Here is a 57671-nt window from a genome sequence, read left to right as displayed (position 1 = left end):
GCCGCGATGCGCCGGCACGGGCTGGAGTCGGAGATCCGGGTGATCCCCGGTGAGCACACCGAGCAGTCCGGCATCGAGACCGGCCATCTGCTCCTGGCGGAGCGCGACCGGGGCCTTCCCCTTCCGACGGCGGTCCTCGCGGGCAACGACCGTTGCGCCATGGGGGTGTGGATGGCCCTGGCGCGGGGCGGTGTCGACGTCCCGCGGGACATCTCGATCGTCGGCTACGACGACAGCCACCTCTCCCATCTCATGCCGATAGGTCTGACCACCGTTCGTCAGGACGCGGTGCTGATGGCCGAGCACGCCGTGCGGTTCGCCGTGGAGCGGCTGGAGCGTCCGGAACTGGAGCCGCGGGAGGCGGTGCTGGACCCCAAGCTCGTGGTGCGGGGGACCAGCGGGCCGCCTCGGGGGGCGGCCTGAGCGCTCACTCGTCCGCGTGGTCGCGGTCGAGGAGCAGGCGTACGAAGTCGGTGACGGGCCCGATGACATCGAGGTCCTGATCGAGGACCCACTGCAGTTGGAGCCCGTTGAGCACGGCGTGGAAGAGGACCGCGGCGCTCTCGGGGCTCAGGTCCTCGCGCAGCCTGCCGCGGGCCACTCCGTCGCGGAACCCCTCGGCGAACTGCGCGCGCCCGCGCTCGTAGCGTTCGGTGAAGTAGCTGTGGGCGGGGTGGTCAGGGCGTGAGGCCGCGGCGGCGAGCTCGATCCACAGCCGCATCAGTTCGGGTGCCTTCTGGTGGTGGCGGATGAGCTCGCCGAGGTAGGGCGCGAGCTGGTCCGGGCTGTCGACCTGGGACAGGCCCTGCTGCCACTCCTCGGCGTCGCGCTCGGCGAGCACCTCGGCAAGGAGCTCGTCCTTGTTGCGGAAGTGGTGGAGGAGCCCGGCATGGGTGATACCGGCCCGCTCCGCGATGTCGCGCAGGGAGGCCTTCGCGTAGCCGTTCTCGGCGAAGCTGTCGCGCGCCGCCCGGACGATCTCCGCTCTGCGGGCCGGTGTCTTGGCGTACGGCCCGCGCGCCTTTCCCTGACTCACGGTGCGCCCCCTTCGGTGAAAGCTCGCGAGCGGTCCATGGATAACGCTCTGATTACGAACGCTGATCGTACTCTTCCCGCGCTGGTGGCGCGGGCTTACCGTCCAGCGGAAACCAACCGAGTGGTAAAGATTGGCGACGCCGCTGATCCAGGATGTCGAAACGTCGCACAGCCCGAAAGGAACCCGAACCGTGCCCGAGGAGAACACAAGCGCGCTGAGCCGTCGACACCTGCTCGGCGTCATGACGGCGGCGGCAGCCGGGGCCTCCCTCCCGCTCACCGCGGCGCCGAGCGCCCGAGCGGCAGGCGGAAGGGCGTCCGGCGGACACGGTTCCGCCCCCACGGATCTGCAGGTCAACTCCCGGGTCCAACCGCTGGGGACGCAGACCGCGCCGGCGTTCGGCTGGGTGCCGCCGGTGGCCAGGCAGACCGCGTACGAGATCCAGGTCGGAACCGCACCCGGTGAGGCGGACGTCTGGCACAGCGGCAAGGTGACAAGCCCGAACAGCGTCGACGTGGCCTACGGCGGCGGCGCGCTGCGCTCGGAGCAGGCGTACTTCTGGCGGGTGCGGACCTGGGACGAGAAGGGCGCCCCGGGTCGCTGGAGCGAGCCCGCGCGGTGGGAGACCGGACTGCTGAAGGGCGAGAAGGACTGGTCGGGCGCGCAGTGGATCGGCGGACGCCAACCGCAGGACCACGACTGGAAGGACCTGACCGCCACCGTCGTCTTCCGTGGCGGTCCCGACGCCGCCGGCGGGCTGTCCCTGCTGCTGCGCGCCGAACCCATCGGCAAGACCTGGAGCGAAGCGCTCGACTGGACCATCAGGCGCAGCGGCGACGATATGCAGCTGGCCATGAAGACCAGCCACTACGCCGGCAACACCTGGGTGGACGACGGCACCTCCGAGCCGAACTGGGGCGTCGACTTCTACGACCCGCAGAGCGAGACCAACCCCACCACGGCCGGCACCCGCGACGTCCCGGTCGGCACGGTCACCCTCCCCGCCGCCACCGGACTGACGAAGGACACCTGGGCGACCCGCGACCACACCGTGAAGGTCACGGTCCGCGGGCTCACCGTGACCACGGAGGTGGGCGGTGTCGAGGTGGACCGCCGCACACTCGCCGCGGACCAGATCCGCCGCCACGGAAGCTTCGGCTTCGGCGGCGGCACCTCCGCCACCGTCCGCAGCGTCAAGGTGACCGGCACCGGCGCCCCCGACTTCTCCGCCGACCTCACCACCGGCGCCAACCCGTTCGAAAGTGGCATCGGCACCCTCGACGGCCTGACCTTCCCGCCCAAGAACCCCTACATCCCCGCCAAGAACGCCGTGCTGCCCATCGCCAACCCGGCACCCGTGCTGCGCCGCTCGTTCACCCTGCCCCACGGCCGGCGCATCGCCAGGGCACGCCTCCACCTGAGCGCCGCCGGCAACGTCACCTTCACCGTCAACGGCGACCCGATCACCGTGGACGGCAAGCAGGCGGCCGAAGACCGGACCAACGTCCCCCGGCTCCTCACCGACCAGAGCACCTACGACCGCACGGTGCTCTACGACACCTTCGACGTCACCGCGCTGCTGCGGGCCGGCCGGGACAACGTCGTCGCCGCCGAACTCGGCCGCGGCTGGTACGGAGTGACCACGCCACAGGAGTGGTACTGGCAACTCGCCCCCTACGCCGGCCAGCCCCGTATGCGAGCGAAGCTCGTCGTGTCCTACACGGACGGCTCGGCCACCACGCTCGTCACCGACCGGGACTGGCTCACCGCGGACGGGCCCACGACCTTCGACTCCGTCTACTCGGGAGAGAAGTACGACGCCCGGCGCGCCGACCGGCTCGGCGACTGGCGCTCGGCCGGCTACCGCACCGGCCGCGACTGGCGTCCGGCCACGGTGCTGATCCCCCCGGGCAGCTGCGCGGGCCCCGCGCCCGAGCATCACGGCGCCCTGCCGGCCACGACGGTTCCCCAGGGCTTCACACCGGCCGTCCTACGCGCCCACGAGGCGGAGCCGGTCCTGGTCAGCCAGACGCTGCGCCCGGTCTCGCTCACCGAGACCGCCCCCGGCTCGGGAAGCTGGGTCCTGGACTTCGGCCAGATCATGACCGGCTTCGTCCGGCTGTCCCTCACCCAGGTGCACCCCGACAAGGAGGGCATCACCCTGCGGATCCGCGGGGGCAACCGCATCGCGGGCGGCGATGGCGGCGCCGGCTCCCCGCTGTCCGTCGAGGAGGAGAACTTCCAGCACGACGCCGACCTCCAGACGCACTACTACACCCTCGGCAGGCGGCCGGCGCAGACCTGGGAACAGCGGTTCAGCCACTTCGGCTTCCGCTACCTGGAAGTGATGAACCTCGAAGCCGTCCTCGGACGGACACCCGACCTCGAGCGGGACGCGGAGGTGCTGACCGTCGACGTCGCCCGCTCCGGCTTCGCCCGCACCGGCACGTTCACCACGGACAACCCGCTGCTCAACCGACTCCAGCGCAATCTGGAGTGGGCCGAGCAGAACAACCTGGTCCAAAAGCCCACCGACACCCCGTCGCGGGAGAAGAACGGCTGGACCGGCGACGCCATGGCCAGCTCCGAGTCGCAGTCCCTCACCTGGGACGTCAACGCCCTCCTCACCAACTACCTGCGCCACTTCCCCGACACCCAGATCTCCACCGGCCAGCTGCCCATGTTCGTGCCCATCGCCAAGGGAGGCTACGGCTACGACCACACCCCCGGCTGGAACGCCGCGTGGAAGGCGGTGCCCGCCTGGGACTCGGCGTACTTCGTCATCCCGAAGGAGCTGTACGCGTACTACGGCAACAGCAGCCTGTTCGCCGAGCTCTACGACCACCAGGACACGCTCCTGAAGTACTACGAGACCCTGTTCACCGCCGAGAACGACTACACGTTCGAAGCCTCCCTCGGCGCCTACTCCGGCGCCGAGCCCCCCGGCAGCAACGCCGTCATCAGCCTCGCCTTCTACATCCACTTCTGCGACTACATGGACGAGGTGGGACGCCGCCTCGGCCGCACCGAACGCGCCGCCCACTACGCGAAGCTCGCGCGCACCCTGCGCAAGGCGTTCATCGCCAACTACTGGGACGCGTCCCAAGGCCACTTCACCCAGGGCAGCATCTCCAGCGAGAACACCCTGGCCATCGCCTTCGACCTGGTCCCCGGCTCGGACCTGGACCCGGGCGACCCCCGCTACCTGGCCGGCACGAAGACGCTCGCCGAGAACAAGAAGGCCCTCGCGAAACTGCTCGCCGACCGCATCGTGGCCGCGGACCACCACATCCGATGCGACATGTACGGATCGCGCTACGAGTTCAACATCCTCAGCGAGTACGGCTACACGGACATCGCCCTCACGGCTGTCACCCAGACCGGTGTGCCCGGCTACGTCCACCAGATCGCCAAGGGCGCCACCTCGCTGTGGGAGCAGTGGACCGACCGGCTCTCGGTCAACCACCACTACCGCTCCAACGTGGCCACCTGGTTCTACCAGAGCCTGGCCGGCATCAAGCCGACCTCCACCGCCTACGCGTCGCTGCGCATCCGCCCGTACGTCCCCGAGGCCGCGGTCAACAGCCGGGTCCCCAAGGACACCCAGGACACCGACCTGGCGCCCGCGACGCTCGACCACGTCAGCGCCTCCATCGACACCGTGCGCGGCACGGTGTCCTCGCGGTGGCGGCGCCGCTCGGACGGCCGGATCGACCTCGCGGTCACCATCCCGTACAACACCGACGCCGAGATCTGGGTCCCCACCCGGGACCAGCCCGTCACCGCGCCCCGGGGCGTCGCCTTCGTCCGCGACGACACCTCCGGGGGAGCCCGCTACACGGTCTACCGGGCCCGGGCCGGCTCGTACCGCTTCAACGCCGGATGACCGTTCAGGAAAGGCCGAGGTCGTTCCTGATGAAGTCCAGCACCTCGGCGGCCGTGGCGGAGGCCAGCCTGCCCGCGCCGTCACCGCCCTCCGCCGGGCCGTCGGACTCGTTCCACTTCAGAAGGAGGGCCTGCAGCCGGGCCGTCACCCTCGCCCGGACCGTGTCGTCCCCGTCCACCCGGGACAGAGCCGCTTCCAGCCTGTCCAGCTCGGCCAGCACCGGAGCCACCCGCGCCGCCTCGCCGTCGCACAGCACCTGTTCCCGGACGTGACGGGCGAGTTCGTCGGGCGTGGGGTGGTCGAAGGCGAGGGTGGGGGAGAGCCGGAGACCGGTGGCGGCGTTGAGCCGGTTGCGGAGCTCGACCGAGGTCAGGGAGTCGAAGCCCAGACCGCGGAAGTGTGCGCCGGGGTGGACCGAGGCCGGATCGTCGCGGCCCAGCACGAGCGCGGCGTGGGAGCGGACCAGCGAGAGCAGGATCTCGTGCTGCTCGACCGGGCCGTGACCGTCGAGACGGGCCCGCAGGGGGGACGGCCCGGCGGCCGGCGCGGGGCGTGGCCGTGGGATCGGGGGTCCGGCCAGGCCCCGGTACAGGGGCGGCACGGACGATGAGCCGGGGCGCGGATCGGGCGTCTCCAGGCGGGCGGGGACGAGGACGGGGCGGTGGTGGCCGAGGGCGGCGTCGAAGAGGTCGAGCGCCTGCCCAGTCGTGAGGGGGATGATGCCGAGCCGGGCCAGCCGGGCGCGGTCGGCCCGGTCCAGGTGCCCGGTCATGCCGCTGGCCTGCTCCCACAGCCCCCACGCCAGCGACACCGCCGGAAGCCCCGAGCCTCGGCGGTGGTGGGCGAGCGCGTCCAGATACGCGTTGGCCGCGGCGTAGTTGCCCTGCCCCGGCGAGCCGAGGAGGCCGGCGACCGAGGAGAAGAGGACGAACGCGGCCAGGTCGGTGTGGCGGGTCAGGGTGTGCAGATGCCAGGCGGCATCGGCCTTGGCGGCCAGGGCGGCGTCCAGGTGGCGGGGGGTGAGGGACCCGAGGGTGGCATCGTCGGTGACACCCGCCGCGTGGATGACGGCGGTCAGCGGTCGCTCGGCGGGGATCGCCCCCAGGAGCCGGGCGGCCGCCGCGCGGTCGCCGAGATCGCAGGCGGCGATGGTGACCCGCGCGCCCAGCTCGGTCAGCTCCCGCCGCAGCTCCTCGGCGCCCGGGGCGTCGGGGCCGCGCCGGCCGGCCAGCAGCAGATGGCGGGCGCGGCCGGTGGCCGCCAGGTGGCGGGCGAGGGCGGCGCCCAGGGTGCCCGTGCCACCGGTGATCAGCACGGTGCCCTCGGTGTTCCAGCCGGCCGGGAGGGTGAGCACGTTCTTTCCGATGTGGCGGCCCTGCTGCAGATGGCGGAAGGCGTGCTCCGCCTGCCGGATGTCCCAGCAGGTCGTCGGCAGCGGGGTCAGGACACCGCGCTCGAACAGGTCCAGCACGGTGTGCAGGATCTGCCCGACCCGCTCCGACCCGGCCTCCATCAGGTCGAACGCCCGGTAGAGCACGCCCGGATGGTCCAGCGCCACCCGCCGCGGGTCACGGATGTCGCTCTTGCCCATCTCCAGGAACCGGCCGCCGCCACGGGCCACCAGACGCAGCGAGGCGTCGACGAACTCATGGGCCAGACAGTCCAGGACGACATCGATCCCCCGCCCGCCACGGACCGCGGCGAAGCGCTGCTCGAACTCCAGCGTGCGCGACGAGGCCAGATGGTCGCCGTCGATGCCCTGGGCGCGCAGGATGTGCCACTTGCCGGGGCCGGCGGTGGCGTACACCTCGGCCCCCAGGTGGCGCGCCAGCTGTACGGCGGCCATGCCCACACCCCCGGCCGCCGCATGGACCAGCACCGATTCCCCCGCCCGCAGGCGGGCCAGATCGACCAGGCCGTGGTAGGCCGTGGCGAAGACGATGGGCACCGACGCGGCCTGGGCGAATGACCAGCCGCCGGGAATCCGCGCCAGGGTCGCCCGCTCGGCCACGGCCACCGGGCCGAACGCCTCGGGGAAGATGCCCATCACCCGGTCCCCGGGCGCCAGGTCGCGGACCTCCGCCCCGGCCTCGAGGACGATCCCCGCCCCCTCACTGCCCAGCGCCGTCCGCCCGGGCACCACGCCCAGCGCGATCAGCACATCGCGGAAGTTCAGCCCGGCGGCCCGCACCGCGACACGTACCTCGCACGGCCCGAGCGGCACCGCCGCGGCCGGGGACGCGGTCGCGGTCAACCCGTCCAGACTGCCCGTGCCGGGGCACTCCAACCGCCAGCCTCCCGCCCCCTGCGGCAGGGCCGGACCGCTGTCGTTGGCGCCGTCGCCCTGGCGCACCAGGCGCGGGGCCAGCACCCGGCCGCCGCGGAGCGCCAGTTGCGGCTCGCCGAGGCCGAGCGCGCCGAGCAGCGCCGCGCGGGACTCCTGGGCGCCGTCCACGTCCACCACGGTGAAGCGCTCAGGATGCTCCGACTGGGCGGAGCGCACCAGCCCCCAGACCGCCGCCCCCGCCAGGTCCCGCACCGGCTCGCCCGGCCGGGCGGCGACCGCGCCGGAGGTGATCAGCACCAGGTGCGCGTCGGCGAGCCCGTCCTCGCCGAGCCACCGCTGGAGCAGGTCCAGCACCTGACGGGTCCTCGTACGCACCGTCTCGGTCGGTGGCCGTTCACCGGCTTCGTGGCAGGCGGCGATGACGAGGTCCGGCACGGGGGCACCCGCCGCCACGGAGCGCACCAGGTCCTCCAGGTCCGCGTAGCGGCCCACGCCGTCGGTGGTGTGGTCGCCCGCCGCCGTCTCGAGCGCGGGCGCAGGACCGAGGGCGTCCGCTCCGATCACCGCCCACCGGGGCGGGGCCGGGGGCGGCGCCGGCAGTGGCGCGTCGGTCCAGTCCAGGCCGAACAGCGCGGTGCGCACGGCCGCCCCGGACCCGCGCAAGGTGCCGCGGGCCACCGGACGCAGCGCCAGCGACTCCACCGACGCGACCGGCCGCCCCGCCGCGTCGGACAGGGCGACCGTCACGGCGTCCGGCCCCAGCCGTCGCAGACGTACCCGCAGGGCCGACGGGCCCGCCGTACGCAGCGAGACCCCCTGCCAGGCGAACGGCAGGCCCCGATCCGGGCCGCCCAGGCCACCCGCCGGCCGCGTGCCGTCGGGCTCCACCAGCCACATGGCCTGCAGCGCCGCGTCGAGCAGTGCGGGGTGCAGCCCGAAGCGGAGGGCGTCACCGGCCAGTTGGTCGGGGAGGCGGACCTCCGCCAGGGTCTCGTCACCGTGCCGCCATGCCGCGGCCAGCCCCCGGAATCCCTCCCCGTACCCGAACTCCGCCTCGGCGAACCGGTCGTAGACCCCGGTGACGTCCAAGGGCTCCGCGCCGGCCGGGGGCCAGGCCGCGGCCCAGGCCCCGGATGGCTCGTTGCCCTCGGAGCCGTCGTGGCCGGCGTCTTCTTCGAGGCCGATGTCGCGGGCCGCCGCCAGCGTGCCGACGGCGTGCCGGGTCCACGCGCCGGACACGGAGGAGCCCCCCTCGGTCCGGCCTTGGTCCGCCGGCCGGGCGTGGATGCCCAGCTCACGGCGGCCGGACTCGTCGGCGGCCCCCACCGCCACCTGCAGCACCACCTCGCCGTCGGCGGGCAGCGGGAGCGGTGCGTGCAAGGTCAGCTCCTCCACGTGGTCGCAGCCGACGTACGCCCCGGCCCGCAGCGCCAGCTCCACGAACGCGGTACCCGGCAGCAGAACGGTGCCGGAGATGACGTGGTCGGCCAGCCAGGGGTGCGTACGGGGCGAGATCCTGCCGGTCAGCAGACAGCCGTCGCCCTCCGCGAGCCCCACGGCCGCGCCGATCAGCGGGTGCTGGGCCGCGTCGAGCCCCGCGGCCGTGACATCGCCGGCCGCCGCCGGGGCGGGCAGCCAGTAGCGCCGGTGCCGGAAGGCATAGGTGGGCAGGTCGATCTGGCGTGGTGCCGGCTGCGGCCGTGCGGCGTAGTGGCGTGTCCAGGCGACCGGGCGGCCGTGGGCGTGGACCGTGGCGAGCGCGGTGAGGACGCTGCGCGTCTCGCACCGCTGCGGATGGAGCAGGGAGACGGCCACAGGATCGTGCTCGGCGAGGTTGTGGTGGACCAGGGCGGTGAGAGTCGCGTCGGGGCCGAGCTCCAGGAACGTGGTCACGCCGCGGGCGTGCAGCCGCTCCACGGCCCGCGCGTAGTGGACGGTGCGCCGGGCCTGGAGCGGCCAGAACGCGGCCGTGCCGGGGTCGATGTCGGCCCGCTGCTCGGGCGTGCCGTCGCCGCTGTCCGCGGACGCGGTGACGAGAGGGGTGTGGGGCCGGTGGTAGGTGAGGGTCTCGGCGGTGCGCCCGATCGCGCCGAGCAGGGGTTCCATGTGGGGGGAGTGGAAGGCGCCGCTGACCTGGAGGGGGGTGACCTTCCTGCCCTGTGCGCGGAAGCCGTCGGCCACCTGGTACACGGCGTCGTGGTCGCCCGTGATGACCAGGGACGCGGGAGAGTTGACGGCGGCGATGCCGATCCGGTCCGCCCACTCGGCGAGCCGGGGCCGCAGCTCCGCTTCGGTGGCCTCGACGGCGACCATGGCTCCGGCGGCCGGAAGGTCCCGCATGGCGCGGGCGCGGGCCGCCACCAGAGCCGCGGCGTCGGGGAGGCCGAGGATGCCCGCCAGATGGGCGGCGGTGACCTCGCCCAGGGAGTGGCCGGCCAGATAGTCGGGGGTGAGCCCGAACTCCTCGGTGACCATGCGGTGCAGCGCGGTCTGGAGGGCGAAGAGGGCCGGTTGCGCGTAGCCGGTCCGGTGCAGCAGCTCCGACGCCTCGCTCTTCTCGTCGGCGAACATCACCTCCATCAGAGGGCGTTCCAGATACGGGTCCAGGTGGGCGCACACCTCCTCCAGCGCCCCGGCGAACACCGCGGACGAACGGTGGAGCTCCCGGCCCATGCCGGGGCGCTGGGTGCCCTGCCCCGAACACACGAAGGCGACCTTGCCCTGTCCCTTCGTGCCGTGCCGCCCCGCCGCTGTGCCCTGGACGACCGCGCCGTTCGGCGTGCCCGCCGCCAGGGCGTCCAGGGCGCGCCGGAAGTCGTCGTGGCCGGTGCCGAGGAGCACGGCCCGGTGCTCGAACACCGCCCGTCCCCTGGCGAGGGAGTACCCCACATCGGCGGGGTCGGCATCCGGGCGCTCGGCCATATACGCCCGCAGCGTCCGGGCCTGGGCCCGCAGGGCCTCCTCCGACCTGGCGGAGAGGGGCCAGGGGAGCGGGGAGGGTGTGGCGGCCGGATTCGGGGACGGGCCCGGCTCGGGCCCCGCGGTGGCCTCTGCGGGGGTCTCCTCCTGTGGCGCCTGCTCCAGGATCACATGGGCGTTGGTGCCGCTCACGCCGAAGGACGACACCCCCGCCCGCCGGGGACGCCCGGTGTCCGGCCACGGCTGGTCCTCGGTCAGCAGCCGCACGGCGCCCGCCGACCAGTCCACGTGCGGCGACGGCTCGGACACGTGCAGTGTGCGCGGCAGCATCCCGTGGCGCAGGGCCAGCACCATCTTGATGACCCCGGCGATGCCGGCGGCCGACTGGGCGTGCCCGATGTTGGACTTGACCGTGCCGAGCCACAGCGCCCGGTCTTCCGGCCGTCCCTGCCCGTAGGTGGCGAGCAGGGCCTGGGCCTCGATCGGATCGCCGAGCGTCGTCCCCGTGCCGTGCGCCTCTACCGCGTCCACCTCCGCCGCGCCGACCCCGGCGGCGGCCAGGGCGGCCCGGATGACCCGCTGCTGTGAGGGGCCGTTCGGGGCCGTCAGCCCGTTGCTGGCCCCGTCCTGGTTGACGGCGCTGCCGCGTACGAGGGCCAGCACGCGGTGGCCGTTGCGCCGCGCGTCCGACAGCCGCTCCACCACCACCATGCCCACGCCCTCGCCCCAGCCGGTGCCGTCGGCCGTGGCGGAGAACGCCTTGCACCTGCCGTCCGGGGCCAGGCCCCGCTGACGGGAGAACTCCACGAAGTTGAACGGGGTCATCATGACCGTGACACCGCCCGCCAGGGCCAGCGAGCATTCGCCGGCCCGGAGCGACTGGCAGGCCAGATGGAGCGCTACGAGCGAGGACGAGCAGGCGGTGTCGATGCTGACCGCCGGGCCCTCCAGGCCGAGCGCGTACGAGACGCGCCCTGAGGCGACGCTGTTGTTGCTGCCCGTCAGCGCGTAGCCCTCGCACAGCTCGGCGAGTTCCGGTGGTGCCTGCCGCAGATGTGCGGCGAAGTCCTGGGCGTTGCTGCCGGTGAAGACGCCCGTCGGACTGGACTGGAGGTCCTGGGGGTTGATCCCGGCTCGTTCGAGGGCTTCCCAGGACGTTTCCAGGAGCAGCCGCTGCTGGGGGTCGGTCGCGGTGGCCTCCCGCGGGCTGATCCCGAAGAACTCCGGGTCGAAGTCGCCCGCGCCGTGGAGGAAGGCGCCCTGCCGGGCGTACGAGGTGCCCGGCCGGTCCGGATCGGGATCGAAGAGCCTCGCCAGGTCCCAGCCCCGGTCGGTCGGGAAGTCCCCGACGGCGTCCCGGTGCGCGGTGATGAACTCCCACAGCTCCTCGGGGGAGTTGATCCCGCCGGGATAGCGGCAGGCCCAGCCGACGACGGCGATGGGTTCGGCCGGGTCCTGTGCACGGCCGCCCGCGGACGTGGCGCCCGGTCCGTGGGCCGTCCTCCCGGTGCCGTCCGGACGCATGAACCGCTCCAGCAGGTCCGCCGCGAGCTTGTCCGGCGTCGGATGGTCGAAGGCGAGGGTGCTCGGCAGCCGCAGCCCGGTGGCCGCCGCGAGGCGGTTGCGCAGTTCGATGGCCGTCAGCGAGGTGAAACCCAGGTCGCGGAAGGTCCGGTCGGTGGCGATCGCCTGGGCCGTGGAGTGGCCGAGGACGGCGGCCGTGTGCGGGCTGATGAGGTCGAGGAGCGTCTGGTGGCGCTCGGTCGGGCTCTGACCTGCCAGGCGGGCACGCAGGCTCGCGGAGACGTCGGCCGTCTCGTCGCTGCCGTCGGCGGCGGGCGCCGGGCGGCGGCTCTCCGGGATGTCGCGGGTGTGCGGAGCCGGCTTGAGCTTCTTCCAGTCCACGTCGGCGACGACGAGCTGGGCGTGGGGCGAGACGGCGGCCTGCTCCAGGGCCGCCAGCGCCAGCAGGGGCGGCATGGGAGGGAAGCCGCGGTCGCGGAGGTAGGTCTGCGCGGTCCTGGTGTTCGCGAGCCCGTCGCCGTCCCAGTTGCCCCAGGCGATGGAGGTGGCGGCGAGCCCCCGGGCCCGGCGGTGCTGGGCGAGGGCGTCCAGATAGGCGTTGGCGGCCGCGTAGTTGGCCTGGCCCGCGGCGCCGAAGGGCGCCGCGACGGACGAGAAGAGAACGAACGCGTCGAGGGAGTGGCGCTGGGCGAGGGTGTGCAGATGGTGTGCGGCGTGGGACTTCGGGCCCAGAACGGTGACCAGGTGGTCCGGGGTCTGTGCGGTGAGGGTGCTGTCGTCCAGGACGGCCGCGGTGTGGATGACCGCGGTGAGGGGACGGTCCGGGGGGACACCGGTGAGCAGATCCGCGAGCGCGCCGGGGTCGGCCACCTCACACGCGGCGAGGGTCACCGTGGCGCCCAGTCCGGTCAGCCGGTCACGGAGCGCGGTGGCACCGGGGGCGTTGGGCCCCCGCCGGCTCACCAGCAGCAGATGGCAGTCGGGATGACGTTCGGCGATGCGGTGCGCCACGCGGGAGCCGAGGGCTCCGGTGCCGCCCGTGATGAGGACGGTGCCGCGCGGCGTCCACGGCCGGGCGTCCTGAGCCGCGGCCGTGGACGGTGTCCGCACCAGGCGCCGGGTGCGCGGGCCCGTGGCGCGCAGCGCGAGTTCGTTCTCCTCGTGACAGGTGGTCAGCGCCGTGACGAGGCTGTGGAGGACCCGCTCGGTGAGGGTGGCGGGAAGGTCGATCAGCCCGCCCCACAGATCGGGGTGTTCCAGGGCGGCGGTGCGCCCCAGTCCCCAGACCAACGCCTGGAGGGGGTGATCGAGCGTATCCGCGGGCGAGGTGGCGACGGCCTCATGAGTGGCACACCACAGGCGTGGCCCGATGTCCTCGCGTGCGGTGAGCGCCTGGATCAGCCTGAGGGTCAGGGCGGTGCCGACCGGCACCTCCGGGTGGAGCGGATGCGGTGCCTCGTCGAGGGCGAGCAGCGAGAGCACTCCGCCGACGGCCGGGCCCTCGCCCGCGACCGCCCGGGCGAGGTGGTGCTCCAGCAGGGGGAGATCGGTGTGGGTGTCGTCGAGGACGAGGGCGGTCGGGGGCGGCCCCTGGCGTTCCAGAGCGCTCAGGACGGCACTGACGTGGGGGTGATCGGCCCGCCCTGCGGGGATCGCGACAATCCATCGGCCGGACGGCCGGGGGCGGGCGCCGGTGAGGCCGACCGGCTTCCAGATGTCGCGATAGCACCAGGTGTCGGTGATGGCCTGGTCGCGACGCCGACCGTGCCAGGCGGACAGGGCCGGCAGCAGCGCGTCCAGCGAGGTGCCGGGCTCGACGTCGAGGAGCGCGGCGACGGCGTTGGCGTCCTCGCCTTCGACAGCCTCCCAGAAGCGGGCCGCGGCGACGTCCGCCCCCACCTCCTTGCCGCGGGAGGGCGGCTCCATGTGCTCGGTGGAGGTGTGCAGCCAGTACTGGTGGTGGTGTTGGAAGGGGTAGGTGGGGAGGTCGATGGGGTGTGAGGCGGGGTGCAGGGTCCGGTAGTGGTGTGACCAGTCGGTGGTGTGGCCGTGGGTGTGGGCCTGGGCGAGGTTGGTGAGGATGTGCTGGGCGTCGTCATGGTCGCGGTGGAGTGAGGCGATGACGGTGGCGGTGTGGCGGGTGGTTTCGGTGGTGGTTGTGATGGCGGGGGTGAGGGTGGGGTGCGGGCTGACCTCGATGTAGGTGTGGTGGCCGGTTTCGGTGAGGGCGCGGACGGCCTGGGCGAACCGTACGGGGCTGCGCAGGTTGCGGTACCAGTAGCCGGCGTCGAGCTCGGTCGGCTCGGCCCATCGGCCGTCGACGGTGGAGTAGAAGGGGATGGCGGCGGCGCGGGGGACGATCCCGTCCAGCAGAGGGGGCAGCCGCTCGGCCACGGCGTCGATGTGGGGGCAGTGGGAGGCGTAGTCGACCGGGATGCGTTTGGCTCGTACGTCGTGGGCCCGGTAGTGGTCGAGCGCTTCTTCCAGTGCCTTGGTGTCTCCCGAGATGACCGTGGTGGTGGGGGAGTTGGTGGCGGCCACCCAGAGCTGGCCGGGCCAGCGGCTGCGGAGGAGTTGGGTCACACGGTCCGCGGGTTGGGGTACGGAGGCCATGCCCCCGGTGCCGTGCAGGCTCTGGAGGGCCCGGCTGCGCAGGGCGATGACTTTGGCCGCGTCGTGGAGTGTCAGGGCGCCACAGACGTGGGCCGCGGCGATCTCGCCCTGCGAGTGGCCGAGTACGGCGTCCGGTTCGATGCCGTGGGAGCGCCAGAGCGCGGCCAGGGACACCATGATCGAGAACAGGACGGGCTGGACGATGTCGGCGCGCTGCCACACCGCGTCGTCCTCGCCACGGCGCAGCACCTCTGTCAGCGACCAGTCGACGTAGGGGGCGAGGGCCTGTTCGCAGCCGGCCATCTGCTCGGCGAAGCCGGGTGAGGCGTTCAGCAGTCGCAGTCCCATGCCCGCCCATTGGCCGCCTTGTCCGGGGAAGACGAAGACGGTGCGGTCGCCGGCGGTGGCGGGGCGGGGCCCAGTCCGGTGGACCGCCGGATCGGGTCGGCCGGTGGCCAGGGCGTCCAGGCCGTGAAGGAGCCCTTCGCGATCGGAGCCGATGACGACGGCGCGGTGGTCGAAGGTGGCGCGGCCGGTGGCGAGGGTGTGCCCGACATCCGCCGGCTGGAGTTGTGGCCGGGCGGTGAGGTGTGTGTGCAGGCGGCGGGCCTGGTCGCGCAGCGCTTGGGGCGTCTTCGCCGAGACCACCCACGGCAGGGGGGTCCCCGCCACGACGGCATCCTTCTCGGGGGCCCGCGCGGACGGCGGCGCCGTCGGCGGGGCCTGCTCGAGGATGACATGAGCGTTGGTCCCGCTCACGCCGAAGGACGACACGCCCGCCCGGCGCGGGTGCCCCCTCTCCGGCCAGGGCACCGGCTCCGTCAACAGCCGTACCGACCCCGCCGACCAGTCCACGTAATCCGACGGCTCGTCCACGTGCAGGGTGCGCGGCAGCACACCGTGCTGGAGCGCGAGCACCATTTTGATGACCCCGATGACGCCCGCGGCCCACTGGGTGTGTCCGATGTTCGACTTGACCGAGCCCAGCCACAGCGGCCGGCCGGCCGCCCGTCCCTGACCGTAGGCGGCCAGCAGCGCCTGCGCCTCGATCGGATCGCCCAGCCGGGTGCCGGTGCCGTGCCCCTCCACCGCGTCGACTTCCGGAGCCGACAACCCGGCATTGACCAGGGCCGCCCGGATGACCTGCTGCTGTGACGGCCCGCTCGGCGCCGTGAAGCCGTTGCTCGCCCCGTCCTGGTTGACGGCGGAGCCCCGTACCACCGCCAGCACCCGGTGTCCGAGCCGGCGCGCGTCGGACAGTCGCTCGATGAGCAGCATGCCCACGCCCTCGGACCAGCCGGTGCCGTCCGCGGCGGCCGCGTACGCCTTGCAGCGGCCGTCCGGAGCCAGACCGCGCTGCCGCGAGAACTCGATGAACATACCGGGGGTGGAGAGGACCGTGGCCCCGCCGACCAGAGCCAGCGAGCACTCCCCGGCCCGCAGCGCCTGGACCGCCAGGTGCAGGGCGACCAGGGACGAGGAACACGCCGTGTCCACGGACACCGCCGGCCCCTCAAGGCCCAGGACGTAGGAGATCCGTCCCGAGGCCGCGGCGCCGATGTTGCCGGTCAGCAGGTGGCCCTCCAGCTCCGGCGACGCCTGGTGCATACGGGGGCTGTAGTCCAGCGGGGCCACGCCGACGAACACCCCGGTGCGGCTGCCGCGCAGCGTCGTCGGGTCGATCCGCGCCCGTTCGAGCGCCTCCCACGAGGTCTCCAGCAGCAGCCGCTGCTGGGGGTCCATGGCCGTGGCATCGCGGGGCGCGATCCCGAAGAACTCGGCGTCGAACTTGTCGACGTCGTGGAGGAATCCCGCCTCGCGCTGGTAGTACGTGCCGGGCCGGGCGGGGTCCGGATCGTAGAGCTCCCGCGGATCCCAGCCCCGGTCCTCCGGGAAGGGGGAGAGGGCGTCGGTGCCGGCGGCGACCAGCTCCCACAGCTCCTCCGGGGTGTGCGCGCCCCCGGGGAAGCGGCCCGCCATGCCGATGACGGCGACCGGCTCGTCGTCGGCCCTGGCCGGACCGGCCGCCGCCGCGGGGCCTGAGTGGCCGCCGGCGCCCGGCTCCTGGCCGCCCTGGTGACCGTGGAGCAGGGAGTGCAGATGGTCGGCGACGGCGGCGGGCGTCGGATGGTCGAAGGCCAGGGTGAAGGGCAGCAGCAGCCCGGTGGCCTCGTTCAGACGGTTGCGCAGCGCGACCGCCGCCGCGGAGTCGAACCCCGAGGCGACGAAGTGCTCCTGCTCCGCGATGCCGGGGCCCGGCGTGTCCGCCCCGGTGACCTCCCCGAGGACCTTGGCCGCCTCGACGCTCACCAGCTCGCGCAGCCGCCGCATCCGCTCCGCGGGGGAGAGCCGGACCAGCCGCTCCACCAAGGGGGAGGGGCAGGCCTCCGCCGGGTCCGGGGCGGCGGCCGGCTCCGCGGAGGTGTCCGCGGGCAGGTCGAGGGGCAGTTCGATCAGGTGGCCGCCCGGCACCGAGAACGCCGCCTGGTGATCATCCAGTGCGCCGTGTACGTACAGCTCGGCCAGGGCGGTGCGAAAGGACGCGACGGCGGCCTGTCCGCGGTGCAGCGTCGGCACGATCACGACGTGCTCACCGCCGACCACCTCCTCGGCGGTGGCCTGCACACACATGGTCAGCATCGGGTGCGGGCTCAGCTCCACGAAGCAGCGCGCGCCCTGCCGCAGCAGCCCCGTGACGACGCTGTCGAAGCGGACCCTCTCGGCGAGGTTCCGGTGCCAGTAAGCCGCGTCGAGCCCCTGGGTCTCCAGCGGGCCCCCGGTGACCGAGGAGTGGAACGGCACCCGCGACGCGCCCGCGGTGACCGAAGACAGCGAGTCGAGCAGGCCGTCCCTGAGGGGGGCCATGAACGGCGAGTGCGCGGGGATGTCGACCGCCACCTCGCGGGCCCGGACACCGGCACGGGTGAGCTCCGCCAACAGCTCCCCGGTGGCCTGCCGATCGCCGGAGACCACCGTCGCCATCGGGCCGTTGACCGCGGCGACCGTCAGCCTGCCCGGCCACCGCCGCAGCAGCGGAAGCAACTGCGCCTCGGACCGCGCGACCGCGATCAGCGCACCCGACCCGGAGAGCGTCGCCTGCGCCCGGCTGCTCTCGATCACCACACGTGCCGCGTCGGACAGCGACAGGGCACCGCAGACATGGGCCGCCGCGATCTCCCCGATGCAGTGCCCCACGACCGCCGCGGGGCCCACTCCGTGAGTCCGCCACAGCGCGGCCAGCCCCACCATCACGGCGAACAGCGTCGGCTGCACCACATCGGTCCGCTCCAGCGGCGGCGCGCCCGGAGCGCCCCGCAGCACCGCCTCCGGTGACCAGGCGACATACGGCTCGAACGCCTCGGCACAGGCGGCCACGGCCCGGCGGAAGGCGGGGGACGCCTCCAGGAGGTCCGCGGCCATACCGGGCCACTGGGTGCCCTGGCCGGGGAGGACGAACACGATCCCCTCGCCGGCCGCGGCTGCCGTGCCCCGCAGGACACCGGGGGCGTCCTCACCCCGGGCCACCGCGTCGAGCCCCCGCAGATACCCCTCCCGGTCCGCCGCGATCACCGCCGCGCGATGGGTGAGCGCCGGGCCGCTGTTCGCCAGCGTGTGGCCGATGTCTTCCGGACGGAGCCGAGGGTGGTCGGTGACATGGCCGTGGAGCCGCCGCGCCCGGGCTCGCAGCGCGGTTCCGGTGTGCCCGGAGAGGATCCACGGATGGCCGGCGACTGCGAACTCGTGCTGAGCGTTGGGCAACCGAACCGTCTCCAAACCGGAAGAGGCAGCAGTTCTGCGGCAGAGCTGATCGGTTTATAGAGCGAAGCGGCAGAGCGGCGGTTGCATCCGGCTTGACAGCGCCTCAGGGGACGGTCGAGGCCGAGGCGGCCGCGACGGCTTGTGCGCGGGGGCTCCTACCCGCCGGGGGCGGGGGCGACGTTCTCGTTGTGGCCGCGGCAGCTGTCAGGGGCCGGTGCGGATCGGGGTCAGCCGGAGTACGGTGCCCTCGCCGTTGGCCGCGAGGAGCAGGGAGCCCTCCGGCGCGACGGCGAGGCCGGCGAACCGGACGGCCATTCCCGGCAGACCTCCGGCGAACAGCGCGGGCTGAGTGCGCGGGACGACGCCCGGGGGCGGTCCGACCGGCAGGTCCTCCGCGTCGATTCTGCTTTCCCCCGTGGCGAGGGAGATCGCCCGGAGCCTGCGGTGGTCGGCCTCCACCGTGAACAGTTCGTCCCCCAGGACCGCCAGCCCCTGTGGCGCGCCGAGCCCGTCCGCTACGGTCACCGTCTGCCCGTCGTCGATCCGGCGCACCGCCCCGAGCCGGTCGTCACTCACGTAGCAGCGCCCGTCCCCGTCGAAGGCCACGTCCACGGGGTGGTCGAGCCCTTCGGCCAGCGGGGTGACGGTGCCGTTGTCGTCGATGGCCACGACCCGGCCGGCGCCCGCCTCGGCGACGACGAGCGAGCCGTCCGGCCCCACGGCGACGCCGAGAGGCTGCTTCAGCCCGGACGCCCGGCTCCGCGTGGTCCCGCGCACCGGGTCGTAGGTGTGGACGTCGCCGTACTGCGAGGTGACGTGCAGCAGCTCGCCGTCGGCGGCGATCCCATGGGAGAAGCACAGGAAGGCGGATGTGACCACGGTGCCCGGCTCGTCGTCGAGGGAGCTCTCCCGGGAGACAGCGGGGCTCGCCAGCCGGTAGTGGTCGGCGGCGTACACCGTGCCACCGAGATCGACCGTGACCCCGTAGGGGCCGTCGAGGCCGCGCGGCACGATCTCACGGGTCCTGCCGTCGGAGCGCATCTCCATGATGCCGCCGCTGGCGTAGCTGGAGAGGAACATCCTGTTTTCGGTGTCGAACGCCGCGTTGTCCAGGCCCACCACACCGCTGTGGACCAGTGCCCGGGACCCGGTGCCGTGCACATCGACGCGGGTCACGATGCCTTCCACCCCGCGCGAGAGGACGTGCAGCACACCGCCCTGGTCGAAGCGGACCGCGACCGGCTGGTGTACGTCCTCCGCGACCACCTCGGGCGTTCCGCCGTCGGGGGGAATCCGCCAGACCTGGCCGGTGAGCATATGCGGGTAGTACAGATGGCCGTCCGGGCCGAGCTGCATGGCGTTGCCCATGGCCAGCCCCTCGGTGAGCACCACCGGATCACCGCCGTCCGGGAACAGCTCCATCAGGCGGCCGTCGGGTTTCATCTCGTTGATGAAGAGCCGGTCGCCGATGCAGGTGATGCCGTTGGGGTTGGTGACCTCGTCGGAGACGAGGGTGTACTTCCCTTCGGGGCCGCGGCGCCACACCCGGCCGGGGATCAGGTCGGTGATGTACATCGAACCGTCCGCGCCGAAGGCGAGGTCGTCCGGTGACTGGACCGGGCCGTCCATCGGCACGATCACCTCGACGTCCCCCGTGGCGGGGTCGACGGCGCTGATCTGCCCGGCGAGGAACTGGGCGACGTACAGCCGCCCGTCGGGTCCGAAGGCGACGCCGTTGGAACCCCACAGCCGGTTGGGCCGGTTGAGCCGCTTCACCTCCCACCGGCTGCTGGTGGCGCGGCTGCGGCCGGTCTCGTCGAACCGGCTGGAAGACACCATCGCGTCGTTGTCCGCCTTCTCGGTATCCCCGGTCCTCATCGGGCCTCGACGAGGACGTCGTTCATCCCGCCGTCCGCACCACGCCAGCGCCGCAGCAGTTCGTGGAACGCGACCGGGCCGTCGCCGTAGGACTCGCTCCGCTGACGGGGCTGACCCTCGTTGTTGTAGTAGCCGGGGGTGCACTCGGCGTGGAATTTCCGCAGGTCCGCCGCCTTCTGGCGGATCGTTGCCACCCATTGGTCCTGCGCCGTGACCGTCGGCTCGACATACCGGGCCCGGCGCTTGCGCGCCTCGGCGACGACCTCGGCGATATGGAGCGCCTGCTCGTCGAGGACGTGGACGAAATTGACGGCGCTGGCGTTCTGCACCGGCCCGAGCTGGAAGAGGTTGGGGAAGCCGTGGCTGTAGAACCCGTGGAGCGTCCTGGGACCCTCCTTCCAGGAGTCCAGGAGGGATACCCCGCCCCTGCCGTACACCGGGAGCTTGCCGGACATGACCCCCGAGACACCGACCTCGAAACCGGTGGCGAAGACGATGCAGTCGACGTCGTACTCCACCCCGCCGACCACGACCGCGTTCTCCGTGATCCGTTCCACGCCATGGGTGTCGGCCGTGTCCACCAGGGTGACATTGGGGCGGTTGAAGGTCGGGAGATATGTGTCGCTGAACGTGGGCCGCTTGCACATGTAGCGGTACCAGGGCTTGAGTTTCTCGGCCGTCTCCGGGTCCTGGACGATTCCCGCCACGCGCGCGCGGATCTCGTTCATCTTCTGGAAGTCGGCGATCTCATAGGCGCGTTCCCGCTCCTCGGGCGGGATGTGCGCATAGCTGTTGGTCGGGATCATCTTCTCGTACAGCCGGGCACTGCTGGTCCAGGCGTCGTTCACCGCGTCCTCGTCGGTCCGCACGCCGGTGACGACCTTGAGGAAGTTCTCCATGCGCCGCCGCTGCCAGCCCGGCCGAAGCGACCCGGCCCACGCGGGGTCGGTGGGCCGGTTGTCGCGCACATCCACCGAGGACGGTGTGCGCTGGAACACATAGAGGTGCCGCGCGTCGGCTCCGAGATGCGGCACCACCTGGATGGCGGTCGCACCGGTGCCGATGAGGGCGACGCGCTTGTCGGCGAGTTTGTCCAGGCCGCCACCGGCGTCTCCTCCGGTGTAGGCGTAGTCCCAGCGGCTGGTGTGGAACGTGTGCCCCTTAAAGCCTTCGATCCCGGGTATGCCGGGAAGCTTGGGCTGGCTGAGTGTCCCGCCGGCGACCGCCACAAAGCGCGCCCGTATCTCATCACCGCGGTCGGTGGAGGCGATCCACTCCGACCCGGCCTCGTCCCAGCGCAGTTCGGTGGCCTGCGTCTGGAAGCAGACGTCGTCGTAGAGGTGGAAGCGGCGCGCGACGGCGCGGGCGTGCTGCCGGATCTCCTCTCCCGGCGCGTACTTCCACTTCGGGACGTAGCCCACTTCCTCCAACAGCGGCATGTAGACGTACGACTCGATGTCGCAGTGGATGCCCGGGTAGCGGTTCCAGTACCACGTGCCGCCGAAGTCGCCGCCCTTCTCGATCACCCGGATCGACTCCACGCCGGCCTGGCGCAGCCGCGCCCCGGCGAGAAGGCCGCCGAACCCGCCGCCGATGACCAGCGCTTCGACCCGGTCGCGCAACGGTTCGCGGGTGAACCCCGGCTCGGCGTGGGGGTCCTCGTCGAAGTAGCCGAACTGGCCGGTGGTGCTCTGGTACTGGGCCCTGCCGTCGGGGCGGATCCGTCGGTCACGCTCGGCGCGGTAACGGGCCCGCAACTCCTCCGGGTCGAAGCCCAGTTGCCCGGGGTCGTCGGGGATGAGGCCGGGGGGTGTGGGGGGAACACCACTCACGAGGTGAAGCCTCCTTGCTCCGTGATTGCGGTCTGCGCGCCAGTCAACCCAGTACACTTCGATCAGTCAATCGGTTGATTTAAATTTGGCCAAGGTGACGGCCGGGAGGTGCCGTACCCCTGAGCGGCGCGGGGTCGGCCCGGTGGGCGCGGATGGCATCGGCTGTCCCCGGGCAGGTCACCAGCCGGTGGATGATCTCGGGTGGGAAGAACCGGAACATGATGCCCTCGGTGATGGGCAGCGCGTCGGGGTCGCCGTTCCACCGGCCGATGAACACCTGGACGCGGATCTGTGTCCGGCCGTCCGGGCCGGTGCTGTCGGTGACCATGAAGGGCTTCAGCCCGGGGATCGTCAGACCGGCCTCTTCGCGAAGCTCACGGGCGATGGTCTCCGCGAGCGTCTCGTCGCCTTCGCGACCGCCTCCGATCAGGCTCCAGGTCCCCGGGTGGCTGATACCGGGGATGTTGTCCCGCAGATGAAGCAGAACAAGACCACGGGCGCCCTGCGCGAGGCAGCGAACGACCCGCCCGGCGAGGTCAGGCGCCGGCGGGCGTCCACCGGATCCGCGTGCCGCACAGGGACACCACGACCGCCGAAGCGGCCACGACGCCCAGGCCCCACACCAGACTGCTGGAGTTCGCCACGAAGCCTATGACGGGGGGACCGGCCAGCAGGCCCGTCGTGCCCATGGCGGCGACCAGGGCCAGCGCGTCCGGGCCCTGCTTCGCCGCGGCGACATAGACGCAAGGGGTCACGGCCGCGATGCCCAGGCCGACGCAAAAGAACCCGATCAGGGCGGGAACCACACCGCCGCTCAGCAGGGCGAGCGCCAACCCCGCCCCGGCCAGGGCGCTGCCGAGGACGACGACCCGCCCGTCGCCCCAGCGGGCGCGCCAGCCGTCGGCGAAGAGCCGGGCCAGCACCATCATGCCCGAGACGACGGCGATCCCCAGAGGCGCCAGCTGTGCCGAGGCATTGACGACATCCGTCATGTAGAGGGCCGACCAGTCGTTGATGGCGCCCTCGGTGACGGTGCCGAAGACCATGGCGCAGCACATCCACAGCGTCATACGGGTCGGCAGGGACCATCCGCCACGGCTCTCCGTCTCGTTCCGCTTCTCCTCCGCGGCCTCCTCCTCTGCCAGCAGCCCGGTGCGCGCGTACGCGAACAGGAGCAGCAGGACGACGGCGGCCACGCCGAAGTGCACGGTGACCGCCGAGGTCGCCGCGTTCACGCAGGAGGCCAGGAGGGCGGCGAGCAGCGAGCCGCCACTGAACGTCGCGTGGAGTTTGGCCATGGCGTTGCGCTGGTGCCGGACTTCGAGCGCGGCCCCTTGCGCGTTCATCGCGACGTTCAGACACCCCACGAGCACTCCGTCGCAGCACACGACCGCCAGGGCGACGGGGTAGTCCGGTGCCACGGCCAGGGCGATGAGCACCAGCGTCAGTCCCAGGGCCGACAGCAGCGCGAGGCGCTGTGAGCCCAGCCGCCGCATCAGCACCGACACAAGGGGGAACGACACACTCGCGCCGACCCCCGCGGCCATCAGGAGGAAGCCCACCTCCGCCGCCGTCAGGCCGAGATCCGCCTTGATGGCGGGGATGCGCGAGGCCCAGGTGGCGTACTGGAAGCCAAGGGAGCAGAACAGCGCGGCGATCGCCAGTTGGCTCCGGTGGAAGGGATCACGGATCCGCGGCATGTGGCTCAACACTGCTCCTCCTGCGATGACGCGCCACGCGCGGACACGCAGGTCGGCACCGCCCTCGACATGTAGATGACGTCCGGGCCGTAGCCGTCCGGGGGGACGACCTCCTGGTGGGCCGTGAAGCCACGCGCCGACCAGAACGTCGCGCTGCCCCCGACGGCGACCAGCGAGATCTGCTCGTACCCGTGCGCCCCGGCCGATGCGGTGAGATGGCGCAGGAGGCGCCGTCCCAGCCCTCTGCGCCGGAAGTTCTCGGCTATGACCAGGTCGTGCAGATGCAGATTGGTGGACGGGAACGCGGTCTCCTCGGGCCGGCCCAGGTCCGGGTACCGGTACATCGGATAGGGCAGCGCCAGCACATAGCCCACCAGCCGGTGGCCCACCTCCAGTGCGCGGCAGGTGGCCGGCGACACCCGCGCCCGGGACTCGAGCGCCACCCGCCCCTCGGACAGGCCGAGTCCGGTGTAGGCGCGGGACTCCAGCGCCGCGATGCCGTCCCAGTCGCTCTCGGCGATATGGCGTATGCGCACCTCGTCGTTCATCCGTCACACGCCTTCCCTGACCGGTCCGCGGCACCGTCGACGCAGGTGTACGGGAGCGGGCCGAAACCGTTGAAGCCCCGGGTCATGTAGCTGACCGCGTACGCGCCGCAGGACAGCACCCAGACCGGGTCGCCCGACGCCAGCGCCTCGGGTACCTGGACCAGGCCCCGGTCATGGGAGTAGGCGTCGTCGCTGTCGCAGGTGGGTCCGGCCACGACGGCGGGCACACGGCGGGTGCCGGGGCCGCCGTGTGTGGGGAAGACGAGCGGGTACTGCAACTCGTCCATCTCGTACAGCCCGTTGAACTTCCCACAGCTCAGATACAGCCAGTACTGGCGCCGCCCGTCGGGGCCCCGCCGCGCGGACAGCCGGGACACATGGGCCCGGATGGCTCCTTGGCCGGCGACGAGGTAGCGGCCCGGCTCCACGACGAAGTCGAGGTGGTGTCCGCCGACGCCGCGCAGGTGGGCCATTCCCTCCCGGATGACGGCGAACACCTTGTCCATCGGGGGATCGAGCGGTCTGCCGTGTCTGTCGAGATACCCCGGGACGGGCAGGCCGCCGCCGAGGTTGACATGGTCCAGGGCGATTCCGCGCCGGTCCAGGGCGGCCAGGACGTCCGCGAGGCGTTCGAAGGCGGCGCGCCAGGCCTCGGGCGTCATCTGCTGCGAGCCGACGTGCACGGACAGGCCGGAGGGCACCAGACCCAGCTCCCGCGCCGTCTCCAGGACGGTCACCGCTTCGGCGGTCGAGCATCCGTACTTGTCGCTCAGCCCCCAGAGCGCTCCCCGTGTGTCGGTGGCGAGCCGGCAGAACACCCGGGCACCGGGGGCGTGTGCGGCGATCGCCGCCACGTCCTCCAGGCTGTCGGTCGCGAAATCCCTGATGCCGAGGCGGTGGGCGTCGGCGATGTCCCGGTCGGACTTCACGGTGTTGCCGTAGTGCACTCGGCCGATCGGCACACCCGCCCGCACCGCCTGTTCCATCTCCGGGACGCTCGCCGCGTCGACCCCGGCGCCCGCCTCGGCCAGCCGGGCCAGCACCTCGTCGACCGGGCACGCCTTCATGGCGAAGCGGACGGCGACTCCCGGAACCTCCCGGAGCAGGGACTCGTACCGCTCCTCGATCCCGGCGAGGTCGAAGACGATCCGGTCGTCGGTGGTGGCCGCGAGCGCGGCGGACAGGCGCTCCGCGGGTTCTGTGCCTGCCATGCCCTCGTGCGTCATCGCGGCCTTCGCCCCGGACGTTCCGGAGCCTGCGCGAGGGCGGTGTCGCGGGCCGCCTGTACCAGGGGCTCCCACGCCTCGATCAGCAGGGCGAAGTCGGCGATGTCGCCCTGCGCCTCGTCGAGCAGACGCTCGCGGCGCGACGCCAGGAGTTCGGCGAACGTCGCGTATCTGCCGCCGAGCTTCCGGTAGGCGGCCTCGATGGTGTCGAGGCGCTGGACGTTCTCCGCACGGTCGAGCAGGGTGCTCTTCCTGGCCAGCTCGGCGATGGCCGACGCGCGCACCTGACTCCGGTCGTCGAGGAGCGAGGCGCCGGCCTCGGCCATCTCGTCGTAGAGGAAGTTGAAGTAGAGCATCGACAGGAAGAACTTGGCGAACCGCAGCTGGTACGCCATGAACCCCGGGTCGGTGCGGCGTTCCCCGGTGTAGAAGTTCACGATGTGGCGGTTGTGCAGCACTCCGGGCAGCGCGGCGGCCTGGACCAGGTGGATGAGGAAGTAGTCGCTGCCGATGGTGTCGGTGGCGGGTGGCAGCGGCACCCGTTCGTGCACCTGGTGGAAGCTGATGTTGCACATGTCCACCCGCATGGGGTCGACCACGGTCAAGGTCGTTTCGTCACCGGTGAACGGGCCGGTCCTGGGCCCTTGGAAGGACTCCTCGACGAGTTCCCGCTTCTGCTCGTCCGACCAGTGGCCGGGCGCCCACAGGCTGACCACCTCGCGGTAGGCGTCCGGGTCGAGCCGGCGGATCTCGTCGATGTCCACGGACAGCTCACCCAGGAAGGAGCCGCCCACCATCGCCACCCGCTTGTGGGTGTCCTCGGGAGCGAGCACCGTCTCGCCGACGCCGCGCGCGGCGTCGGCCGCGCGTTTGCCGAGCGACATGAGCTCGTGGTGGACGGGGAACACCGTCTCGCCGCGTAGCACCTGATAGCGGCTGTCGGAGTCCCTGCGGTGGACGGACTCGCACCCGAGCGCCACGGCGATCAGGAACGCGCGGTTGGTGCAGGCGCCGTAGGAGAGCCCGGCCGGAAGCATCAGGTCGAGCAGCAGCTCGGGCTTGGTGTGCTCGGTCCGGCGGATCACTCGGCTCAGGAAGTCGCGCTGCTCCGCCTCGCCGAGGTGGTGGACGACGACGCGCGGCACCCCGCGCGCGGCGCGCAGGGCACGCGCGTGTTCCCGATACGCGTCGGAGGAGTCCAGGACGAGCAGACACACCTCGACGTCGAAGTGTGCGGCCGCGTAGGCGGCCTCCTCACCGATGGCGGTGACCATCGCGGGGCAGGCCCGGTTGGTGGGAAGGGTCAGGCAGATGCGTCGCACGCTACTTCCCCGTCGCTCCGGTCGCCCGGTCGCCCTGGTGGCCTTGGTTGACGTCTTTCCCGTGCCACGAGGTGAGCCCGAGCAGCTTGGCGCCCAGGTCGTTCAGCGTGGCGGTGCCGTACCTGAGGGCCTCGGGCTTGTCGGCGTCGCCGAGCAGGGTGGCGTTCCAGGTCGGCGTGGTCAGGTCGCGCCATGACTCGACCCGTGAACGCCGCAGCTCCTCGTGGGATTCGAGGGCCGGCATCATCGAGAGGTACTGGACCGCCCGCACACCGTCCTTCGAGGTGTTGGGCGCCACTCCGTGGGCCAGCAGGCCGTTCCAGATCAGCAGGTCCCCGGCCTCCAGTTCCGGCCGTACGACGGGCATCTCGGCCCGGTCGATCGCGGGCCGGATCGGATCGCGGTCGACCGGCTGGGACACCCGCCACTGGTCGAACCGGTGGAAGAGTTCGGGGCAGCACTGGAAGCCGCCGAGCTCCGGCACGGTGTCATGCAGGGCGATGATGCCCTGGACCCGCTGCGGCAGCACACTGAGCGTCGTGTCGACATCCCAGTGGAGCGTGATGTCGAAACCCCGCTCGGTGGGGGCGATCAGGGCCCGGTCGCGGTTCCTGACGTTGGGCGGGTTCAGGTTCAGCCGGTCCAGGGTGACCCACAGTTCCTCGCAGTCCCACACGTCCACGAACGCGTCGTAGACCCGCCGGGTCTGGCGGCTGTCCCAGATGAGCTGGTGGTGGTATGCCTCGACGAACCCGTAGATGTGCAGCTCCCGGTCCAGGTCGGACCGGTACTCGCGGTCCTCGTACCAGGTGTCCGGGCGGCCGGGGTCGAGTCCCTGGAAGTCCCAGGTGAAGTCGAGCAACCGGCGCGCCGCCGGGGCGGGGATGGCCTGCTTGACCACGACGTAGCCGTAGGTCTGCCAGAACGCGAAGTCCTCCTCGGACAACACCCTCAACGGGCGGCTCTTGGTGAGGTCCCGCAGCTGGGTCCGGGCCAGGTACGTCTCGCCGTCCGAGCTGAAGTACGGGACGTCCGAGGAGGACCGGTGCAGGTAATGGTCGGGCTTTGCCATGCAGTGCTCCAAAGCTGAAAACTCTCCGTCGCAGACCGCGAACACCGCCGCGTCCGCTGAGTCTGCTGATGACGGAGAACAGGACGGCGTCAGGTGTGGAAGCGCAGTGTTCTCTGCGCTCCGTGGTGGACTGACGCCTTCATAAAAATGGACTAGACCATATACGTTGTCAACAAGTGATTTCCCTAGACCTGTTGACCGAAGCGCCGGTGGTGTTCTCCTTGACACCGGTGATTCGGCTGAGCGAGTATCCGTTGGTCTGGACCAAAGATCACCGATGTCGCCGACATCGGTGGTGTCTGTGTCATGGGTTGTCGGAGCTCTCCGAAAGGCGTGGTCGATGTCCTCCAGTAAGCCCGGCAGGGACCTGCGCCGACTCGCGCTCTCCGTCCTGCAGCCGGGGTTCGTGGGCACGGAGGCGCCCAAGTGGATCCTGCGGGACATCGGGAACGGCCTGGCCTCCGTCGTGCTCTTCGCGCGCAACATCGAATCCCCGGACCAGCTCGCCCGGCTGACCGCGCAACTCCGCGCCGAAAACCCGTCGTTGATCGTAGCGATCGACGAGGAGGCCGGGGACGTCACCCGGATCGAGTCCGCGACCGGCTCCACCCGTCCCGGCAATCTCGCCCTCGGGACGGTGGACGACACCGAGCTGACCGAGTCCGTCGCCGCCGACCTGGGCCGCCAGCTGCGCGGCGCGGGCATCAGCCTCAACTACGCGCCCACCGTGGACGTCAACTCCAACCCGGACAACCCCATCATCGGAGTCAGGTCCTTCGGGGCGGACACCAAAGCGGTGTCCCGGCACGCCGCCGCGTGGATCACAGGGCTCCAGTCGGCCGGAGTCGCCGCCTGCGCCAAACACTTCCCCGGCCACGGGGACGTGGCCGTCGACTCCCACCACGGCCTGCCCAGTTACGACGCCGACCTCGACCGGATCGCCGCACAGGCCCTGCCACCGTTCCGCGCCGCACTGGACGCGGGTGTCCGCGCGGTCATGAGCGGCCACCTCCTGGTCCCCGCCTACGATCCGGAGCTGCCCGCCACCCTCAGCCGCCGCATCCTCGACGGCCTGCTCCGCCAGGAGCTCGGATTCGACGGACTGATCGTCACCGACGCCATCGAGATGGGGGCTGTCGCCGACCGCTACGGGATCGACGGGGCCGCGGTGCGCGCCGTCGCCGCCGGCGCCGACGCCGTCTGTGTCGGCGGGGAGAACGCCGAGGAGGCCACCGCCCGGCTGCTCGCCACCGCCCTCGTCGATGCCGTGGCCGCCGGGGACCTCGCCGAGGAGCGGCTGGCGGAGGCATCGGAGCGCGTCCGGGCGTTCGCCGAATGGTCGACGGAGCTGGGCCGGTCCGCCCCGGCCGGCGCGGCCGACGGTGACATCGGCTTCGTGGCCGCCCGCCGGGCCATCCGCATGACCGGCTCCGTAGCGGAGTGGCTGCCCCTGGCCGCGCCGCCGCACGTGGTGGAACTGGTGCCCGCCACCAACCTGGCCATCGGCAAGGAGACCCCCTGGGGCGTCGCCGCCCCGCTGGGCCAACGGCTTCCCGGCACGACCTCCGTACGGATACACCCGCAGCAGCTGCGGACCCGGGCCACCACCCTCGAGGCGTCCGCGCTGACGCCCGCCTCGGGGCGCCCGCTGGTGGTCGTCGTCAGGGACGCCTCCCGGCACCCATGGATGGGCGGAGCCCTGGCGGACCTCGTCACGGCGCGCCCGGACGCGATCGTGGTGGAGATGGGCCTGCCGGGCGCCACCACCCCCGGCGCAGTGCACATCGCCACTCACGGAGCGACTGCCGCGTCCGGGGTGGCCGCGGCGGAGGTCTTGGCGGGGACGACGGAGTAAGGTCCCGCGCGCCACGGCCCGTACGCGGGCGCTAGGAGGGCCTGACCCGGGCCGAGGCGTTGATGAGCTCGTCGGCGACCCACCGCGCCACGTCGGCGGGGTAGGGCGCCGACAGCCCGAGGACGATATGCCCGAAGCCGGCGTCGATCGCCTCAGCGATCGCGTCCCGGGTGGCGCCGGGCCGGTCGTACGAGACGGACAGGTGGATCGAGCGGGTGACCGAGGCGGGGTCGCGGCCGATCTCGGCGCAGTAGCGGTCCAGCAGTGCGCTGCGGCGGACGACGTCGTCGATGTCGCCGCCGGGGATGTTCCAGATGTCGGCGTGTTCGGCGACCACGCGCAGCGTCGGGGCCGCGCGTCCGCCGATGAGGATCGGCGGATGGGGGCGCTGGACGGGTTTGGGGTTGCCGAACGCCCCGGTGAGCCGGTGATGGGTGCCGTGGAAGTCGAACGGCTCCTCCTCGGTCCACAGCCGCCGGATCACCGTACAGGCTTCGGCGAGGCTCCCCACGGCGTGGGCGGTGTCATGGAAGGGCAGGCCGTGTGCCGCGTACTCACGGTGGGCCGCCGGAGGGCTGGGGCGTGAGCCGACGCCGATGCCGAAGTCGAGCCGTCCGCCGGAGACGATGTCGACGGTCGTGGCGATCTTGGCCAGCATCGCGGGCGGCCGGAACCGGTTGCTGGTCACCAGCAGGCCGAGCCGCAGCCGTCGGGTCTGGGCGGCGAGGGCCGAGAGCAGTGTCCAGCCTTCGTAGGCCGGTCCGTTCGGGTCGCCGCCGATCGGCATGAGGTGATCGAACAGCCAGGCGTGCTCGATCTCCGGGACGGTGTCCGCCTCGCGCCAGACCCGCAGGACGTCGTGGTAGTCGACCTGCATGGGGGCCGTCATGATGCCGAAACGAGGCCGGGGTGTGTGCGGCATGGAGGTGTTGGTCCTCTCCGGACGGTCAGCGGCGCCGCAGCGACGGGTCGAGCAGCGCGGGCGGAGTGTCGTACTTCTCGTGCGCGGCCAGGTCGACACCGGGCGCGACGATCGCGTCGATCGCGTCGAGCACATCGGGCGGGAGCACGGTGTCGGCGGCGGCGAGTTGCGAGTGCAGGTGGTCCAGGGTGCGGGGGCCGATGAGCGCGCTGGTCACGGCGGGATGCGTGGTCACGAATCCGAGCGCGAGCTGGATCATGGTCAGACCTGCCTCGTGGGCGACGCCGGCCAGCCGCTCGACGGCGTCGAGCCTGGTCCGGTTGGCGGGGACGGCGGTGTCGAAGCGCTGCGGCATGAACGTCGAGCGGCTGGTGGCGATGGGCCGCCCCTCGCGGATCGCGCCCGACAGCCAGCCCGAGGCCAACGGGCTCCACACCAGCACACCGAGCCCGTACTGCTCGGTCACGGGGAGCACATGGCTCTCGATCCCGCGCTGCAGGATCGAGTAGCTGGGCTGCTCGGTGGCATAGCGGCTCAGGTGGTGTTCGCGGGCGGCCCACTGGGCCTGCACGATGCGGTAGGCGGGGAACGTCGAGGAGCCGAAGTAGCGGATCTTTCCCGCGCGCTGCAGATCCGTCAGCGCCGACAGCGTCTCCTCGTCACTGGTGTTCGGGTCCCACCGGTGGATCTGGTAGAGATCGACGTGGTCGACACCGAGACGGCGCAGGCTGTTGTCCAGTTCGGTGACCAACCAGCGGCGCGAACCGCCCCGGTGGTTGGGCTCGTCGCCCATGGGCAGGCCCGCCTTCGTGGCCAGCACGATGTCGTCGCGGCGTCCGGCGATGGCTTTGCCGACCATCTCCTCCGACTCGCCGTCGCTGTACATGTCGGCGGTGTCGATGAGGTTGACCCCGCCCTCGAGAGCGGCATCGACGATGGCGGTGGCCTCGTCCTGGGTGGTGCGCCCGATCCTGCCGAAGTTCATGGCGCCGAGCGCGAGTGAGCTGACCTGCACACCGGTGCGGCCCAAGGTGCGGTACTGCATGACTGTGTTCCTCCACTGCTGATGAAGCGCGGCGGTATCGCGTGATGAGCATGCGTGGTTTGGATGCCGGGCCCCTGCTCTGGCATCATGAGCAAACGGAACCTCGTTCCGGAAAGACGATACGGAACGTTGTTCCGCTTAGCAAGCCCGGTCATGGCCCGGCAGCGCCCGCAGTGCCTTGGCGGCGGCTCGGCGGTCCCGGCAGTGGAGGGAGGAGCGGTGCGGTGAACGACAGCGACGAGGGCGCGGGACGCGCGGCCCGGTCCAAGCGGGCGGACGCCCGGCGCAACCAGGAGACCCTGCTCGACGCGGCCGCCTCGGTCTTCGTCGCGTCAGGCGTCGAGGCGCCGGTGCGCGATATCGCGGCCGAGGCCGGCGTCGGCGTGGGCACGATCTACCGCCACTTCCCGACGCGAGCGGACCTGATCATCGCCGTCTACCGGCACCAGGTCGAGGCCTGCGCCGAGGCCGGTCCGGCCCTGCTGGCGAGCAGCGCGACCCCGCACGCCGCGCTGGGGCAGTGGATCAACCTCTTCGTGGACCTGGTCACCAAGCACGGACTCGCCGCCGTGCTGCAGTCCGACAACGCCGGCTTCGACACACTGCACGCCTACTTCCTCGACCGCCTGGTGCCCGTGTGCACCCAGCTGCTCGACGCCGCGGTCGATTCCGGCGAGATCCGATCCGACGTGGAGGCCATCCAGCTCATGCGCGGCGTCGGGAACCTCTGCATCGGCGCCGAGAACAATCCCCACTACGACGCACGGCGGTTGGTCGAACTCCTCATCGCGGGACTGCGCCTGCCGCCTGGGTGACTCAGGCGGCGCCGGTCGCCCCCACGGTCAACGCGTAGTCCACCGCGACAGTGAAGTCCGCCGACCTGCCACGGATTTTCAGCGTGTGCTCCCCGGACTCCAGCGGGGGCAACTGGACCCACAGCCCGCAACCCGTCCCGCTGAAGCGGCCGCTCGACTCGGACACGGGGTTTCCGGGCGCGGCCGTCACCGTGATCGTCGTCCCCGGGTAGCGGCGGCAAGGCCGGGCGGACCGTGCGGCTGCGCCACGCCGAGGTGCTGGACAAGGACGGCATGCTCTGCACCGCCAATCTGCGCACCGCCCAGGCCACCGACTCGTACACCCTGAAGGGCTCGGGCACGGAGACGTACGAACCGCGCTTCACCTTCCACGGCTTCCGCTATGTCGAGGTCACCGGCTACCCCGGCACCCCGGACACCAGGGCCGTCACCGGACGCGTCATGCACACCGACGCCCCCTTCACGATGTCGTTCACGACCGACGTGCCGATGCTCAACCAACTGCACCGCAACATCACCTGGGGCCAGCGGGGCAACTTCCTGTCCATCCCCACCGACACCCCGGCCCGCGACGAACGGCTCGGGTGGACCGGGGACATCAATGTCTTCTCCGCCACCGCGGCCTACACCATGGAATCCGCCCGATTCCTCGCGAAGTGGCTCCGGGACCTGCGCGACGGGCAGTCCGACGCCGGCGCCTTCCCCGATGTCGCGCCCCGCATCGCACACAGCTGGTCGCCAAGGCCGCCCGGGCGCTGGGCCATGACCCCGGGCCGTACGACACCCTGGCCGCGAAGGTCCGCGACGCGTTCAACCGGGCGTATGTGTCCGCCGACGGCACCGTCAAGGGCGACACCCAGACGGCATACGTCCTGGCGCTGTCCATGGATCTGCTGCCGGACAGCGCGCGGACACCCGCCGCCGACCGGCTCGTCGAGCTGCTCCGCAGCAAGGACGGGCATCTGTCGACCGGCTTCCTCGGCACACCCCGCCTGCTGCCCACGCTCACCGCCACCGGCCACACCGATGTCGCCTACCGACTGCTGGAACAGCGGACGTTCCCCTCCTGGGGGTACCAGATCGACCAGGGCGCGACGACGATGTGGGAGCGCTGGGACTCCCTCAGGCCCGACGGGAGCTTCCAGGGCCCCGGCATGAACTCGTTCAACCACTACGCCTACGGCTCCGTCGGCGAGTGGATGTACCAGAACATCACCGGCACCGGCATCGGCATCGGCGAGCCCGGCTTCCGAAGCATCGTCATCCGCCCCCGCCCCGGCGGTGACGTACACGAGGCGAACGGACGCTACGACTCTCTCTACGGCCCGATCACCACACGGTGGACGCGGAAGAATGACGGCGCGTTCACTCTGGACGTGTCCGTGCCGGTCAATACGACCGCCGAGGTGTGGCTGCTCGCCGCCACCTCCCGCGCCGCGTCCAGGATCACCCACCCCGGGGCGACATTCCTGCGCCTCGACGACGGCTGCGCCGTCTACGCCGTGGCCTCCGGCTCCTACCGCTTCACCGCCCCCTGAGGCGGCGCTCGCCCGGGCCGAGGACGGCGGCCCGGGCGAGCCCCACCTGCGAGAGCAGCCCGACGATCCGGGTGTATGCGGGCGGGCGGCTCGGATGGGTCATCATGGGTGCTCATGGCGTTGGCCATGAAATAACCATCCGTGATGCGGCCATCGGCCGGGCGAAAGGCGCGCCGGAGCGCCCGACGAGAACCAAACAGCCCCACCAGGAAAGGCGAGAATTCCGCATGGCACCCACCGGCGTCCACCAGCACCGGGGCCACGCCCGCGCACTGGACGGCACCCTCCTGGCCTATCAGCGCCAGGGCACCGGCAGGCCCCTGGTGCTGCTGGCGGGCCAGGCGAACAACCACCACTGGTGGGACGGTGTACGGGCGGACTTCCACGCCACGCACACCACCGTCACCATGGACTGGCGTGGCACGGGGGAGAGCGGAAAACCCGATGAGCACTACTCGACGCGCGGCTTCGCCGACGATGTGATCGCCGTCCTCGACCATCTGGGCATTGACCGCGCCGACCTGTACGGGACCTCCATGGGAGGGCGGGTCGCGCAGTGGGTCGCCGCCCGCCACCCGGACCGGATCCGGCGGCTCGTCCTCGGCTGCACCTCACCCGGCGGGCCCCGGGCGAGGGAACGCGACACGGCGGTGCGGCGCTCCCTCGCCCAGGCCGACGTGCGGGCCGCGAGGGAGGCGCTGACCGACCTCATGTACACCCCGGCCTGGCGCTCCGGACATCCCGGGCCCTATACGACCCTCGGCGACCCCGGTATGCCCCCGCACGCCCGGCGGCGCCACCTGGTGGCCAGCAACGAACACGACGCCTGGGACGCGCTGCCCCTGATCAGCGCACCCACGCTGATCCTGCACGGAGCGGACGACCGGCTCACCCCCGCCGCGAACGCCCCGCTGCTCGCCGCGCGTGTTCCCCGGGCGCGTACCCACATCTTCGAGGGTGCGCGGCACGGATATTTCGAGGAGTGCCGCCCGGCGGCCGGGGCGATCGTGTCGTCGTTCCTGGCGGAGCGAGACACCCCGGACGACGTGTGAGTCTCGGCCGCGACCACCGCACAGCGCGTGATGACACAGCGCATTACCGGAAATTTTTCGGGCGTGACGGTCCGAAGATCCTCATCGCGGCCGGGGGCTTCCGATCCGTGCTGAGAAGGCACAGCTCAGCAGGTCATTCAGCGAAGGCAAGTAGGGGAGTTCCTTCCGGAATAATTCCGGAAGGAAGCGTTGACGTTGTATCGGTCCCGCAGCATACTCCGCATCGATCGACGCCGGTCGGCACGTAACCGCCGACCGCGTGAAACCGCCCCTCACCCGAACCGCGCTCAAGGAGGAAGAATGCTCGGAAACGCGCGCAACCGCTTACACATCGCGCTCATCGCCGCGGCCACGGCCGCCATGGCGGCGTTCTCGGTGGCTGCATCCCCGGCGACGGCCTCCCTGGCGGCCACGCCCGGGGAGGCACCCAACGGCGCGGCCTGGGCCAACTGCCCCAACGGGTACGTGGGTCTGACGTACGACGACGGACCGAACCCCGCGTCGACGCGGGCGCTGCTGGGCGCTCTGCGGGCGGGCGGGGCCAAGGCCACCTTCTTCATCTGGGGGCAGCACGCCGAGCAGTACCCGGACCTGCTCAGGGCCGAGCAGGCGGCGGGCATGTGGATCGCCAACCACACCGCCACCCACGCCCACCTCACCCAGATCGGCGAACCGGCCGCGTACAACGAGATCGCCACCGCCCAGAACACCATCCGGCGCATCACCGGACAGTCCCCCACCCTCTTCCGGCCGCCCTACGGGGAGACCAGCGCACAGGTCAAGGCGGACGCGGCCCGCCTCGGGCTGACCGAGGTGCTGTGGAGCGTGGACTCCCAGGACTGGAACGGCGCCGGGACCCAGCAGATCGTCCAGGCCGCCGCCACCATGCGGGCCGGCGGCATCATCCTCATGCACGACGGTGGTTACCAGACCACCGTCAACGCCGTACCGCAGATCCTCAGCGGCCTCGCCGCACGGGGGCTGTGCCCCGGCCGGATCACCGCCGGAGCGGGCGGTGGCGCGGTCGTCACCGCTCCCTGAGCCCCCGCTTCCTGAACCCTTCGCCGACCGTTGGGCGCCCGGTCAGATGAACCGGTGGCCGCGGAAACCTTAACAAGCAGCCACACTTGCCTCGTTTTTGTCGTATCTTGCACGGATGAGCTCACATGACCTGGAGCCGAGAACTCCGTCCACATTGGTCGGCAAGATAGACAGCGCCCTGGCGGTACTGATCATCGTCGGCATCGCCTACGGGCTGTACTGGCTGGTCTCCAGCCTTGCCTCGTCCTACATAGGGTTCTTCACCTGACCGGCGCGTCAGGTCGGCCCCGGTCGCGGGTGGTGAGGGCGATGGCCCTGCCTCTCACGACCGGGGCCGCGGGCGACGGTGGCGCCCGGGCCGGGGCCGGATGGTCGAATGGCGGCCCTCGACATCGCTCTGTGGGACCTCAAGGCGCGGAAGGCGGGAGGGCCGGGCGGGGATCCGTCCGGCACCGTCCGCCGCCCGGTCATCGCCGCCGTCGGCCGGGGTGCCAGGCAGTGGCGCCGTCGGTCAGGGCGTCGCCGCCACCAGGCCGCGTACCTGGGCGGCGACCAACGACTCGCACCCCTCCAGCGCCTTCTCCAGCCCGTCCGGATCGGTGAGAGGGCGCATGCCGGCGAAGTCCCGTGCCCACTTTGGTGCCGCGCCGCACTCCGCGACCAGCACCTGAACCGCCTGGGCGGCGGGCAGCAGATCGAACCAGCGCAGCCCGAGCGTGGCGAGGCCGGCCGCGGTGGGCTCGCCGAACAGCCGAAGCCGCGCCAGGCCGCCGTCGGGGTAGATGTCGAGCTTGACGTGGGTGACGGGGCGGGAAGGGCGGGAGGTGCCGAGACGGAAGCGGTGCCGGGTGTCGCGCTGCAGCCGGGTGCGCGGCAGCAGATCGAACCAGGCCGAGGGGTCGTCCGGGTCCGCGACCGTGGCGTCGATGCCCCGCAGCCGCGCCGACCCCGGTGAGTTCCCGATGAAGTACGAGGTGTCGACGACCGCTTGGGTGAGGTGTCCCCGTGCGGCGAGTTCGACGGTCATCCAGTCGTTGCTGCCACCGCGGCGCCGCCGGGTCTCCCATCCGTCGCCCATCACCCGGGGGAGCCCCGGGGAGAGGACGTTGTTGGGCGGGGAGTAGAAGCGGTCGCTGGCGTCGACGACGCGCCCACCGTGCTCCACCGCGGCCAGGTCCCAGGCCGAGCCGACGAGGAACCGCGGGTCCGGGACCACGTTTCCGTGCACCCGCAGCCGGGCCACCCCGCCGTCGGGGTGGATGTTGAGGCGGACGTGCGTGAAACGCGGATCGGTGTCGACATCGAAGCGGTGCTCGGTGTCCCCGCGCAGGGGGCTCGGCGGGACGATCGGCAGCCACTCGGCTTCTTCGAGTTCGGCCGGTGTGGGGTGGCCCTCGACGGCGCATGCCTCGAGCGAACAGGACTCGGGGTAGTTGCCGGTGAAATGGGCCGTGTCGACGACGACACCGCGGATCACCCCGGGCGCGCCGAGGCGGACGACGGCCCAGTCGTGGTCCCCCTCCTCGTATTCGGGCCGACGGCGCCGGGTTTCCCAGCCATCCATGATCTGGCCCTTGTGCCCGAAGGTGTGCGGCTGGAAGACGGGCGCCGTGGGACGCAGCAGGTTTTCCTTCTCGGCGAAGAACTCGTCATTGGCCGCGACGACACCGCCGCCGAGGGCGCGGGCGGCGAGGTCGGGAAGCTGGGTGAAGTCGCTCATGTCTCTCCTCGGGTGGCACAACCATGCGCTGGGGCCTCCCGGCGGCGTGGGCGCGAGCGCGGAGCACATACGCCGCCGGGAGGGGTGTCGGGGGAGGGGAAACCCGCTCCCGAAGGGTCACCCGAGGGCCGTGCGGAGCGCCGTCGGGGCGTGGCCGGGGCTGGTGGCCAGCTCCTCGAACTCGGTGACGTTGTCCAGTTCGGTGCCCATCGAGACGTTGGTGACCCGTTCGAGGATCACCTCGACGACCACCGGCACCCGGTGCTCGGCCATCAGCTTCTTCGCCTCCTCCAGGGCGGGCGCGATGCGGTCGGGCTCGAAGACGCGGATGGCCTTGCAACCCAGCCCCTCGGCGACCTTGACGTGGTCGACGCCGTAGCCGCCCACCTCGGGGGCGTTGACGTTGTCGAAGGACAGCTGGACGCAGTAGTCCATCTCGAAGCCGCGCTGGGCCTGGCGGATCAGCCCGAGGTAGGCGTTGTTGACCACCACATGCAGATAGGGAATCCGGAACTGGGCGCCGACGGCGAGTTCTTCGATCATGAACTGGAAGTCGTAGTCGCCGGAGAGGGCGACGACGGTGGCGTCCGGCTCGGCCGTCGCGACCCCCAGGGCGGCGGGCACGGTCCAGCCCAGCGGTCCGGCCTGGCCGGCGTTGATCCAGTGGCGGGGACGGTAGACATGGAGCATCTGCGCGGCCTGGATCTGGGAGAGCCCGATCGTGGAGACGTAGCGCGTATCGCGCCCGAACGCCTTGTTCATCTCCTCGTAGACCCGCTGCGGCTTGACCGGCACCTGGTCGAAGTGGGTCCTGCGGAGCAGGGTGCCCTTGCGCTGCCGGCAGCTGTCGGCCCAGTCGCCCCGGTCCCTGAGGGTTCCGGCGGCCCTCAGCTCCTTCGCCGCCTGGACGAACAGTTCCAGCGCGGGCCTGGCGTCGGAGACGATGCCCAGGTGCGGGGCGAAGACCCGGCCGATCTGGGTGGGCTCGATGTCGACGTGGACGAAGGTGCGGCCCTTTGTGTACGTGTCGAGGCCGCCGGTGTGGCGGTTGGCCCAGCGGTTGCCGATGCCCAGGACGAAGTCGGACTCCAGAAGGGTGGCGTTGCCGTAGCGGTGCGAGGTCTGCAGACCGACCATGCCCGCCATGAGGGGGTGGTCGTCGGGGATGGTGCCCCAGCCCATGAGCGTGGGCACCACCGGCACCCCGGTCAGCTGGGCGAACTCCACCAGCAGCTCGCTCGCGTCGGCGTTGATGACCCCGCCCCCGGCGACGATCAGCGGCCGCTCGGCGGCCTGCAGCAGCTCGATGGCCTTGTCGATCTGTGCTCGGGTGGCCGACGGTCTGTACACCGGCAGCGGCTCGTACGTCTCCGGGTCGAACTCGATCTCGGCCATCTGGACGTCGATGGGCAGATCGATCAGCACCGGCCCGGGCCGGCCCGAGCGCATGAGGTGGAAGGCCTGTTGGAACGCGCCCGGCACCTGGGCCGGTTCGAGGACGGTCATCGCCATTTTGGTCAGCGGTGCGGCGATCGAGGCGATGTCGACGGCCTGGAAGTCCTCCTTGTGCAGCTTGGCCACCGGCGCCTGGCCGGTGATGCACAGGATCGGGATCGAATCGGCGCTCGCCGAGTACAGCCCGGTGATCATGTCGGTGCCCGCGGGGCCGCTGGTGCCCACGCAGACCCCGATGTTCCCGGCCCTGGTACGGGTGTAGCCCTCGGCCATGTGCGAGGCGCCCTCCACATGCCGGGCGAGGACATGGGTCAGGCCACCGTTCGTGCGCATCGCGGAGTAGAAGGGATTGATCGCCGCACCGGGAAGGCCGAAGACATGGGTGGTGCCCTCTCGCTTGAGGATCTCCACCGCTGCCTGGGCCGCGGTCATACGAGCCATGAGGATGCTCCTGTCGGTCGGTCCGTGGAAGAGGCGTGGGTTCTAGCGAGGGTCGCGGCCGGCCAGCCGCTCGACCCCGCGCAGCAGCGCGGAGTGGTCGAGTTGGCCGTCGCCGCAGGCGCGGGCCGAGGCGACCAGCTGGGCGACCACGGCGCCCACGGGCAGCGGCGCCCCCACCGCGCGTGCGGCGTCGGTGACGATGCCCATGTCCTTGTGGTGCAGATCGATACGGAAGCCGGGCTTGAAATCACGGCCCAGCACCGCCTCCCGCTTGCGGGCCAGGACAGTGGAACCGGCCAGGCCGCCGCCCAGGACCTCCAGCGCCGCCTTCAGGTCCACTCCGGCGTTCTCCAGGAAGACCACGGCCTCGGACAGGGCCTGGAGGTGAATGGCGACCATCAGCTGGTTGGCGGCCTTGACCGTCTGTCCGGCCCCGTGCGGACCCACATGCACCACGGTGGTGCCCAGCGCCTCGAACACCGGCCCGGCGTCGGCGAAGTCGTCCGGTTCGCCGCCGACCATGATGGACAGCACGCCCTCGACGGCGCCCGCCTCTCCGCCGGACACCGGGGCGTCGAGCGTACGCAGGCCCTTGCCCCGCGCGGCGGCCGCCACCTCCAGCGAGGTCTGCGGGGTGATGCTGCTCATGTCGATCAGCAGGGCGCCCGGCGCGGCGTGTTCCAGGACGCCGCCCTCGCCGAGGACGACCTCCTTCACCTCCTGATCCGCCGGGACCATGGTGATCACGACCTCGGCGTCGCGCACCGCCTCGGCGATGCTGCCGGCGCCCCGGCCACCGGTCGAGACCAGGGTGTCGACGGCCGCGCGGCTGCGGTTGTATCCGGTGACGGTGTGTCCGGCCCGCACCAGGTTGGCGGCCATCGGGCCGCCCATGATGCCCAGGCCGATGAAGGCGATCTTCCGGGAAGTGGCACTCATCGTGGGTTCCTTCGTGTCAAGCGTGTGGTCGGGTGCGCTGCGTGGCCGGGGCCGTCTGGGTGGGCGGGGTGTCCCGATCCGGTCATCCCGATCCCGGTCAGGCGCGCCGGTCGCTGCCGCGGCGGTCGCTGCCGCGCCGTTCGCGCGGGAGCCAGTCGAAGCTGTCCGCGCTCGGGCCCTCGGACGTGTACTCCAGACCCACCCAGCCGGCGTAGCCCGTGTTCTGGAGGTCCACCAGCAGCCCGTCGAGGTCCAGCTCTCCCGTACCGGGCGCTCCCCGTCCGGGCGCGTCCGCGATCTGTACGTGTCCGATGCGGTCGGCGTGGGCGGCGATGACACCGGCCACGTCGTCTCCGTTGACGGAGAGGTGGTAGAGGTCGGCCAGGAGGCGGAGGTTGCGGCTGCCGGATTCGGCCGCCACCCGGTCGATGACGGCGAGCGCGTCCGCGGCGGTGCGCAGCGGGTACGCGGGGGCGCCGCTGACCGGCTCCACCAGGACCGTGCCGCCGACGCGCTCCGCGGCCTTGGCCGCCAGGGCCAGGTTCTCCACCGCGAGGTCGTCCTGCTCCGCGGGGGCGACGCCGTCGATCCGGTTGCCGTACAGGGCGTTGAACGACCGGCATCCCAGCTGCTCACCGATCGCCACGGTGACCTCGATGTTGTCGCGGAACTCCGCCGTCCGGGCCGGCCAGGACACCAGGCCGCGGTCGCCCCCGGGCATGTCCCCGGCGAAGAAGTTCAGCCCGGTCAGCCGGACACCGGCGTCGCGCACCGCCCGGACGAAGGCGTCGGCCTCCGTGTCCGTCGGCACCGCGGTCGCGTAGGGCCACCAGAACTCGACCGCGTCGAACCCGGCGGCCTTGGCGGCGGCCGGACGCTCCAGCAGCGGCACCTCGGTGAACAGGATCGACGCGTTGACCGTGCAGGGAAGTCGGTGGTTCATCAGTTCTCCCGTCCGAGGGTCTTCAGGTAGGGGCGCCAGCCGCCGAAGGCGGTGATCTCTTTGTGGATGCCCTTCTCCAGTTCGCCACGGCGCAGGACCATCGAGAAGGACGACGTGCCGTCCTGGAGCCGGATGATGCCGAACTCCAGTTCCGGCGGCTCGCCGGGCAGCAGGTGGTCGCGCAGCACCTCATCGGGCACGTCGTAGACCTCGCCCTCCACCGCGGTGGCGACTTCGGGGTCGGGCAGCAGCCCGGGGCAGGTGTCCCGGATCGAGAAGAAGCGGTAGCCGGGAGCGGTACGGGTCCGCGCCACGAGCGGGGCCCCGCGCAAGTGGTGATGGAAGGGGCCGCCCTCCATCGCCTGACCGTTGAGGAACATGCGAGCCATGGGGATCTCCTTTGACGGGGGATCGTGGGGTCGTACGTGGTGGCGCCGGCCGCGATGGTTCAGCCGGGGGTGGCGGCGCCGCGCACCGCGGCGGCGACGGCGGGCGCGACGGCGGGGTCGAAGACGCTGGGGACGATGAAACCCGGGCTCAGCGCGTCGGCGGCCACTGTGTCGGCGATGGCGCGCGCCGCGGCGATGAGCATGCCGTCGGTGATCTCGCGGGCGCCCGCGTCGAGCAGTCCACGGAAGATTCCGGGGAAGGCCAGGACGTTGTTGATCTGGTTGGGGAAGTCGCTGCGGCCGGTGGCGACGACGGCCGCATGGCGCCGCGCCTCGACGGGGTCGACCTCTGGGTCGGGATTGGACAGGGCGAAGACGACAGGGTCCAGCGCCATACGGGCGATGTCGGGGCCGGTCAGAATGTTCGGAGCGGACACGCCGATGACGACGTCCGCGTCCTTCAGGGCCTCGGACAGGGCGCCGGAGCGGTTGCGGCGGTTGGTGTGCTCCGCGATCCACACGCGGTTCTCGTCGAGCCCGGCCCGTCCGGGATGGACGGCTCCGCCGCGGTCACAGGCGATGATGTCACCCGCTCCCTCCGCGGTCAGCAGCCGGATGATGGCGGACCCCGCGGCTCCCACCCCGCTGACGACGATCGTGACGTCGGCGAGCTTCTTCCCCACGACGCGCAGGGCGTTGGTGAGCGCGGCCAGGACGACGACCGCGGTGCCGTGCTGGTCGTCGTGGAACACCGGGATGGCGAGCCGGTCGCGCAGCCGTCGTTCGATCTCGAAGCAGCGCGGTGCGGAGATGTCCTCGAGGTTGATGCCGCCGTAGACCGGGGCGAGGAGTTCGACCGTCCGGACGATCTCGTCGGTGTCCTGGGTGTCCAGACACACCGGCCAGGCGTCCACATCGGCGAACCGCTTGAACAGGGCCGCCTTGCCCTCCATGACCGGCAGGGCGGCCGCCGGACCGAGGTCGCCCAGGCCGAGGACGGCCGAGCCGTCGGTCACCACGGCCACGGTGTTGCCTTTGACCGTGAGGCGTCGGGCCTCCTCGGGGCGGTCGGCGATGGCCTGGCAGACCCGTGCCACCCCCGGTGTGTAGGCGCGGGAGAGGTCGTCGCGGTGGCGCAGCTCGGCCCGTGGCGTGACCTCGAGCTTGCCACCGAGGTGCATGAGGAACGTGCGGTCGCTCACCTCCTGCACACACACGCCGTCCAGTGCCTTGACCGCTTCGGTGATGGCCTGGGCGTGTGCGCCGTCGACGGCGTCGCAGGTGAGGGCCACGACGATGCGGTCGGCGCTCGTCTCGACGACGTCCAGGGCGGTGAGCGAGCCCGCGGCGTCACCCACCGCCTCGGCCAGCCGTGAGGTGGAGGTGGCCACCGCGGGAGCCTCCACACGGAGGGTGATGGCGTATCCGGGACTTGGTATGGGCATGCGCTGACCTCGCAGGGGCGGGAGGGCCCGGCAAGGAGCCGGGAGGGCTTCTGCGATGCGGATATTATTTTCTGCATTGCGGAATAACAACCCCCCTTGTGTGCTCCCGCCCGCCGCCCCTTGCTGGTGGTCTCGTCCTGGGTGGCGCCGACTCCTTGGTGCGGTGAGGAGGTCCGGGTGACAGAGTGCGTCGGCGACGTGAAAAGCCTTGACAGGCCCCTGTGGTGGACCTATACATCTGCCAATTGAAAAATTGTTTCCGCATGGTGAAAAAAAGTCTCGTCTCGCCCGTTGGCGAGGCATGGCCATGCGCGGCGTCCCGGCGGCACCGCGCGAGACGTGACACCACCCCAGACGGCCTCGCCCCCAAAGCGGTGTACGGCCCGGCCCAGGAGGTTCTCGACGTGAAACCCATCCATCTGCTCGGCGCGATCCCGTTCCTCGGGATCCTCGGCGGGATCTTCTTTGCGAACCGGGTGACGCCCTACGTCCTCGGTATGCCGTTCATCCTCTTCTGGCTGGTCATGTGGGTCGTGCTGATCTCGGTGACCATGGCCGTCATCTACCGCCTGGACCCGGCGAACCGGGAGGAGCAGAGCTCATGATCGCCCTCGCCATCATCTTCGTCTTCCTCCTCGCGGCCCTGGGCCTGGGACTGCGCGCCCGCCGCGGCAGGGACATGGATCTCGAACAGTGGTCCGTGGGCGGCCGCGGCTTCGGAACGGTCTTCGTCTTCCTGCTGCTGGCCGGCGAGATCTACACGACCTTCACCTTCCTGGGCGCCTCGGGATGGGCCTACGGCAAGGGCGCACCCGCCTACTACATCCTCTGTTACGCCTCACTGGCCTACGTCCTGTCGTACTGGCTGCTGCCCGCCGTGTGGCGCTACGCCAAGCAGCACCGGCTGATCTCGCAGTCCGACTTCTTCGTCGCCAAATTCAACAGCCCGCTGCTCGGCGCGCTGGTGGCCCTCGTCGGAGTCGTCGCGATGGTGCCCTACCTCGTGCTGCAGCTGAAGGGGCTCGGGATCATCGTGTCCGTCTCCTCCGACGGCCGCATCTCCTCCCACTGGGCCATCGTCATCGGCACGGTGGCGCTGACCCTCTACGTGACGATCTCGGGCATCCACGGCTCGGCCTGGACCTCGGTGCTCAAGGACGTCGCCATCCTCGCGGTCGTCCTCATCCTGGGCATCTACCTGCCGATCCACTACTACGGCGGCATCGGGGAGATGTTCCGGGCGGTCGACCACGCCCACCCCCAGACCCTCACCCTGCCCTCGAGCGGCATGAGCACATCGTGGTTCGCGTCCACCGTGCTGCTGTCCGCGGTCGGCTTCTACATGTGGCCGCACACCTTCAGCGCCTCCTACACGGCCCAGAACGAACGCGTCTTCCGCCGCAACGCCATCTTCATGCCGCTCTACCAGCTCATCCTGCTCTTCGTCTTCTTCGTCGGCTTCACCGCCATCCTGGTCGTGCCCGGCCTCAAGGGCGCCGACGCCGACCTGTCCCTGCTGCGCATCACCACCGCCACCTTCCCCTCGTGGTTCGTCGGCATCGTCGGTGGCGCCGGACTGCTCACCGCCCTGGTCCCCGGGTCCCTGCTGCTGATGACCTCCGCGACCTGTCTGGCGAAGAACGTCTACCGCCTCGCGCGCCCCCACACCAGCGAGAAGCACATCGGCCGTCTCGCGCAGCTGCTCGTACCGGCCCTCGCCCTGATCTCCCTCTACTTCACCTTCAACGGCGGCAGCTCGATCGTCTCGCTGCTGCTCATGGGCTACGCACTGGTCACCCAGCTCTTCCCCGCCCTGCTGGCGAGCCTCGCCCCCCGGCAGCTCGTCACCAAACAGGGCGCGGCCGCGGGCATCGTCGTCGGCGTCACCACGGTCGCCGTCGTCACTCTCTCCGGTGTCACGGTGGGCAGCCTGCTGCCGGGGCTCCCCCAGGCGGTGAAGGACCTCAACGTCGGCGTCATCGCCCTCGTCCTCAACACCGTGGCGATGGTCGCCGTCTCCGCCGTCACCCGCGCCGCGAGCCCGGCCACCGCCGTCCGGCTGCGGCCCGAATCCGAAGCCACGGCCGGCACCGGCTGACCCGAGCCGCCCCTCGGGCCGGGACCCCTACGGGCGGTCCCGGCCCGTCGGCTCCCGCCGTCCATGCGGTCGCCGTCCATGCGGCCGCCGTCCGTACCGGCCCGCGGCGGGGGAGTGCGGCCCTACAGCCCTCGCGTCATGGGCCCGGCGTGCTCGAAGGCGTCGTCGACGAGTACGACCCGGTGGCCCGCGGCGGCCAGCAGGGAGGCCGCGATCGCAGCCCTGAAGCCGCTGTGGCAGTGCACCCAGATCTCGGCGTCCGGCAGTTCGGACAGGGTGCCGGGCAGTTCGGGCAGCGGTATGTGCCGGGCGCCGGGCAGGTGTCCGCGACGCCACTCGCCACCGCTCCTGACGTCCAGGACTTCCACCGGCCGCCCGGCGAGGGCGGCGCCCAGGGTGGTGAAGTCCGCGCGCGGGTAGGAGGCCGGCCGCCGGGGGCCCGCCCATTCCAGCGGGCTTCCGGCGGCGACGGCCGCGGGATGGTCGAAGCCGATCCGCAGGAGCTCCGTCCTGGCGGCTTCCAGCTCTTCCCCGTCGGCCGCCAGCAAGGTGAGCGGGGCGTCGAACGGCACCAGCCAGCCCAGGTAGGTGGCGAAGGCTCCGCGGGCGTCGATGTTCACCGTGCCCCGCAGATGCGTATCCGCGAAATCCGCCCGCGGCCGCACATCCACCACCCACTCGCCCGCGGCGACCCGGGTGGCCGGCTCGGTCCGGCTCGCGGAGCGGGGCGCGCCGAGGTCGGCCACGGGTGTCGGCCCCGTGGCATTGATCGTGGCCATCCGGCGGTAGTACGCGGGGTAGGGCTCGAGGCCGGACAGGGCGCTGGAGACGAAGGCGTCCTCGTCCAGCGTGAAGACGGGATTGGTGGCACGTTCGCGGCCGATCGTCGAACGCCCGACCGCGCCGGCCGTCGCCGCCGCGCAGAAGCTCCCGAAGCCATGGGTCGGCAGGACCACGGTGTCATCGGGCAGCACCTCGGCCAGACGGCGGGCCGACCGGTACTGCCGACGGGCCAGCGGCCCGGCCCGCCCCGCCCCCATCAGGTCGGTGCGCCCGGTCGTCCCGTACAGCACCGACCCCCCGGTGCACACGAGCCGTGGCACCCCGCCGCCGAGCGCGAACGCGTACGCCAGGTGGTGGTCGGTGTGCCCGGGCGTGGCGATCACCTGGATCCTCAGCTCCCCGGCCGGGATCTCGTCCCCGTCGCCCGCCCGTAGGGCGTCGAAGCCCAGCTCGGGCCGGCCGGCACCACGTAGACCGCGTCCGAGTGGCGGGCCAGCTCCAGACCGCCCGTGACGTAGTCGTTGTGCACATGGGTCTCCACCACCGCGCCCAATCGCCATGCTCGCGCATCGAGCACGGCGGTGATCCGCTCGACATCACGCTGGGGGTCCACCGCGACCGCGACCGCGCCATCCGCGATCAATTAGCTGCGATTCCCCAGGCTGGGCGTGGCGAGCCGGACGACTTCCAGATCTTCGGGCGGTGTCACCGACAGCCGCAGCCTCGCTTCGGTGACCCGCCCGGGCGGCGCCTCCACCTCAGCCCGTGAGTGCTCATGGCTCATCGCCGCCTCCATCTCATCCCGGCGGACGAAGACCCTTCGTGACGTCAGGAGCGCGCTCAGTCGCGGCGAGTGCTTCCATATCCAGGACAACTCCCGAAGCCTGGCCAGTCAACTCCGCCCGGGGCCGCTCATATGCCGAGCGGGCGGCCGATGGTGCGGATCATCGGCCTTCGGCGGCGGGAGCCCCGCCGCCGCACGAGGGCGATTCCGCCGGGACTCGAGCGAACCCGCACAGACTGCGGTCCGGAACCAGTCATGATCCGTGACATGAGTCCTGGAGGGCCATGCTCATTGACCGGAGCGCTCACATAGAGCTGGCGGAGGCGACGCTTCATGAGTGTGCGGCAGGCGATTTCCGGCTGTTGGTCGCCGAGGGCGGGCCGGGGTGCGGCAAGAGTGAATTCCTGAAGCGATTCCTGGGGCTCGCGGCCGAATCCGGTGCCGTGGTCCTCGACGCGCCCGGTCTGCCCGGTGAGAGCGCCACCCCTCTCGGGCTCGTACGACGGCTGGCCGAGCACCCGGCGCTGCCGGACCGGACCAGCCGGCGGCTACGGCTCGCCCTCGCACAGGACGGGCCCCGGGCCGCGGAGCGGCTGTGCGAGGCGCTGTGCGCGCTCTCCGCGTCCGCACCGCTGGTGATCGCGGTCGACGATCTGCACCACGCGGACCAGGCGTCGCTCCGGCAGCTGCTGCACGTCGCCCACCACGCCCGCTCGGCCAGGATCCTGCTGATCGGCACGGAGGCCCCGTACGGCATGGAGCGCTCGTGCGGCACGGAGGCCCCGTACGGCATGGACCGCTCGTGCGGCACGGAGGCCCCGTACGGCATGGAGCGCTCGTACGGCACGGAGACCCCGTGCGGTACAGAGCGCCCCCGCGGTACGGAGCACCCGTACGGCCGCGGCGGCGACCCGCTGCTCGGCGCCGAACTGCTGCGCCACCCCGGCTTCCGCCGCATCACGCTCGACCCGCTCAGTCCCGAAGGCACGGCCCACCTGGCCGCCACGCTCGGCAACCAGCCGGTGGACGGCCGCCTCGGCGCCGAGTGCCACCTACTGACCGGCGGCAACCCCCTGCTGCTGCGGGCCCTGCTGCAGGATCGGTGGCCGGCGCCGGACACCGGGAGCCGGGTGCCGCGGCCCACCGTAGGAGGACCCTTCCACCAGGCGGTGGTGGCCTGCCTGGTCCGCATCGGCGCGCCCCTGCGGGAGGTCGCCGGCGCGCTGGCCGTACTCGGGCCGTCCGCCACACCCGCGCTGCTGAGCCGGCTGCTGGGACGGGACGCGGCGGCGGTCGAGCACGCCCTCCAGGTGCTGGAGCTGAGCGGATTGACGGGTGGACACCGCTACCGGCACCCGGTCGCCGCGGCGGCCGCGCTGGACCATCTGGACGCCGCCGACCGGCGGTTGCTGCACGAGCGCAGCGCCCTGCTGCTGCACGAGCAGGGCGCCGGGGCCACCGAGGTCGGCGACCACCTGTTGGCCGCCCAGCCCACGGTCCCCTCCTGGGCGGTTCCCGTGCTTCGCGACGCCGCCACCCAGGCCCTGGTCGACGACGACGCGCCCGCGGCGATCCGGTATCTGGACCTCGCCTGCCGCGCCTGCCAGGAGCCGCCCCAGAGGGCCGCGACCCGGATCGCGCTGGCCGCCGCCACCTGGCGGCTCAACCCCTCCGCTGCCGAACACCACCTCGGCGACACGCTCGCCGACCTGCACACCGGCGCGCCGACGGGTGAAGACGCGACGCTGCTCGTACGGCTGCTGATCAGCTGCGGCCGACTGGAGGAGGCGAGCCGGACACGGGCCCGGCTGCAGCCGGCCGACCACTCGCTGGGCGGCCCCGGCCCGGACCCTGGCGCGGCGCGGCCGTCGGTGGTGCACCCCTGCCCCTGGCCCATCGCGCCCGAGGAGAGCAGGCCGCGGCCCTGGCCCGAGACCGCCCCGCCGCGCGAGCCCTGGGACGAGCCCCCCGGCCCCGGCACGGCCGCCGCCATCTGGGGCATCCCCAGCCCCGGCACCAGCGAGGCCGCCGCGGACGAGGCCGAACGGCGGCTGCGCGCCTGCCCGCTGCTCGACGGCACGCTGGCGGTGGTGGCGGGCGCCGTACGGACCCTGCTGCGGGCCGGGCGGACGGCCGACGCCGACGAGTGGTGCCACCGGCTGCTCAAGGAGGCGACAGCCCGGCGCTCGCCCGGCTGGCGGGCCGAGTTCCTCGCCATCCTCGCCGAGATCGCCCTGCGCAAGGGCGTTCTGGCGGACGCCGAGGAGTGCGCCCGGCAGGCCCTGGCCTGTCTGCCCGGCCGCGGCGGCAGCGTGCTCGTCGGAGGTCCGCTCGCCTGCCAGGTCCATGCCTACACCGCCATGGGCCGGTACGACGACGCGACCCGTGTGCTGCACCACCCGGTGCCGGGCGCGCTGTTCCAGAGCGTGTACGGCCTGGCGTACCTGCGCGCCCGCGGCCACTACCACCTGGCCACCGACCACTCCCGTGCCGCGCTCGGCGACTTCCTGACCGCCGGCCGCATGGCACAGCGCTGGGGCCTGGACCACCCCGCCGTGCTGCCCTGGCGCGCCGACACCGCCCAGGCGTTCCTGCGCCTCGGCGAGCGTCCCAGGGCGGCGCGGATGATCACGGAACAGCTGTCCTGCGCCCGCCTGTGGAGCGATCCGCACACCCGGGGCGTCTCGCTTCGGCTCCGGGCCCGGGTCGCCGCCGTGCCGGAGCGCCCGCATCTGCTCACCCAGGCCGTCGAGGTGCTGCAGCAGTGCGGGGACCGGCTCGAACTCGCCCGGGCGCTCGCCGACTTGGGGGCCGCCTACCGGAGCGTCGGCGAGTCGGTCCGGGCCAACTACGTGCGGCGCAGGGCGTGGCGGATCGCCGAGGAGTGCGGCGCCAGAGCGCTGTGCGACGCCATTCTGCCCTGGCAGGCGATGTACGGCGGGGACCGGCCCGACCTCCCCGGCCGTGACCAGGGAGCGGGGCTGAGCGAGTCGGAAATGCGCGTGGCCATCCTCGCCGCGAACGGCAACTCGAACCGTGAGATAGCGCTGCAGCTGTGCGTGACGATGAGCACGGTCGAGCAGCATCTGACACGGGTGTACCGCAAGCTGCGCATCAGCCGCCGCCAGCAACTGCCGAAGAGTCTGATCGGTCCGGTGGGCACACCGGCGACGGACCGCAGAGAGCTGTCCTCGCTCTGACGAGCCGTCCGAACGCACCGTCCGTGACGCCCACGGCGGTCCACAGGTTGGAGATGCCGATGGCCGCTGGCCACGACAAGGTGATCGAGGCGCTGCGGGCGTCCCTCAAGACCAACGAGCGGCTGAGGGAACAGGTCCACCGGCTCACCACGGCGGCGCGGGAACCCATCGCCATCATCGGCATGGCCTGCCGCTACCCGGGCGGGGTGGGATCGGCGGAGGACCTGTGGGAGCTGGTGGCCGCCGGCCGGGACGCCATCGGCACCTTCCCCGACGACCGGGGCTGGGACGTGGAGCGGCTGTACGACCCCGACCCGGACCGGGCCGGCACCTCCTACACCCGGCACGGCGGTTTCCTCCACCACGCCGCCGAGTTCGACCCCGGATTCTTCGGGATCAGCCCACGCGAGGCGCTGGCGATGGACCCGCAGCAGCGGCTGCTGCTGGAGACCTCCTGGGAGGCGTTCGAGCGGGCCGGGATCGACCCCGCCTCGGTGCGCGGCAGCAGGACCGGGGTGTTCGCGGGCGTGATGTACCACGACTACGGCTCCCGGCTGCACACCGTCCCCGAAGGCTTCGAGGGCTATGTCGGCAACGGCAGCGGCGGCGGCGTGGCGTCCGGCCGGGTCGCCTACACCCTCGGCCTCGAAGGCCCGGCCGTGACCGTGGACACCGCCTGCTCCTCCTCGCTGGTCGCCCTGCACCTGGCCTGCCAGGCGCTCCGGGCCGGCGAGTGCTCACTGGCCCTGGCGGGCGGGGTGACGGTGATGTCCACCCCCGCGCTGTTCGTCGAGTACTCCCGGCAGCGCGCCCTGGCGGCGGACGGCCGCTGCAAGGCGTACGGGGCGGGGGCCGACGGCACCGGCTGGGCAGAGGGCGCCGGGATGCTGCTGGTGGAGCGGCTCACGGACGCACGGCGGCTCGGCCACCGGGTGCTGGCGGTGGTGCGCGGCAGCGCGGTCAACCAGGACGGCGCGAGCAACGGCCTCACCGCCCCCAACGGCCCCGCGCAGCAGCGGGTCATCCGGCAGGCGCTGGCGAGCGCCGGAGTGTCCGCGTCCGAGGTCGACGCGGTGGAGGGACACGGCACGGGCACCAGGCTCGGCGATCCCATCGAGGCACAGGCCCTGCTGGCGACCTACGGTCAGGACCGGCCCGCGGACCGGCCGCTGTGGCTCGGCTCGATGAAGTCCAACGTCGGCCACGCGCAGGCGGCCGCCGGCGTGGGAGGGGTCATCAAGATGGTGATGGCCATGCGGCGTGGGACACTGCCGCCCACGCTGCACGCCAACGAGCCGTCCCCGCACGTCGACTGGGACTCGGGCGCCGTACGGCTGCTGACACAGCCGGTGGTCTGGCCGGAGTGCGGCCGGCCCCGCCGCACCGCGGTGTCCTCCTTCGGGGTGAGCGGCACCAACGCCCATGTGATCCTCGAGGCGGCGCCGCACACGGAAACCGACGACAGCACAGCACCGCACGACGCGCCCGGCCACGCCGTGGCGGGGCCGCTGCCCTGGCCCGTGTCGGGCGCGACGCCCGAAGCGCTGCGGGCCCAGGCGGGGGAACTGCGCCGCTTCGTGGCGGCCGACGAGCGGCTGCGCCCCGCCGACATCGGCCACACCCTGGTCTTCGGCCGGTCGGACCTCGCACACCGCGCCGTCGTCCTCGGCTCCGACCGGGAAACCCTGCTGCGCGGACTGGACGCCCTGGCCGGGGGCGAGCCTGACGACGGCGCGGTCGTACGGGGCGTGGCGGCGGCCGGGAGCGGTGCGGGGGTGGTGTTCGTCTTCCCCGGACAGGGCGGCCAATGGGCCGGCATGGGGCTGCGGCTGCTGGAGACCTCGTCCCTCTTCGCCGAGCGGATGGCCGAGTGCGAGGCGGCGTTGGCGCCGTATGCCGACTGGTCGCTGCTCGACGTCCTGCGCCGGGGTCCCGGGGACCCGGTGTGGGAGCGGGCCGATGTCGTCCAGCCGATGCTGTTCTCGGTGATGGTGTCGCTGGCGCGGCTGTGGCGCTCGTACGGCGTCGAACCGGACGCCGTACTCGGCCACTCCCAGGGCGAGATCGCCGCCGCCCACGTGTGCGGCGCACTGACCCTGGACGACGCCGCGAAGGTCGTCGCCCTGCGCAGCCGGGCCCTGCAGACCCTGCGCGGTTCGGGCGGCATGGCCTCCGTACCCCTGCCGGCGGACGAGGTCACCGGGCTGCTGCGGACCGCATGGCCGGACCGGCTGTGGGTGGCCGCCGTCAACGCCCCCGCGGCCGCGGTGATCTCCGGCGACGCGGAAGCTCTCGCCCAGGCGCTGGAACACTACCGGGACCAGGGCATCGACGCGAAGCGGATTCCGGTCGACTACGCCTCCCACTGCCCGCACATCGAAGCCGTGGAGCAGGAGCTGTCGAGCCTGTTGCGGGGGATCTCCCCACGGGCCGCCGACATCCCCTTCTACTCCACCGTGGACAACCAATGGGCCGACACCACCGGACTCGACGCCCGCTACTGGTACCGCAATCTGCGACAGCCCGTACGCCTCGCCGACGCGGTCCGCGCCCTCGGCGCCGCCGGCTACCGCACCTACATCGAGGTCGGCCCGCACCCCACCCTCACCCCCGCCATCCAGGACACCACCGAGGCCGACGGCGCCGCGGCCACCGTCGTCGGCTCCCTGCGCCGCGGTGAGGACGACGCCCGCCGCATCCTGACCTCGTTCGCCCTCGCCCACACCCGTGGCCTGCCCGTGGCCTGGGACCGCCACTACCGGGCGATCGCCCCCGCGGCGACCCACGCCGACCTGCCCACCTACGCCTTCCAGCGCCGCCGCTACTGGCTGGACGCCCCGGCGACCACCGGGGACGTGACGGCCGCGGGACTGGCCCCGGTCGGACACCCGCTGCTCGGCGCGGCGGTCGGACTCGCCGAGGGCGACGGACATCTGCTCACCGGTCGGCTCGCCCCGCACACCCACCCCTGGCTCGCCGACCACGTGGTCGCCGGCACCGTCCTGCTGCCGGGCACCGCGTACGTGGAACTGGCCGCGCACGTCGGCGAACACCTCGGCTGTCCCCGGCTGGAGGAGCTCACCCTGCACACCCCACTCGCCCTGCCCGACAGCGGCGGCGTGGCACTGCAAGTGGCCGTCGGCGCGCCGGACGAGACCGGCCGCCGCGCACTGAGCGTCTACGCACAGCGCGACGACGACCCAGCGCGGGAGGGGGCGGCCCAGGGCGCGTGGACCCGGCACGCGACCGGCACACTGGCGGCGCGGAGCGCGCCCGACGGCACCGACGGCGCCGCGCCCCTGGCGGCGGCATGGCCTCCGCCGGGCGCGGAACCCGTGGACATCAGCGGCCTCTACGACAGGCTGGCCGCCGCCGACTTCGGCTACGGCCCCGCCTTCCAGGGGCTGCGCGCCGCCTGGCGGCACGGCGAGGAGACCTACGCCGAGGTGCGGCTCCCCGACCAGGTGGCCGCCGACGCGCCACGCTTCTGCCTCCACCCCGCCCTCCTCGACGCCGCACTGCACCCCCTGGCGCTCGCCGGCGGCCGGCAGGAGGACAACCCACCGGAACACGGACGGCTGCCGTTCGCCTGGCGCGGCGTCCGCCTGCGCACCCCGGGCACGCCGACCCTGCGCGTACGGCTGCGGCCACACGGCCCGGACACGGTCGCCGTGGACGTGGCCGACGAGACGGGCACACCGGTGGCCTCGGCCGAAGCGCTCACGCTGCGGCCAGTGGCCATGAAGGACCTACGGGCCCTCGGCGGCCAGGCGGGCGACACCCTCTACGCCCTGGAGTGGGCCGCCGCGCCCGAGCCCCCGACGACGGCCCTCGGGCGGTGCGCCGTGCTCGGCCACACCACCCCCGGATGGGCCGCCGCGCTGGAGCCGGCGTCAGCGGAACCCGTGCGGCGATACCCCGACCTCGCCGCACTGACGGCGGCCCTGGACGCGGGCGACCCGCCCCCGGACCTGGTGTTCGTGGGCTGCCCTCCGGCCGCCGCCGGGCCCGATGACACGACGGTCACCGACGTCCACACCCGCACCCGACAAGCCCTGGACCTGCTTCAGGGCTGGCTCGGCGAAACGCGGCTGGCCGGGGTGCGGCTGGCCGTCGTCACCTGCGGCGCGGTGGCGACCGGACCGGCTGAGGGAGTCACGGACCTGGCGGGCGCGGCGATCTGCGGACTGGTGCGATCCGCCCAGGCCGAGGAACCCGAGCGCATCCTCCTGGTGGACCTGGACCCGTCCCTGGAGTCGCGGGCGGCGCTGCCACCGGCGGTCGCACTGGGCGAACCGCAGGTGGCCATCCGGGGCGGCCACCCGAAGGTGGCCCGGCTGGTTCGCGCTCACCCCCAGGGAGACGCCCTGCCCACGCCCGCGCGGGGGAGCGGTGGCTGGCGGCTCGACAGCGTCGAACCGGGCACACTCCAGGGGCTCGCGCCGGTGGCGTCCCCGGCCGCCACCGAACCGCTGGCACCGCGCCAGGTGCGGATCGAGGTGCGCGCGGCCGGCCTGAACTTCCGCGACGTCCTGGTGGCCCTGGGGATGGTCCCCGGGCAGCGGGGACTGGGCAGCGAGGGCGCCGGGGTGGTGCTCGAAGTCGGGCCGGAAGTGGCCGACCTGGCGCCCGGAGACCGGGTGACGGGCGTGTTCGCGGACGCGTTCGGCCCGTTCGCGGTCGCCGACCGGGCCACCGTGATCCGCGTCCCCGATCACTGGTCCTTCGCCCAGGCCGCCGCCGTCCCCGTCGTCTTCGCCACCGCCTACTACGGGCTGGTGGACCTGGCGGGACTGCGCCCGGGCGAGTCGGTGCTGGTGCACGCCGCGGCCGGCGGAGTGGGACTGGCCGCCGTCCAACTGGCCCGCCACCTCGGCGCCGAGGTCCACGCCACCGCGAGCCCCGGAAAATGGGACACCCTGCGCGCCCACGGCATTCCCCCGGAGCGCATCGCCTCGTCCCGCACCCTCGACTTCGAAAGCCGGTTCGCCGACCGGAACATCGATGTCGTCCTCAACTCCCTGGCCCATGAGTACGTCGACGCCTCCCTGCGCCTGCTGACCTGCGACGGCGGCCGGTTCCTGGAAATGGGCAAGACCGACCTCCGCGATCCGGAGGAGGTGGCGCGCGCGTACCCCGGCGTCGCCTACCGGGCGTACGACCTGATGGAGGCCGGACCCGAGCGCATCGGGGAGATCCTGCGCACCGTGCTGCGGCTGTTCGACGAGGGCGTGCTGACCCCGCTGCCGCTCACCTGCTGGGACATCCGGCAGGCCAGGGATGCCTTCCGTCAACTCCAGCAGGGCCGCACCGTCGGAAAGAACGTGCTCACACTGGACCGCACCCCTGACCCCGACGGCACCGTCCTCATCACCGGCGGCACCGGAACCCTCGGCGCCGCGCTCGCCCGCCATCTCGCCGCCACCGGCCGAGCGCGCCATCTGCTGCTGATCAGCCGCCGCGGCCCGGACGCGCCGGGCGCTCCTCAACTCATCGCTCACCTCGAGGAGTTGGGTGCGACGGCGACCATCGCCACCTGCGACGTCGCCGACCGCGCCGCGCTCGCCGAGGTGCTCGGGCGGATCCCCGCCGAGCACCCGTTGACCGCCGTCGTCCACGCCGCGGGCACACTCGACGACGCCACGCTCGGCACCCTCACCGCGCGCCACCTCGACACCGTCCTGCCCGCGAAAGCCGATGCCGCCTGGCATCTGCACGAGCTGACCTGCCAGGCGGATCTCGCCGCGTTCGTGCTGTTCTCGTCCGCCGCGGGCGTCCTGGGCTCACCAGGGCAGGGCAACTACGCCGCCGCCAACGCCTTTCTCGACGCGCTCGCCCTCCAGCGGCGGGCGGCGGGACTCCCCGCGGTGTCCCTGGCCTGGGGGCTGTGGGAGGAAGCCAGCGGAATGACCGGCCACCTCGACCGGGCCGACCGCACCCGCATGGCCCGCGTCGGCCTTCGGCCACTGGCCACAGGCGAGGCCCTGGCGCTGTTCGACAACGCCCTCGTCGACGGCCCACCACTGCTGCTCCCGGCCCGCATCGACACCAATGCGCTACGGGCCACCACCGCACCGCCCCTCTTCCAGGCCCTGGTACGCCCCACCACCGGCCACCGGCCACGCCCCGCGACCCCCGATAGCCGCTCCTCCCTCCGCGCCCGGCTCGCCGGGCTCGACCCCGCGGCGCGGAGCGAGATCCTGCTCACCCTCGTCCGCGGCCACGCCGCCACCGTCCTCGGCCACCCGAGCCCCGACGCCATCGCGCCCGAGGCGGCCTTCCGCGACCTGGGCTTCGACTCCCTCACGGCTGTGGAGCTCCGCAACCGCCTCAAGGAGGCGACCGGCCTTCGGCTCCCCGCCACGCTCGTCTTCGACCACCCCACTCCCGCCGCCCTCGCCCAACACCTCGGGGACGGACTCCTCGGCGGCGCCGATCCGGCCTCCTTCCCGGCCGCCGCAGCCCCGGGTGAGGCGGTGGGCGGGGCCGGGACGGATGAGGCCATCGCGATCATCGGCATGGCCTGCCGGTTTCCGGGGGGTGTGCGGTCGGCCGAGGGGTTGTGGGATCTGGTCGCCTCCGGCACCGACGCCATGAGCGGATTTCCCACCGACCGCGGCTGGGACCTCGACCGCCTCTACGCCCCCCAGGACCAGGACCGTCCGGGCACCACGTACACCCGCCACGGAGGTTTCCTCCACGACGCCGGGAAGTTCGACGCGGCGTTCTTCGGCATCAGCCCGCGTGAGGCGCTGGCGATGGATCCGCAGCAGCGGCTGCTGCTGGAGACCTCCTGGGAGGCGTTCGAACAGGCCGGCATCGACCCCACGTCGGTGCGGCGGAGCCGGACCGGAGTCTTCGCCGGTGTGATGCCGACGGACTACGGCCCCCGGCTGCAGGACACCGTGACCGAGGTCGAGGGCTATGTCCTCACCGGAAACTCCGGCAGCGTCGCCTCGGGCCGGATCGCCTACACCTTCGGCCTGGAAGGCCCCGCCGTGTCCGTGGACACGGCGTGTTCGTCGTCCCTGGTCGCCCTGCACCTGGCCTGCCAGGCCCTGCGGGCGGGGGAGTGCACCATGGCCCTGGCCGGCGGGGTGACGGTGATGGCAACACCCGGTGCCTTCGTGGAGTTCGCGCGGCAGCGGGGGTTGTCGGTGGATGGGCGGTGCAAGGCGTTCGGGGCGGGGGCGGATGGTACGGGGTGGGCGGAGGGGGTGGGGGTGTTGTTGGTGGAGCGGTTGTCGGATGCGCGGCGGTTGGGGCATCGGGTGTTGGCGGTGGTGCGGGGCAGTGCGGTGAATCAGGACGGGGCGTCGAATGGTTTGACGGCGCCCAATGGTCCGTCGCAGCAGCGGGTGATCCGGCAGGCGCTGGCCGCCGCGAGTCTGACGGCCCCGGAGATCGACGCGGTGGAGGGGCACGGTACCGGGACGACGCTCGGGGATCCCATCGAGGCGCAGGCGTTGCTGGCGACGTACGGTCAGCAACGCCCTGATGACCGACCGGTCTGGCTGGGGTCGGTGAAGTCGAATATCGGGCATGCGCAGGCTGCGGCGGGTGCTGCGGGTGTCATCAAGATGGTGATGGCGATGCGGCATGGG

32 protein-coding genes and 2 pseudogenes (1 of these 34 running past the window's edge) are annotated in these 57671 nt (G+C 72.3%); 12 read left to right on the top strand and 22 right to left on the bottom strand.

Going from position 1 to position 57671, the window contains the following annotated elements; genetic code table 11:
• Positions 1–423, top strand: partial view of a LacI family DNA-binding transcriptional regulator gene (locus tag ACFZDL_RS03385; RefSeq protein WP_353591132.1) — the end only. Its footprint begins 576 nt before the window's first position; 423 of the gene's 999 nt are visible here — the last part of the coding sequence; the start codon falls outside the window, past its left edge; its stop codon occupies positions 421–423.
• Between the two features lie 4 nt (positions 424–427).
• On the opposite strand, the gene ACFZDL_RS03380 is transcribed toward ACFZDL_RS03385, so the two are convergent.
• Entirely contained in the window at positions 428–1036 is a 609-nt protein-coding gene (locus ACFZDL_RS03380; RefSeq protein ID WP_353591131.1) for a TetR/AcrR family transcriptional regulator, read from the bottom strand.
• A gap of 190 nt (positions 1037–1226) precedes the next feature.
• Between ACFZDL_RS03380 and ACFZDL_RS03375 the strand changes: the two genes are divergently transcribed.
• Positions 1227–4922, top strand: a complete 3696-nt coding sequence (locus ACFZDL_RS03375; protein ID WP_353591130.1) for a family 78 glycoside hydrolase catalytic domain — start codon at positions 1227–1229, stop codon at positions 4920–4922.
• A 4-nt stretch (positions 4923–4926) separates the two neighbouring features.
• Here ACFZDL_RS03375 and ACFZDL_RS03370 read toward each other — a convergent pair whose 3' ends face one another.
• The 9 genes and pseudogenes from ACFZDL_RS03370 to ACFZDL_RS03330 all read right to left on the bottom strand — a co-directional run bounded on the left by ACFZDL_RS03370 (position 4927) and on the right by ACFZDL_RS03330 (position 27602).
• The gene (locus ACFZDL_RS03370) at positions 4927–18024 is read right to left on the bottom strand and encodes a type I polyketide synthase (protein ID WP_353591129.1); all 13098 of its coding nucleotides are present in this window, start codon (positions 18022–18024) and stop codon (positions 4927–4929) included.
• Positions 18025–18228: 204 nt separating this feature from the next.
• Positions 18229–19863 carry an SMP-30/gluconolactonase/LRE family protein gene (locus ACFZDL_RS03365; protein ID WP_391190490.1) on the bottom strand — a complete coding sequence of 545 codons (1635 nt, stop codon included), beginning with the start codon at positions 19861–19863 and terminating at the stop codon, positions 18229–18231.
• 35 nt (positions 19864–19898) lie between these two features.
• Positions 19899–21734: an NAD(P)/FAD-dependent oxidoreductase gene (locus tag ACFZDL_RS03360; RefSeq protein WP_353591127.1), complete on the bottom strand. Its 1836-nt coding sequence runs from the start codon at positions 21732–21734 to the stop codon at positions 19899–19901.
• A 79-nt stretch (positions 21735–21813) separates the two neighbouring features.
• Positions 21814–22245: pseudogene (locus ACFZDL_RS03355) on the bottom strand (NUDIX domain-containing protein); the annotation flags it as partial.
• Between the two features lie 25 nt (positions 22246–22270).
• Positions 22271–23434 carry an MFS transporter gene (locus tag ACFZDL_RS03350; protein ID WP_353591369.1) on the bottom strand — a complete coding sequence of 388 codons (1164 nt, stop codon included), beginning with the start codon at positions 23432–23434 and terminating at the stop codon, positions 22271–22273.
• Between the two features lie 5 nt (positions 23435–23439).
• Positions 23440–23982, bottom strand: a complete 543-nt coding sequence (locus ACFZDL_RS03345) for a GNAT family N-acetyltransferase (protein ID WP_353591126.1) — start codon at positions 23980–23982, stop codon at positions 23440–23442.
• On the bottom strand, positions 23979–25193 hold the full coding sequence (locus tag ACFZDL_RS03340; RefSeq protein ID WP_353591125.1) for a type III PLP-dependent enzyme: 1215 nt from the start codon (positions 25191–25193) through the stop codon (positions 23979–23981). The genes ACFZDL_RS03345 and ACFZDL_RS03340 overlap by 4 nt, the downstream gene beginning before the upstream one ends.
• Before the next feature lie 11 nt (positions 25194–25204).
• The gene (locus ACFZDL_RS03335) at positions 25205–26530 is read right to left on the bottom strand and encodes a DUF6271 family protein (RefSeq protein ID WP_353591124.1); all 1326 of its coding nucleotides are present in this window, start codon (positions 26528–26530) and stop codon (positions 25205–25207) included.
• Between the two features lies 1 nt (position 26531).
• Positions 26532–27602, bottom strand: coding sequence for a phytanoyl-CoA dioxygenase family protein (locus tag ACFZDL_RS03330; RefSeq protein WP_353591123.1), 1071 nt, complete (start codon positions 27600–27602; stop codon positions 26532–26534).
• 340 nt (positions 27603–27942) lie between these two features.
• Here ACFZDL_RS03330 and ACFZDL_RS03325 point away from each other — a divergent pair, with 340 nt between their 5' ends.
• Positions 27943–29457: a glycoside hydrolase family 3 N-terminal domain-containing protein gene (locus ACFZDL_RS03325; protein WP_353591122.1), complete on the top strand. Its 1515-nt coding sequence runs from the start codon at positions 27943–27945 to the stop codon at positions 29455–29457.
• 31 nt (positions 29458–29488) lie between these two features.
• Here ACFZDL_RS03325 and ACFZDL_RS03320 read toward each other — a convergent pair whose 3' ends face one another.
• Both ACFZDL_RS03320 and ACFZDL_RS03315 read right to left on the bottom strand, forming a co-directional pair.
• Entirely contained in the window at positions 29489–30379 is an 891-nt protein-coding gene (locus ACFZDL_RS03320; RefSeq protein WP_353591121.1) for an LLM class flavin-dependent oxidoreductase, read from the bottom strand.
• 25 nt (positions 30380–30404) lie between these two features.
• On the bottom strand, positions 30405–31424 hold the full coding sequence (locus ACFZDL_RS03315) for an aldo/keto reductase (protein ID WP_353591120.1): 1020 nt from the start codon (positions 31422–31424) through the stop codon (positions 30405–30407).
• A 224-nt stretch (positions 31425–31648) separates the two neighbouring features.
• On the opposite strand from ACFZDL_RS03315, the gene ACFZDL_RS03310 reads away from it, so the two are divergent.
• Positions 31649–32239, top strand: coding sequence for a TetR/AcrR family transcriptional regulator (locus tag ACFZDL_RS03310; protein WP_353591119.1), 591 nt, complete (start codon positions 31649–31651; stop codon positions 32237–32239).
• Between the two features lies 1 nt (position 32240).
• On the opposite strand, the gene ACFZDL_RS03305 is transcribed toward ACFZDL_RS03310, so the two are convergent.
• Positions 32241–32405, bottom strand: a complete 165-nt coding sequence (locus tag ACFZDL_RS03305; protein WP_353591118.1) for a hypothetical protein — start codon at positions 32403–32405, stop codon at positions 32241–32243.
• A 50-nt stretch (positions 32406–32455) separates the two neighbouring features.
• Between ACFZDL_RS03305 and ACFZDL_RS03300 the strand changes: the two are divergent.
• The 4 genes and pseudogenes from ACFZDL_RS03300 to ACFZDL_RS03285 all read left to right on the top strand — a co-directional run.
• A pseudogene (locus tag ACFZDL_RS03300) lies at positions 32456–33777 on the top strand (family 78 glycoside hydrolase catalytic domain); the annotation flags it as partial.
• A 227-nt stretch (positions 33778–34004) separates the two neighbouring features.
• Complete coding sequence (locus ACFZDL_RS03295) at positions 34005–34829, top strand: alpha/beta fold hydrolase (RefSeq protein WP_353591117.1); 825 nt, start codon at positions 34005–34007, stop codon at positions 34827–34829.
• Positions 34830–35129: 300 nt separating this feature from the next.
• A complete protein-coding gene (locus ACFZDL_RS03290; protein WP_353591116.1) occupies positions 35130–35870 on the top strand; it encodes a polysaccharide deacetylase family protein in 741 nt (246 codons plus the stop codon).
• 115 nt (positions 35871–35985) lie between these two features.
• Entirely contained in the window at positions 35986–36138 is a 153-nt protein-coding gene (locus ACFZDL_RS03285; RefSeq protein ID WP_353591115.1) for a hypothetical protein, read from the top strand.
• A 243-nt stretch (positions 36139–36381) separates the two neighbouring features.
• Here ACFZDL_RS03285 and alc read toward each other — a convergent pair whose 3' ends face one another.
• The 6 genes from alc to ACFZDL_RS03255 all read right to left on the bottom strand — a co-directional run bounded on the left by alc (position 36382) and on the right by ACFZDL_RS03255 (position 43202).
• Entirely contained in the window at positions 36382–37590 is a 1209-nt protein-coding gene (alc, locus tag ACFZDL_RS03280) for an allantoicase (RefSeq protein WP_353591114.1), read from the bottom strand.
• 117 nt (positions 37591–37707) lie between these two features.
• Entirely contained in the window at positions 37708–39486 is a 1779-nt protein-coding gene (gcl, locus tag ACFZDL_RS03275; protein WP_353591113.1) for a glyoxylate carboligase, read from the bottom strand.
• Between the two features lie 42 nt (positions 39487–39528).
• Entirely contained in the window at positions 39529–40425 is an 897-nt protein-coding gene (locus tag ACFZDL_RS03270) for a 2-hydroxy-3-oxopropionate reductase (RefSeq protein WP_353591112.1), read from the bottom strand.
• A gap of 97 nt (positions 40426–40522) precedes the next feature.
• A complete protein-coding gene (locus ACFZDL_RS03265; protein WP_353591111.1) occupies positions 40523–41368 on the bottom strand; it encodes a TIM barrel protein in 846 nt (281 codons plus the stop codon).
• Positions 41368–41757 (bottom strand): gamma-glutamylcyclotransferase, encoded by a 390-nt coding sequence (locus tag ACFZDL_RS03260; RefSeq protein ID WP_353591110.1) that lies wholly within the window; start codon positions 41755–41757, stop codon positions 41368–41370. The genes ACFZDL_RS03265 and ACFZDL_RS03260 overlap by 1 nt, the downstream gene beginning before the upstream one ends.
• A gap of 59 nt (positions 41758–41816) precedes the next feature.
• On the bottom strand, positions 41817–43202 hold the full coding sequence (locus ACFZDL_RS03255) for an NAD-dependent malic enzyme (RefSeq protein ID WP_353591109.1): 1386 nt from the start codon (positions 43200–43202) through the stop codon (positions 41817–41819).
• Between the two features lie 404 nt (positions 43203–43606).
• Here ACFZDL_RS03255 and ACFZDL_RS03250 point away from each other — a divergent pair, with 404 nt between their 5' ends.
• Positions 43607–43807 (top strand): DUF3311 domain-containing protein, encoded by a 201-nt coding sequence (locus ACFZDL_RS03250; protein WP_353591108.1) that lies wholly within the window; start codon positions 43607–43609, stop codon positions 43805–43807.
• Positions 43804–45300 (top strand): sodium:solute symporter, encoded by a 1497-nt coding sequence (locus ACFZDL_RS03245; protein ID WP_353591107.1) that lies wholly within the window; start codon positions 43804–43806, stop codon positions 45298–45300. Before ACFZDL_RS03250 ends, ACFZDL_RS03245 begins: the two co-directional genes overlap by 4 nt.
• Before the next feature lie 122 nt (positions 45301–45422).
• Here ACFZDL_RS03245 and ACFZDL_RS03240 read toward each other — a convergent pair whose 3' ends face one another.
• From ACFZDL_RS03240 to ACFZDL_RS03230, 3 genes are read right to left on the bottom strand one after another with little or no spacing between them, the layout of a single operon-like run.
• Positions 45423–46466, bottom strand: coding sequence for a rhodanese-like domain-containing protein (locus ACFZDL_RS03240; RefSeq protein WP_353591106.1), 1044 nt, complete (start codon positions 46464–46466; stop codon positions 45423–45425).
• Positions 46467–46474: 8 nt separating this feature from the next.
• The gene (locus ACFZDL_RS03235; protein ID WP_353591105.1) at positions 46475–46726 is read right to left on the bottom strand and encodes a hypothetical protein; all 252 of its coding nucleotides are present in this window, start codon (positions 46724–46726) and stop codon (positions 46475–46477) included.
• Positions 46727–46867, bottom strand: coding sequence for a hypothetical protein (locus ACFZDL_RS03230; RefSeq protein WP_353591104.1), 141 nt, complete (start codon positions 46865–46867; stop codon positions 46727–46729). It abuts the gene before it with no gap.
• A gap of 284 nt (positions 46868–47151) precedes the next feature.
• Between ACFZDL_RS03230 and ACFZDL_RS03225 the strand changes: the two genes are divergently transcribed.
• Together ACFZDL_RS03225 and ACFZDL_RS03220 are read left to right on the top strand one after the other, a co-directional pair.
• On the top strand, positions 47152–50067 hold the full coding sequence (locus ACFZDL_RS03225; protein WP_353591103.1) for an AAA family ATPase: 2916 nt from the start codon (positions 47152–47154) through the stop codon (positions 50065–50067).
• 59 nt (positions 50068–50126) lie between these two features.
• The coding region (locus tag ACFZDL_RS03220; RefSeq protein WP_391190229.1) for an SDR family NAD(P)-dependent oxidoreductase at positions 50127–57671 on the top strand (7545 nt) is incomplete at its 3' end.

The sequence above is a fragment of the Streptomyces sp. NPDC007917 genome, assembly GCF_042959105.1.
Taxonomy (GTDB): domain Bacteria; phylum Actinomycetota; class Actinomycetes; order Streptomycetales; family Streptomycetaceae; genus Streptomyces.
This window is presented reverse-complemented; position numbering and strand designations above follow the sequence as displayed.

What these genes read in the sequence shown, in the direction of transcription:
- ACFZDL_RS03270 (WP_353591112.1), bottom strand. Translation starts at nt 40,425, where the DNA reads ATGAGTGCCACTTCCCGGAAGATCGCCTTCATCGGCCTGGGCATCATG.
- ACFZDL_RS03350 (WP_353591369.1), bottom strand. Translation starts at nt 23,434, where the DNA reads ATGCCGCGGATCCGTGATCCCTTCCACCGGAGCCAACTGGCGATCGCC.
- alc (WP_353591114.1), bottom strand. Translation starts at nt 37,590, where the DNA reads ATGAGCGACTTCACCCAGCTTCCCGACCTCGCCGCCCGCGCCCTCGGC.
- ACFZDL_RS03265 (WP_353591111.1), bottom strand. Translation starts at nt 41,368, where the DNA reads ATGAACCACCGACTTCCCTGCACGGTCAACGCGTCGATCCTGTTCACC.
- ACFZDL_RS03290 (WP_353591116.1), top strand. Translation starts at nt 35,130, where the DNA reads ATGCTCGGAAACGCGCGCAACCGCTTACACATCGCGCTCATCGCCGCG.
- ACFZDL_RS03260 (WP_353591110.1), bottom strand. Translation starts at nt 41,757, where the DNA reads ATGGCTCGCATGTTCCTCAACGGTCAGGCGATGGAGGGCGGCCCCTTC.
- ACFZDL_RS03320 (WP_353591121.1), bottom strand. Translation starts at nt 30,379, where the DNA reads ATGCCGCACACACCCCGGCCTCGTTTCGGCATCATGACGGCCCCCATG.
- ACFZDL_RS03315 (WP_353591120.1), bottom strand. Translation starts at nt 31,424, where the DNA reads ATGCAGTACCGCACCTTGGGCCGCACCGGTGTGCAGGTCAGCTCACTC.
- ACFZDL_RS03285 (WP_353591115.1), top strand. Translation starts at nt 35,986, where the DNA reads ATGAGCTCACATGACCTGGAGCCGAGAACTCCGTCCACATTGGTCGGC.
- ACFZDL_RS03340 (WP_353591125.1), bottom strand. Translation starts at nt 25,193, where the DNA reads ATGGCAGGCACAGAACCCGCGGAGCGCCTGTCCGCCGCGCTCGCGGCC.
- ACFZDL_RS03330 (WP_353591123.1), bottom strand. Translation starts at nt 27,602, where the DNA reads ATGGCAAAGCCCGACCATTACCTGCACCGGTCCTCCTCGGACGTCCCG.
- ACFZDL_RS03230 (WP_353591104.1), bottom strand. Translation starts at nt 46,867, where the DNA reads ATGAGCCATGAGCACTCACGGGCTGAGGTGGAGGCGCCGCCCGGGCGG.
- ACFZDL_RS03245 (WP_353591107.1), top strand. Translation starts at nt 43,804, where the DNA reads ATGATCGCCCTCGCCATCATCTTCGTCTTCCTCCTCGCGGCCCTGGGC.
- ACFZDL_RS03295 (WP_353591117.1), top strand. Translation starts at nt 34,005, where the DNA reads ATGGCACCCACCGGCGTCCACCAGCACCGGGGCCACGCCCGCGCACTG.
- ACFZDL_RS03325 (WP_353591122.1), top strand. Translation starts at nt 27,943, where the DNA reads ATGTCCTCCAGTAAGCCCGGCAGGGACCTGCGCCGACTCGCGCTCTCC.
- ACFZDL_RS03255 (WP_353591109.1), bottom strand. Translation starts at nt 43,202, where the DNA reads ATGCCCATACCAAGTCCCGGATACGCCATCACCCTCCGTGTGGAGGCT.
- gcl (WP_353591113.1), bottom strand. Translation starts at nt 39,486, where the DNA reads ATGGCTCGTATGACCGCGGCCCAGGCAGCGGTGGAGATCCTCAAGCGA.
- ACFZDL_RS03365 (WP_391190490.1), bottom strand. Translation starts at nt 19,863, where the DNA reads ATGGTGTCTTCCAGCCGGTTCGACGAGACCGGCCGCAGCCGCGCCACC.
- ACFZDL_RS03345 (WP_353591126.1), bottom strand. Translation starts at nt 23,982, where the DNA reads ATGAACGACGAGGTGCGCATACGCCATATCGCCGAGAGCGACTGGGAC.
- ACFZDL_RS03225 (WP_353591103.1), top strand. Translation starts at nt 47,152, where the DNA reads ATGCTCATTGACCGGAGCGCTCACATAGAGCTGGCGGAGGCGACGCTT.